This is a genomic window from Streptomyces sp. NPDC048018 (genome assembly GCF_043202995.1).
Lineage (GTDB): Bacteria > Actinomycetota > Actinomycetes > Streptomycetales > Streptomycetaceae > Streptomyces.
In genome coordinates, this window is the sequence record NZ_JBIDBK010000006.1 from 285,384 (window position 1) to 343,054 (window position 57,671).

Consider the following 57,671-nt stretch of genomic DNA (forward strand, 5'->3'; position numbering starts at 1 on the left):
GGTGCCCCGCGCCGAGCGAGTCCCCGGCCGCCGCGAACACGGCCCGCAGGCCCGGCACGTGCGGCAGCAGCGCCGGGACGGCCTGGGCGGCGGCGTGCAGCCGCGCGTCCATGGCGGCGGCCACGTGCCGGGCACCCTCCGGCCGCAGCCGCTCGGTCGGCAGGGCGGTCGCGAGCGCGAGGTGCACCTCGGCGGTGGCCCGGCCGAGCGCCCGGGCCTCGGTGGTGAACTCCCGCCCGTCGGCGAGCGCGTCGAGCGCCAGCCGCCAGCCGTCCCGCGAGTCGCGGAGGTAGGGCTGGAGGACGCCGAGCGTCGCGGTGCCGCTCTCGAACCAGGCGACGGGCGCCGGGACCCGCTCGCAGCCCGCCCGGGAGAGGGCGAGGGGCAGCTCCAGGTCCGGGTTGGCGCCCGGGCTGACCCGCCGGAAGATCTTCAGGATGAACGAATCTCCGTAGACCAGCGACGAGTTGGACTGCTCGGCGTCCAGCATCCGGGGGGCCAGGGCGGGTGGCAGCGGCGCCGTGGCGTGGAAGCGCAGCGGGCCGGTCCGGCCGGGGCTGCGCAGCCGCTCGTAGAGCAGTCCGGCGAGCCGCGGATCGCGCAGGCCCTCGTAGACCGCGCGGCCGGCGAGCGGTCCCTGGCGGATGCGGCCGATCAGGGCCGGGGCGAGGCGTGGTGGCAGCTGGGTCCGTACGCCGAGGAGCAACTGGTAGCAGTCGGCGGGTGTCCCGGACGGCCGGCTGGGCTGTTCGACCCGTACGAGCAGGTGGAGGAGCCCGGGTCCGGCGCCGTCCAGCGGCAGCAGCTCGGTGGCCGCTTCCAGGGTGAATCCGGTGACCCGGCGGCCCTTGCCCGCGAACCAGCGCTGCCGGGGCAGCCAGGTGTGGAGCAGGGGCGTGAGCGACGGGAGGAGGGCGTCCGGGGCCCGGGTGGTGGATGCGGTCTCCGGCATGGCATCGCGTCCTTTCCCCGGGGTGCGCAATGGGAGTTCGTATGCGTTCAAATGCGCAGAGTGTCCCGGATGGCGGCTTCGGCTGTCCGGCTGTGCGGGACGTGTCGGACGGGGAAGATCCGTATGGGCCCGGCAAGAAGGCCCGTATGGACCTGAGCTGACCTGAAGTCACGTGAATCGTGTGAGAGACACAGTTCCCGGTGTGGGGCGGGGGAAACCGCCCCACACACTCAATTGACGGTACTTCAGGAACGCTTGAGGCGGAACCAGTAGAAACCGTGACCGGCCAGCGTGAGCAGATACGGCCACTGTCCGATCGCCGGGAACTGCACCCCGCCGATCAGCTCCACCGGCTTGACCCCGTCGAAGCGGCGCAGGTCCAGCTCGGTCGGTTGCGCGAACCGGGAGAAGTTGTTCACGCACAGCACCTGGTCGTCGCCGTCCTCCCGGAGAAAGGCGAGCACCGCCGGGTTCGACGACGGGAGTTCCGTGTACGAGCCCGTCCCGAAGGCGCGGTTCTGCTTGCGGATCTCGATCATCCGCTTCGTCCAGTGCAGCAGCGAGGACGGCGAGGCCATCCCCGCCTCCACGTTGGTCACCTGGTAGCCGTGGACCGGGTCCATGATGGCCGGCAGGTAGAGCCGCCCCGGATCGCAGGAGGAGAAGCCCGCGTTGCGGTCCGGGGTCCACTGCATCGGGGTGCGCACCCCGTCCCGGTCGCCGAGCCAGATGTTGTCGCCCATGCCGATCTCGTCGCCGTAGTAGAGCACCGGGGAGCCCGGCAGCGAGAAGAGCAGGGCGGTGAACAGCTCCATCTGGTTGCGGTCGTTGTCGAGGAGCGGGGCGAGCCGCCGCCGGATGCCGATGTTGGCCCGCATCCGCGGGTCCTTGGCGTACTCGGCGTACATGTAGTCGCGCTCTTCGTCCGTGACCATCTCGAGGGTGAGCTCGTCGTGGTTGCGCAGGAAGATGCCCCACTGGCAGCCGGAGGGGATCTCCGGGGTCTTGGCGAGGATCTCGGAGACCGGGTACCGGGACTCCCGGCGGACGGCCATGAAGATCCGCGGCATCACCGGGAAGTGGAAGGCCATGTGGCACTCGTCGCCGCCCGAGCGGAAGTCGCCGAAGTAGTCGACGACGTCCTCCGGCCACTGGTTGGCCTCGGCGAGCAGCACCCGGTCCGGGTAGTGCTCGTCGATCTCCCGGCGGACCTTCCTGAGGAAGGCGTGGGTGGCCGGCAGGTTCTCGCAGTTGGTGCCCTCCTCCTGGTAGAGGTACGGCACGGCGTCGAGGCGGAAGCCGTCGATGCCCAGGTCCAGCCAGAAGCGGAGGGAGGAGAGGATCTCCTCCTGCACCTTCGGGTTCTCGTAGTTGAGGTCGGGCTGGTGCGAGAAGAAGCGGTGCCAGAAGTACTGCTTGCGGACCGGGTCGAAGGTCCAGTTGGACGTCTCGGTGTCGACGAAGATGATCCGGGCGTCCGGGTACTGCTTGTCGTCGTCGGCCCAGACGTAGTAGTCGCCGTACGGCCCGTCCGGATCGCTGCGCGACTCCTGGAACCACGGATGGGCGTCGCTCGTGTGGTTCATGACGAAGTCGATGATCACGCGCATCCCGCGCGCGTGCGCCGCGTCCACGAACTCCACGAAGTCGGCGAGATCCCCGAACTCGGGCAGCACGGAGGTGTAGTCGGCGACGTCGTAGCCGCCGTCCCGCAGGGGGGACTTGAAGAACGGCGGCAGCCAGAGGCAGTCCACGCCCAGCCACTGGAGGTAGTCCAGGCGGGACGTGATGCCCTTCAGGTCGCCGATTCCGTCACCGTTGCTGTCCTGGAAGGAACGGACCAGGACCTCGTAGAAGACCGCCCGCTTGAACCACTCGGGATCGCGGTCCTTGGCGGGGGTGTCCTCGAAGGTGTCGGGGACGGGCTCGTTGACTGTCATTTTGTGGGTGACCCTCCGGTCTGCGGGGACGGTCGCAGGGCGAGCACGTGCGCGGGTGTGACACCCGGCTCGAGGCGCACGTAGTTCGACCTGCCCCAGTGATAGGTCTCGCCGGTGAGCTCGTCGCGCACCGGTACGGTCTCGTGCCAGCCGAGGCCGAGTTCCGGCATGTTCAACGAGACCGTGGCCTCCTGGGTGTGGTGGGGATCGAGGTTGGCGACCACCAGGACGGTGTTCGGCCCCGACCGCTTGCTGTACGCGATCACCGCGTCGTTGTCGGTCTGGTGGAAGGTCAGGTTCCGCAGCCGTCGCAGGGCCGGGTGACGGCGCCTGATCCGGTTCAGCGTGGTGATCAGCGGGGCGATCGAGGCGCCCGAGCGCTCGGCCGACTCCCAGTCCCGCGGGCGGAGTTGGTACTTCTCGGAGTCCAGGTACTCCTCGCTGCCGTCCCGCAGCGCGGTGCCCTCGCACAGCTCGTAGCCGGCGTACATGCCCCAGCTGGGGGACAGGGTGGCGGCGAGCACCGCGCGCACCTCGAAGGCCGGGCGGCCGCCGTTCTGCAGGTAGGCGTGGAGGATGTCCGGAGTGTTCACGAAGAGGTTGGGCCGCATGTGGGCTGCCGCGTCCCCGGACAGCTCGGTGAGGTACTCCGTGATCTCGTGCTTGGTGTTGCGCCAGGTGAAGTACGTGTAGGACTGCTGGAAGCCGACGGCGCCGAGGGTGTGCATCATCGCCGGGCGGGTGAACGCCTCCGCCAGGAAGATCACGTCCGGGTCGGCCCGGTTGACCTCCCCGATCACCCGCTCCCAGAACACCACCGGCTTGGTGTGCGGGTTGTCCACGCGGAAGATGCGCACCCCGTGGGCCATCCAGTGCCGCAGCACCCGGACGGTCTCCGCGACGATCTGGTCCATGGTGTCCGGGGCGTTGTCGAACGCGATCGGATAGATGTCCTGGTACTTCTTCGGCGGGTTCTCGGCGTAGGCGATCGAGCCGTCCGGGCGCCGGGCGAACCACTCCGGGTGCTTCTCCACCCACGGGTGGTCCGGCGAGCACTGCAGCGCGAAGTCCAGGGCGATCTCCAGGCGCAGCTCGCGGGCCCGCGCCACGAAGGCGTCGAAGTCCTCCAGGGTGCCCAGGTCCGGGTGGACCGCGTCGTGCCCGCCCTCCGGCGAGCCGATCGCCCACGGCACGCCCACGTCCTCCGGGCTCGCCGACAGCGAGTTGTTGGGGCCCTTGCGGTGGGTCACGCCGATGGGGTGGATCGGCGGCAGGTACACGACGTCGAAGCCCATGGCGGCGATGGCCGGAAGCCGCTCCGCCGCCGTCCGGAAGGTGCCGGGCCGGGTCCGGCCGCGGACCTTCCGGACGCCCTCGGAGCGCGGGAAGAACTCGTACCAGGAGCCGAACAGCGCCCGCTCCCGTTCCACCCGCAGCGGCAGCTTGGGCGAGGCGCTCACCAGCTCGCGCAGCGGATGGGCCGCCAGGACGTCCAGGACCCGGGGCGCGAGTGCCGCCGCGAGCCGGACCGCGGCCGGCCGGGACTCGTCGCGCAGCGCGTCCGCGACGGCGAGCACGGCCTCCCGGCCGCCGCCCTTCTTCGGCACGCCCTTCGCGGCCCGCTCGTGCAGCTCCGCGCCCTCGGCCAGGACGAGTTCGGAGTCGATGCCGGCCGGAATCTTGATCTTCGCGACGTGCCGCCAGGTGGCGAGCGGGTCGCTCCAGGCCTCGACCGTGTACGTCCACAGGCCCTCGGCGTCGGGGGTGACCTCGGCGCCCCAGCGATCGGTGCCGGGCGCCAGCTCCCGCATCGGGATCCAGGGGCCGGGCCGGCCGGACGGGCCGCGCAGGACGACATTGGCGGCGACGGCGTCGTGCCCCTCCCGGAAGACGGTGGCCGTGACCTCGAAGGTCTCGCCCACCACCGCCTTGGCGGGGCGGCGGCCACAGTCGACCAGGGGGCGGACGTCCAGTACGGGGATACGTCCCATGAGCGGATTCACGGCATCACCTGAGGGTCAGCGAGGGTGCGGGTGGTGTGCGCTCTTTCTAGCTCCGTCGACGGCCGGTGGGTCGGGGGCATGGCCGCTCCGGTACACGTTCACTCGGATGGCGGGGCTGCATCGGGTACGGAGGGGTACGAGAAGGAGCCTTCCCCCCGTTTTCGGGTGGGCAATCCGGCGCTTTGTTAACTACTAGGGCGTAGCCGCACAGGCAAGAACATCTCCCGGACAAGAAATCGGCCCCGTCCTTGTGGGACGGGGCCGGTTCCCCCCGGGCCGGTCCGTGGCTCCGGACCCAGGAGGCCTTCGTGCGGGAGGTGTTCAGGCGGGCTGCTCCTCCGTGTCGCTCGACCACACCTGCCAGGGCTGACGGGTCACCCACTCCTCCACCGGCGCCGGCGTCAGCCCGAGGGCGTCCGCCGACACCCCGTCGTCGCCCGCCATCAGCAGCGGGTCGTCGCCGGTCGCCATGTAGTGGTAGATCCCGGCCACCCCGGCCGCGGTCTCCGGACCGAGCAGCCGGGCCACCGCCCGCTCGAACAGCTCCGGCCGCAGCGGCACATAGCGCACGGCGCGCCCCAGGCCCCGCCCGAACGCCGCCGCCAGATCGGCGCCGGTCAGCGAGAGCGCGCCGCCGATGTCGAAGGTGCGCCCCTCCAGGCCGTCCCGGGTCAGCGCCGCGTACGCGGCCTCCGCGAGGTCCCGGTGCGAGATCCACGCGGTGGGCGCGGCCGCCGCCAGCGGATAGGCCAGCACGCCCTCGTTGACGAGGCCGGGACCGTTCCACGGCGAGAACAGGTTGTCCAGGTAGACCGGCGGCCGGACGACCACCAGCGGCAGCCCGCTCTCCCGGAGCACCTCCTCGGCGATCCGCCGGGTCTCGAAGGCCGGGACGGACGTCGGGCCCTGCGGCAGCCGCGTGTTGGTGTTGAACACGAGCCGCCGGACGCCGGCCTCGCGCGCCGCCCGGGCGATGTTCTCCGCGTAGGCGGCCACCCGCCCCGGCTCGTACACCAGCGGCATCGTCACGAACGCGTGGGTGATTCCCTCGAACAGGCGTCGCACGTCCATCGGCGCCGCCAGCTCGCCCGGCACGAACTCGGCCCCCGGCAGCGGCGGGCGGTCGCCCTCCGGGCGGCGGGTCAGAGTGCGTACCCGGTGGTGCCGCTCCACGAGCAGCCGGGCCACGGCACCCCCCTGGAACCCGGTCGCCCCCACGACCGCCACCCGCATCGGATTCTGACTGGACATGTGTCGATGAGGCCCTTCGATAGGCTGTGACCGCCGCCTTCCGGCTGTCGTTCCAGGCTGGTGGCGACGGCTTCATCCGTTCAATTAACAAACAGGGGCGGAAGTTGAAGGATCGTCCATGGACATCGTGGGTACCCAGGGCACTGACCGTCGTACGGAGCCGGGCGCGGGAGGCCGGCCGGAGGACGAGCACGAGGACCTCCTGAGCGAGCTCCTCAAACCGCTCCGCCTCACCGGCGTCTTCGACAGCCGATGGCACGTCAGCGCCCCCTGGGCCATCGAGGGGGACGCCGAGGAGGGCTGCGCCGTCCTCCACTACATCGTCGAGGGCGGCTGCTGGATCACCGGCGACGACCAGACACCGATCGAACTGCGCGCCGGGGACCTCATCGTCTTCCCCACCGGCACGGCGCACCGGCTCTCCGACCGCCCCGAGCGGCAGGGCCTGCCGCTCAAGGCCGTGCTGCCGGAACGCCGGCCCGGCACCTCCGGCGAGATACGCATCGACGGAACCGGGGCCGAGAGCCGCCTGCTGTGCGCCGGGCTGCACTACGACGCCAGCGCCGCCAGCGGCCTCTACCGCTCGCTGCCCTGGGCCCTCGTCCTCGACGGCGCCCAGGTCGACCGCGAACCCCTGCTCCGCGACACCCTGCGGCTGCTGGCCTCCACCGACCGGCCCATCGGCCCCGGCGACCGGCTCATCACCCTGCGCGCCTTCGAGATGGCCCTCGTCCTCGCGCTCCGCCCGCTCCTGTGCGAACTCGCCGACAACCCGGCCGCCCTGCCGGTGCTGCGTCACCCCGGCATCAGCCGCGCCCTGGTGATGATCGCGACCCGGTTCACCGAACAGTGGACCATCGACTCCCTGGCCCGCGAGGTCGGCATGTCCCGCTCCGCCTTCACCGCCGCCTTCCGGGAACTCGTCGGCGAGTCCCCGGCCCGCCACCTCACCGCCCGCCGCATGCAGGAGGCCGCCCGCCTCCTCACCGAGACCGGCCTCCCCCAGTCCTCGGTCCCGCCCCGCGTCGGCTACCAGAGCGCGGTCGGCTTCCACCTCGCCTTCCGCAAGTGGTTCGGGATGACGCCGGGGGAGTACCGGACGGGGGTCGCCAGCGCCGCCTGACGGGGTCCGGGCGTACCGCGCGTGGTCCGGCCCGCCGGGCCGTGCGTCCCCTGCGGGGCCCGGGAGGCGGAAGCGGGCCGCCCGGCGGGCCGTGCGTCCCTGCGGGGCCCGGAAGGCGGAAGCGGGCCGCCCGGCGGGGTGCCGGTGGAGGGTCCGCGGGCCCGGCGGCGGCGTGCGGACGAGGACCGCCGGGCTGGCCGGTTCTTAAGGAGGTCTGGACGGTCGTTCATTGTGCCGGGGGGCGGGCCCGTGGAGGCTCGGAGCGGCACGGCCGCGGCGTCCCCCCACGCACGACGGGTGCGGGAGCCCGCGGCACCCCCGAGGAGAGGCGATACACCGGTGACGAGGTCCGGGCAGGAGTATCTGGAGGCCTTGCGCGACGGGCGGGAGATCTGGCTCGACGGCGAGCGCGTGAAGGACGTCACCGCCCACCCCGCCTTCCGGTCCGCGGCGGCCTCCTTCGCCCGGCTCCTCGACCTCGCCGCCGATCCGGCGCTCCGTCCCGTCCTGCGGAAGGACGGTGCGCACCGGGCGTACGCCGTGCCCCGCTCGTACGAGGACCTGGTCGCCCGGCGGCGGGCGTACAAGGTGGGGGCGGAGGCGAGTTACGGATTCCTCGGCCGGACCCCCGACCACATGGCCTCCGGTGCGGCCGGCTTCGCCGCCCGGCCCGGGGTGTTCACCGGCGGCGGCTTCGACGGCGCGGAGCACGCGCTCGCCCTGCACCGCCGCCTCGCCGAGGGCGATCTGCACTGCGCCTTCACGCTGACGAACACCCCCGAAGGAGCCGTCCGCGTGGTCGCCGAGCGGGACGGCGGGATCGTCGTGCGCGGAGCCAAGACCGTCGGCACCGGCGCCGTCTTCGCCGACGAGATCCTCGTCGGCACCATCGAACCCCTCGCCCCCGACGCCGTCGAGCAGGCCCTCACCTTCTCCGTGCCGGTCGACACGCCCGGACTGACGCTGATCTCCCGCGCCTCCTACGAGCAGCGCGCCCGCTCCGTGTTCGACCAGCCGCTGTCGGCCCGCTTCGACGAGAACGACGCGCTCCTCGTCTGCCGGGACGTGTTCGTGCCCTGGGAGCGGGTGCTCACCTACCGGGACCCGGCCACCACCGCCGCCGTCTGGTGGGAGACCCCCGCCTACCTCAACTTCACGCACCAGTCGGCCACCCGCTTCTGGACCAAGCTGGAGTTCCTCACCGGGCTCGCCGTGCTGATCGCCCGTTCGAACGGCACCGACCGGGTGCCCGCCGTCACGCAGACCATCGGGCGGCTGCTCGGCATGGTCGCCCAGGCCAAGGCCTTCGTACTGGCCGCCGAGGCGTCCTGGGAGGAGGTCGACGGCGGCCGGGGCGGGGTGCGGACCGGGCAGGAGATCTCCTTCGCCCAGCGGATCATGGCCGGCGAACTGTATCCGCGGGCCGTCCGGGACGTCCGGCTGCTGGCCGGCGGCGCCCTCGGCCAGCAGCCCGCGAGCGGCGGCGACCTGCTCCACCCCGAACTCGGGCCGCTGTTACGGGAGTACGCCGGCACCCCGGCCGACCCCGCCGAGGAGCGGATCAAGCTCCTGAAGCTGGCCTGGGACGCGCTCGGATCCGAGTTCGCCGCCCGCCACGAGCAGTACGAGCGCCTCTCCCAGGGCGCCCCGCACGTCTACTTCACCATGCAGACCTGGGCCGGCGCCGCCGAGGACTGCGAGGCCCTCGTCCGGGCCTGTCTCGACGGCTACGACCTCGGGACCGTCCGGTGAACGGCGCCGGCCCCTCCCGCGCCGCCCCGGCTGGGCGCCCCGCCCGCCACGACGCCGCCCCGGGAATGACCCCGGCCACCGCCGTCATCACCTCCACAGGTGCCACAGACGTCTTAGGCGTCACAGGTGCCACAGGTGCCACAGGTGCCACCGGCCCCACCGGCCCCGCCGTCGCCGGCCCCGCCGGAACCACCGGCCCCACCGGCCCCCCTGGCCCCGTCGGCCCCACCGGAACCCCCACCCCCGCCGCCCCTCCCCGCGGCTCCCGAGCGGTGCTCCCCGGGCCCGGCGCGCTCGCCGGCGCCGGCGAGCCGCTCCCCGTACGGCCGCGCCCGCCCGTCCCCGCCACGGCGCCCCCGTGCCGGGAACGGGCGGGCGCACCGCGCTGACCGCCGCCCCGGACGGTCCGCCGATCCCGACACCCACCTACCTCTCCCGAGGGGGCTCCCGTGACGCTCTACGACCTCGTCGTGCCCGGACTCGACGAACGCACCGACCCGCGCTACCGCATGGCCGACATACGCGCGGCCGACCCGCTCGGTGCGGACGGCGTGCTCGCCGCCCTGCCGTCGATGAACGCGGACGCCGACACCGCCGCGCTCACGGTGGCGCTGCGCGCGCTCGTCCCGGACGCCGACCGCGCCGCCGAGTGGAACGTGGTCGCCGCCCTCGCGGCGATGCGTGACCTCGGCATCCTGCTCGGCTCGCTGAAACGTCACGGCATCCAGCCCGTCGCCGCCGTGCCCGAGGTCCTGCCGATCCTCGAACTCCTCGGCCGGCGGACCGACATGGTGCCCCGCGACACCGTCCACCACTACACCGCCTGGAACCCGCCGGGGCCCCGCCGGCGCACCTACACCGGCCACCCCATGGAGTCACACCTCCAGGAGGCCGTCCGGATGGCCTTCCCCGGGCTCGTCGCCGCCCTCGACACCTGCGCCCGCATCGCCCGGCTCGAACCGTACGACCCCGGCTACGCCCTCGCCCTCGACCGCACCGCCCACCACGTCCAGACGGTCGTCGACGCCATCGACCTCACCGTCGCGCAGGTCACCCCCGAGTACTTCGCCCGCACCCTGCGCCCCTACTTCGAGGAGATCGACGTCGACGGGCGCAGCTACCTCGGCCCCGCCGCCGCCCAGGTCCCGCTCTGGCTGGTCGACCTGACGCTGTGGCAGTGCGACCGCTCGGACCCCGCCTACGACGCCTTCCTGGCCGACTCGCTCCCGTACGCCCTGCCGTCCTGGCGCGCCTTCCACGCACGCCACCACGGCGGCGTCTCCGCCGTGAGCAAGGTGTCCGCCGCCATCAGCTGGGAGAGCGCCGACCGGCTCCCCCCGGAGCTCGCCGCCTCGGCCCGCTCCCTCAGCCGTGTCCTGCACATCCTCAAGTCCTTCCGGGCCCGGCACATCACCCTCGCCCGCAAGGCCTACCGCGAGGAGCTGCGCCGGTACGAGGAGGGCAGCGGCGGCGCCCCGGTCGCCCTGCTCCGCACGATCCTCGACCTCACCCGCGACAACGAGACCCTGGTCCGCCGCGCCGTCCGCTGAGTCCCCGACGTCCCCACGGAGAACCCCATGGCCCCCCACACCCCCCACGTCGTGATCGCCGGCGGCGGCATCGCCGGACTCACGGCCGCACTCGCCCTCCATGCCGTCGGCTTCCACCGGATCACCGTCGTCGAGGCCGCCCGCCGGTCCCGTCCCCTCGGTGCCGGGCTCAACCTCATGCCCGGCGCCGTCCGCGAACTCGACGCGCTCGGTCTGCTCCCGGCACTGGAGTCCGGGGCGGCCCTGCGCACCCGCGAACTGCGCTACTACCACCGTTCCGGCGGGCTGATATCCCGCGAACCGCGCGGCCTGGGCGCCGGCTACCGCTGGCCCCAGCTGTCCGTGCACCGGGCCCACCTCCAGCAGGTCCTGGGCGACGCCGTACGGGACCGGCTCGGCGACGCCGCCGTCCTCACCGGGGTCCGGGTGACCGGGGTGGAGGCCCGGGGCGCCGGCCGGCCGCTGCTCCGGCTCGAGCACCGCGACGTCGCCGGCCGGGCCGGGCGGGCCTCCCTCGAACCGGACGTGCTCGTCGGCGCCGACGGCATCCGCTCGGCCGTCCGCGCGTCCCTCAACCCCGGGGAGGGGCGCCCGCCGTGGAACGGCATGCTGGTGTGGCGCGGCGTCTCCCGGATGCCGCGGGCGGCGGCCGCCCGCTTCATGCTGATCGCCGGCGACGACCGCCAGAAGGCCGTCGTCTACCCGATGAGCCGGCCCACCGATGGTCATGTCCTGGTCAATTGGGCACTCGCCCGGCCCGCCGACGGCGTCCCCGAGGGCCACGTCCTCGGCGACTGGAACCGGCCCGTCGGCGTGGACTCCTTCCTGCGCCACTACGAGGGCTGGGAGTTCGACGGGCTCCGGATCACCGACGTGCTGCGGGCCGCCGGGACCGCCCACGAGTACCCGATGGTCGACCGCGAGCCGCTCGACCGGTGGAGCCACGGCCGCACCACCCTCATCGGCGACGCCGCCCACGCCATGTACCCCGTCGGCTCCAACGGGGCCAGCCAGTCCGTCATCGACGCCCGCGCCCTCGCCCACGCCCTGGCCACGCACCGCGAACCGGCCGAGGCCCTGCGCGCCTACGAGGCCGCGCGGCGGCCGGTCACCACCGCCCTGCAGCGGGCCAACCGGCGGCAGGGGCCCGAGGTCGTCATCGATCTCGCGCACCGGCGCGCCCCGCACGGCTTCCACGACATCCGCCAGGTCATCCCGGCCCAGGAGCTCGCCGCGATCGCCGGACGGTACGCCGCCACCGGCGCGTTCGACCCGGCCACGGTCAACCTGGGCTCCCCCTACGGGCCTCCGTACGTCCCCGCGTGCGCCGTGGCCGGGAGCGCCCCGGGCGCCTAGGCTCCCGGGCGGAACCGCGGAAGCACAGCGTGGTGCTTCCGCTCCGCTCCGTCACGGCCTGCGAAGGTGGAACACGTGAAGGCAATCCGTCGATTCACCGTGCGTCCCGTCCTCCCCGACACCCTTCGACCCCTCGCCGACCTGGCGCGCAACCTGCGCTGGTCCTGGCACGAACCCACCGTCGCGCTCTTCGAGTCCGTGGACCCCGAGGGTCTGCGCGCCGCCGACGGCGATCCCGCCCGCGCGCTCGGCGCCATCGATGCCCGACGGCTGGCCGAGCTCGCCGCCGACCAGGACTTCCTGGCCCGGCTGCGGGCGGCCGCCGAGGAGCTCGACCACTATCTGACCGAGCCCCGCTGGTACCAGCGGCAGTCCGGCGAACCACCCGCCTCGATCGCCTACTTCTCTCCCGAGTTCGGCGTCACCGCCGCCCTGCCCCAGTACTCCGGCGGTCTCGGCATCCTCGCCGGCGACCACCTCAAGGCCGCCAGCGACCTCGGCGTCCCGCTGATCGGCGTCGGCCTGCTCTACCGCCACGGCTACTTCCGGCAGTCGCTCTCCCGCGACGGCTGGCAGCAGGAGCACTATCCCGTCCTCGACCCCGGCGAGCTGCCGGTCTCCCTCCTCCGGGAGTCCGACGGCGGGCCCGCCCGGGTCACCCTGGCGCTGCCCGGCGGTCGCAGCCTGCACGCGCACATCTGGATCGCCCGGGTCGGCCGGGTCCCGCTGCTCATGCTCGACTCGGACGTCGAGGAGAACGCGCCCGGCGAGCGCGAGGTGACCGACCGGCTCTACGGCGGCGGCAGCGAGCACCGGTTGCTCCAGGAGATGCTGCTCGGCATCGGCGGCGTCCGCGCCGTGCGGACCTACTGCCGGCTGACCGGCACCCCCGCGCCCGAGGTCTTCCACACCAACGAGGGCCACGCCGGCTTCCTCGGCCTCGAACGCATCCGTGAACTGGGCCGGGACGGACTTGACTTCGACGCCGCCCTGGAGGCCGTACGGGCCGGCACGGTCTTCACCACCCACACCCCCGTGCCGGCCGGCATCGACCGCTTCGACCGGGCCCTGGTCGCCCGGCACCTCGGCGACGACGGCGCGCTGCCCGGCGTCGACACCACCCGGATCCTCGCCCTCGGCGACGAGACGCCGCTCGGCGGCGAGCCCGGGGTGTTCAACATGGCCGCGATGGGACTGCGGCTCGCGCAGCGGGCCAACGGCGTCTCCACGCTCCACGGAGCCGTCAGCCGCGCCATGTTCGCGGGGCTCTGGCCCGGCTTCGATCCGGAGGAGATCCCGCTCGGCTCCGTCACCAACGGCGTCCACGCCCCCACCTGGACGGCCCCCGAGGTCGCCCGGCTCTCTCCCGACGCCTCCGACCGGGAGCTGTGGGAGCTGCGCCGTACCCTGCGCGAACGCCTGGTGACGGACGTGCGGGCGCGGCTGCGGGCCTCCTGGCGGCAGCGCGGCGCCGCGGCCGCCGAGCTCGGCTGGACCGACTCCGTCCTGGACCCGGACGTGCTCACCATCGGCTTCGCCCGCCGTGTCCCCTCGTACAAGCGGCTCACCCTGATGCTGCGCGACAAGGACCGGCTGCGGGCGCTCCTGCTGCACCCGGAACGGCCGGTGCAGCTGGTCGTGGCGGGCAAGGCGCACCCGGCCGACGACGGCGGGAAGCGGCTCGTGCAGGAGCTGGTGCGGTTCGCCGACGACCCGCGGGTGCGACACCGCATCGTCTTCCTGCCGGACTACGGGATGGGCATGGCGCGCGGTCTCTACCCGGGCTGCGACGTGTGGCTGAACAACCCGCTGCGGCCGCTGGAGGCCTGCGGGACCAGCGGGATGAAGGCCGCCCTCAACGGCTGCCTCAACCTGTCGGTCCTGGACGGCTGGTGGGACGAGTGGTTCGAGCCCGACTTCGGCTGGGCCATCCCCACCGCCGACGGGGCCGCCGCCCGTGACGAGGAGCGCCGCGACGACCTGGAGGCCGCCGCGCTCTACGAGCTGATCGAGCGCCGGGTCGCGGCCCGCTTCTACGACCGCGGGCCCGACGGGGTGCCGGCCGGCTGGACGGCGATGGTGCGGCGCACCCTGACCGATCTCGGGCCCCGGGTGCTCGCCGACCGCATGGTCCGTGAGTACGTGGAGCGGCTCTACGCCCCGGCGGCCGCCGCGCACCGCGCGCTGGGTCCGGTCGAGGCCCGTGAACTCGCCGCCTGGAAGGCCAAGGTCCGCGGGGCGTGGCCCAAGGTGTCGGTCGACCACGTGGAGGTCGGCGACGGTCTGGAGGGCGACGCCGACGCCGAGCTGGGCGCGACCCCGGCGGTCCGGGTCCGGGTGGCGCTCGGGGAGCTCGGCCCGGAGGACGTCGAGGTGCAGGCCGTGACGGGCCGGGTGGACGCCGACGACCGGTTGCTCGACCCGCGGACGAGCGTGCTCAAGCCGGCCGGGCGGCCGGACCTGGAGGGCGGGCTGCCGTACGCGGGCGCCCTGTCGCTGGACCGGACGGGCCCCTTCGGCTGCACGGTCCGGGTGCTGCCCACGCATCCGCTGCTCGCCCACCCGGCCGAACTGGGCCTGGTGGCGCTGCCGGTGGAGACGACGGGGGAGGGCGGCGTGCTGCTGCGCTGACCGGGCCGGGGCGGGCGGCGGCCGTCGTGCTCCTTGCGGCTCCGGCGGCCGCCGCCCCTCGGCCGTGCCCGGCCCTGCTCGGTTTGGCCCTGCTCGGTCCTCCCGCCCGGCCGGCCGCGCCTCGCCGTCCGCGAGGAGCACCCTGATCACCCGGCCGCCCTTGCGCGGACGCGCGGACGCCCGGAGGGAAGGTTCCCTCCGGGCGTCCGTCAGATCACTTCCGGCGTGGCCTGCCCCTTACGGGAAGGTCAGCTTGAAGCTGTTGATGTAGCCGGTGTCGATGGACGCCTTGTCCTGGACACGGAGCTTCCAGACGCCGTTGGCGACCTCGGAGGAGGCGTTGACGGTGTAGGTCTGGTTGATGTTGTCGGCGCTGCCGCCGGCGCGGTTGTGCAGGTTGTAGACCGAGCCGTCGGGGGCGATGAGGTCGACGACGAGGTCACCGATGTAGGTGTGGACGATGTTCACACCGACGGAGAGGTTGCTCGGGGCGTTGCCGGTGACACCGGAGACGGTCACCGAGGAGGTCACCGCGGCGCCGTTGTCCGGGATGGAGACGTCGGCGGTGTTCTCGAAGACCTTGCCACCGGGGTTGCCGCCGGGACGGGTGCCCACGTTGATGGCGGCCCAGGCGTTCTCGACGGCCGTGACCTCGGCGCTGCCCGCACCGTAGAGCTCGGTGGCCGCCGCGACGGTGCCCGTGCGGGCGCCGGCGTAGTTGGTGTTCGAGCTGAACTTGGTGGTGAGCGCCTTGAACCAGATCAGCGAGGCCTTGTCCCGGCCGATGCCGGTGACGGGCAGACCGTCGGAGGTCGGCGAGTCGTAGTTCACGCCGTTGACGGTCTTGGCGCCGCTGCCCTCGGAGAGCAGGTAGTAGAAGTGGTTCGCCGGGCCCGAGGAGTAGTGGACGTCGACCGAGCCGATGCCGGAGTACCACGCGTCCTTGGACGCGCCGTCCTTCGACGGCTTGTCCATGTAGCGCAGCGGGGTGCCGTTGCCGTTGATGTCGATCTTCTCGCCGACGAGGTAGTCGCCCTTGTCGCTGGCGTTGTTGGCGTAGAACTCGACGGCGGCCGCGAAGATGTCCGAGGTGGCCTCGTTGAGGCCGCCGGACTCGCCGCTGTAGACCAGGCCGGCGGTGTTGGAGGTGACGCCGTGCGTCATCTCGTGCGCGGCCACGTCGATGGACGTCAGCGGCTTGGTGTTGCCGGAGCCGTCACCGTAGGTCATGCAGAAGCAGGAGTCGGACCAGAAGGCGTTGACGTACGCGTTGCCGTAGTGGACCCGGGAGTACGCGCCGACGCCGTCACCGCGGATGCCGGAGCGGCCGTGCACGTTCTTGTAGTAGTCCCAGGTGAGCGCGGCGCCGTAGTGCGCGTCGGCACCCGCGGTCTCCTTGTTGGACGGCAGGCCGTTGCCCCAGGTGTCGGTGCTGTTGGTGAACAGCGTGCCGGTGCCCGAGGAGCCGCCGTTGAGGTTGTACGTCTTGTGGTTGCCGCGGCCCGTGTCCGTCAGGGTGTACGACGGGGCGGTGCCGAGGGTGACCTGGCCGCTGTACTGCGTGTTGCCGACGCCGGTCTCGATGGCCTGCCACTCGAAGAGCTTGGCGCCCGACTTCGCGTCCGTGATGACGTGCAGCTCGTTCGGGGTGCCGTCGTGCTGGAGGCCGCCGACGACGGTCTCGTACGCGAGGACGGGGGTGCCGTTGGCCGCCCACACGACCTTGCGCGGGGCGCGGTCGGCCTTGGTCTTCTTGGCGCCCTCGGCGTTCGCGCGGCCGAGCGCCTGCTTCTCGGCGGCGGCCGGCGCGACGGTCGCGGAGGCGGTGTCCACCTTCGTGATGTCGGCGCGGGTGGCCTTCGAGACGGAGGTCGTGGCGCCGGCCTTCGTCTCGGCGACGATCAGGTCGCCACCGAGGACGGGCAGGCCCGCGAGGGTGCGCTCGTAGCGGGTGTGGGTCGTGCCGTCGCGGTCCTGCACGACGTCACGGACGACCAGCTTCTCCTGGGCGCCGAGACCGAGCTGCTTGGCCGTGGCGGCGGTGTCCGCCTGGGCCGCGCGGATCAGCGCGGCACGCTGGGCCGGGGAGAGGTCGGCCGGCAGCTTGCCGGGGTTGGCCTTGGACGCGGCCTGCGCCTGGGGGGCGGCGCCGAACTGGTCGGCGGCGGCGCTACCGGTCTGGACGCCGACGGCGATCATGGCGGCGGCAGCGATCAGAGCGCCGGTCGCGGTGGCACGGCGGCTGGGCGTGGATCTCACGCAGACTCCTTTTGCGAGGGGGGTACCGGGGGGCTGGGTGAGACCTCCCGGGCAGAGCAAACAGAGCTGTGGAGCACGTACAGGTGAAGCGGTGAACGTTGGTGCGAAGAGCCGTGGAGAGATTGGCAGTTGAGAGCGCTGCCTGTCAGGAGCGCGTCAATAAGTTGGCCGGAAATCGTTCGTTGCCCGTACGTCGCTGTTCGTTAAGCGGACGTTTCACCAATCGGAACGGAGCCGCTGCCGCACCCCGCCGCCGGTGTCACCGCATGGGATCGTCCGGATGGCGTCGCGCCGTGCCCCACAAGGGCGGTCCGCCCCTGGCCTTCCACTCCTTGAGACGACGGGTGCTCGCCGGGCGGGATCACCCGCGGCCGGGGGAAGGCTTTGCCCCCGCACCGAAGGGGCCTCCCGGAGGGGCGGGCCGCCGCGAGGAGAGGGCCTTCGCCCCCTCCTCGATCTCGACCGGATCACGGCGCTCCCCGCGGGGGCTCCTGGAGATACGGGCCGCCGGCGCCGATCCGGCCGGTGCCGCCGAGCACGTACACCAGCGGACCGCCCCCGCCGGGCGCGGCGACGCCGAGGCAGCCGTCGGGGACGGTCCTGCGGTCCCCGACGGCGTCGGCGTCGGCGCCGTCGGGGATGCCGGGGTACGGGGCGCCCCCACTGACCGTGACCAGCGCGAAGCCGTCGATGCGGACGTGGGAGGGGGAGGGGGAGGGGCGGCGGGCGGCCCCGGCGGCTCAGCCGACCAGACTGTCCCGCCAGGCCCGGTGCAGACCGGCGTACCGGCCCTCACCGCCGACCAGTTCGGCGGGCGAGCCGTCCTCCACCACCCGGCCCGACTCCATCACCAGCACCCGGTCCGCCACCTCGACCGTGGACAGCCGGTGCGCGATCACCACCGCCGTACGGCCCGCGAGCACGGTGTCCATCGCCCGCTGCACCGCCCGCTCGCCCGGCACGTCCAGTGAGCTCGTCGCCTCGTCCAGGATCAGCACCGCCGGATCGGCGAGCAGCGCGCGGGCGAAGGCGACCAGCTGGCGCTGACCGGCCGAGATGCGGCCGCCGCGCTTGCGGACGTCGGTGTCGTAGCCGTCCGGCAGGCCCACGATGAAGTCGTGCGCGCCGATCGCCTTCGCCGCCTGCTCGATCTCCGCACGGCTCGCCTCCGGCCGCCCGATCGCGATGTTCTCCGCGACCGTCCCGGAGAACAGGAACGCCTCCTGCGTCACCATCACCACTCCGCGGCGCAGTTCCGGCGTGGTGAGGTCGCGCAGATCGACCCCGTCCAGCAGGACCCGGCCCTCGGTGGGGTCGTAGAACCGGGCCAGCAGCTTCGCGAGCGTCGACTTGCCCGCACCCGTCGCCCCGACGACGGCGACCGTCTGCCCGGCCGGGACCGTCAGGTCGAGGCGCGGCAGCACCTCGCCGCCCGTCCGGTAGGCGAACCGGACCCCCTCGAACACCACCGAGCGCCCCGGCGCACCGGTCCGCGCGGGCAGCTCCCGCGGCGCCACGGCCTCGGGGACGCCCGGCTCCTGGGCCAGCAGCCCCGCGATCTTGGCGAGCGAGGCGGCCGCCGACTCGTAGGAGTTGAGGAACATGCCCAGCCGGTCGATCGGGTCGTACAGACGCCGCACGTACAGCACCGCCGCGGCCAGCACCCCGAGCTCCAGGCTGCCGTCCGCGACCCGCCACGCGCCCCACAGGCACATTCCGGCCACCGCGGTGTTGGCGACCAGCCGCGAGCCGACCACGTAGCGGGCCATCTCCAGGAGCGCGTCCCCGTTGCTGCGCGCGTGGCGCTCGTTGAGCACGGCGAACTCGGCGTCGTTGACCGCCTCCCGGCGGAAGGCCCGCACCGGCCGGATGCCGTTCATCGTCTCCGCGAACTTCACGATCACCCCGGCGATCGCCGTGGAGCGGGCCGCGAAGACCACGGCCGAGCGGCGCCGGTAGAGCCGTACGAGCAGGTACAGCGGCCCGAAGGAGGCCACCGCGACCGCCCCGACGCCCAGGTCGAGCCAGAGCAGCATCGCCGAGATCGACACGAAGGAGAGCACGACGACGACCAGCTCCTGGAGGCCCTCGTTGAGCAGCTCCCGCAGCGACTCCACGTCGGTGGTGGACCGGGAGATCAGCCGGCCGGAGGTGTAGCGCTCGTGGAAGTCGACGCTGAGGACCTGCGCGTGCCGGAAGATCCGCCCGCGCAGGTCGAGGAGCACCGCCTGGTTGACCCGGGCCGCGACCCGGATGAAGGCGTACTGCAGCAGAGCGCCGCCCGCCGCGCACGCCAGATACCCGAGCGCCACCGCGACGAGCGGCCCGTGGTCCCCGCCCCGGAAGGCCGGCACCCCCCGGTCGAGCGCGTACGCCACGAGCAGCGGCCCCGCCTGCAGCGCAGCCTGCTGGACGAGCAGCAGTACCGCGGCCACCACCACCCGCGCCCGGTGCGCGGCGAGCAGCGAGCGCAGCAGACGGCCGGTGGCTCCCGGCGGAGCGGGCAGGTCGTCCTGGTCGAAGGGGTCGGCGCCGGGCGCCGGTCCGGCCGGAGCGGTGGGCTCCGGCTCGTCCGCCGTCCGGCCGGCCGGACGGGTCTGCGTCCCCGCGTCGCTCATCGCTCCTCTTTCCTCTCACCGGACATCAGCCAGGCGTACTCCGCGCTGCTGCCCAGCAGTTCGTGGTGGGTGCCCACGGCCGTCACCCGGCCGCCGGACAGCAGGGCGACGCGGTCGGCGAGCAGCACCGTCGACGGGCGGTGCGCCACCACCAGCGCCGTCGTGTCGCGCAGCACCTCACGGAGGGCCGCCTCGACCCGGGCCTCGGTGTGCACGTCGAGCGCCGACAGCGGGTCGTCCAGGACCAGGAAGCGCGGGTTGCCGACGACCGCGCGGGCCAGGGCGAGCCGCTGCCGCTGCCCGCCCGACAGGCTCAGGCCCTGCTCGCCGACCTCGGTCGCGGCGCCGTCCGGGAGCCGGTCGACGAAGCCGTCGGCCTGGGCGACGGCGAGCGCGCGCCGCAGCTCCGGCCCGGCCGCGTCCGGCCCGGCCCCCATCAGCACGTTCTCGCCGACGCTCGCCGAGAACAGGGTCGGCTCCTCGAACGCCACCGACACCAGGGTCCGCAGCCGCTCCCGCGACATGAGCGTGATGTCCTCGCCGTCGAGCAGGATCCGCCCCCCGGTCGCCTCGTGCAGCCGCGGGACGAGCGCGGTGAGCGTGGTCTTGCCGGAGCCGGTCCCGCCGACCAGCGCCATGGTCTCGCCGGGCCGGATGTGCAGGTCGACGCCGTCGAGCACGGGCGGCGCGTCCGCGGGCGCGTCCGGGTAGCGGAAGGTGACGTTCTCGAACCGGACCCCGTCCCCGACCGGGTCCGCCCGGGGCCCGTCCGCGGTGTCCGCCGCCGTCTCCTCGTCCGCGTCCATGACCTCGAAGTACCGCTGCGTGGCCGTCGCCGCCTCCTGGCTCATCGCCAGCAGGAAGCCGATCGACTCCACCGGCCAGCGCAGCGCGAGCGCCGTCGACAGGAACGCCACCAGCGTGCCCGCCGACAGGTCCCCGTCCGCGACCTGCACCGTGCCCATCACCAGCGCGGCGCCCACGGCCACCTCCGGCAGCAGCGTGATGAGCGCCCAGATCCCGGCCAGCAGCCGGGCCTTGCCCAGCTCCGTGCTGCGCAGCCGCTCCGCCAGCGTCCGGAACGCCTCCGCCTGGCTGCGGTGCCGGCCGAAGCCCTTGACGATCCGGATGCCGAGCACGCTCTCCTCGACGACCGTCGTCAGATCACCCACCTGGTCCTGCGCCCGCCGCGCCACGACCGCGTACCGCCGTTCGAAGAGCGAGCAGAGCACCACCATCGGCGCCACCGGCGTCAGCAGCACCAGGCCCAGCGTCCAGTCCTGGGCGAGCAGCACCAGGTAACCGGCCAGGATCGTCACCCCGTTGACCAGCAGGAAGGTCAGCGGGAAGGCCAGGAACATCCGGACCATCATCAGGTCCGTGGTGCCGCGGGACAGGAGCTGGCCGGACGCCCACCGGTCGTGGAAGGCGATCGGCAGCCGCTGCAGCCGCCGGTACAGGGCGCCGCGCATGGCCGCCTCGACCCCGGCCAGCGGCCGCGCCACCAGCCAGCGCCGGAAGCCGAAGAGCAGCGCCTCCGCGATGCCCAGCAGCAGCAGGTACAGCGCGCCGAGCCACACCCCGGTGGTGTCGCCGTCCGTCACCGGCCCGTCGACCAGCCACTTCAGGACGAGCGGGATGACCAGCGACAGACAGGACGCGGCGGTCGCGACGACGGCCGCGGCGAAGAGGCGTGCGCGCACGGGCCGGACGTACGGCCACAGGCGCAGCAGCGTGCGCACGGCCGAGCGGGCGTGCGGATCCTTGGGGGGCGTGTGTTCTGAAGGCATCAGGTCCGAGCCTAGGGTTCACCCCTGACATCGCTCATGTGGTTTTCCGGCCGGCGCGCCGACGCGCCGCCCTCCGGCCCGCTCCCTCACCGGGCCGTTCGCGCAGGCCCGCGCCGCCGCGCCACCGCCGGCCGCGCACGGGGCGTCCCGGGCCGCGGCACCCGGGCCGGGCCGCATAGGATCACCCACCATCGGACCTGGGGCGGGAATGAGGAACACCACAGTGGGGACCACGCACGACCGTACGGCCTGGGGCCGGCCCGCCGCGGCGGCCCTGGTACCGCTGCTGCTCACGGCGCTGGCGGCCTGCCAGTCCGGCGGCAGCGCCACCGGCGCAGCCGCGTCGCCGACCGCGACGCCCGTCTTCGACGTGCGGCTCGACGACCAGCTCCAGGCGGCCACCAAGGCCACCACGGCGGCCGGCAACGCGGCCTTCACCTCGACGCTCCGCTACGGTTCCGCCCACGGCACCGCCGTCGACCGCGCGAGCGGCACGCAGGACTACACCGGGGACGCCGCCCGCGCCGAGCGCGAGCTGAGCGTGCCGCGCGGCTTCCCCGCGGAGGCGGCCGACGACCTGGGCGCCCGGCCCGGTCGGGCGTCCGTGCCCGAGACGTACGTGATCAAGGGCAACCGGGTCGACTACAGGACCCGGCAGGGCGGTTGGCTGCGCTACTCCTCGAAGGCGTCCATGGACGTCGTCGACCTCTACGAGGGCATCCTCGACCGGGCCGGGGAGACCGCGCCGTACGGGGGGACCCTCGCCGAGGTGGTGCGGAGCGCCGACGCGACGAAGCCGCCGGTCAAGGACGCCGACGGCAGGCGTACGTACGAACTGACGGTGCCGCCCCAGACGGCGGCACCCGCTCTGCCGTACTCCGTCCGGAGCCCGCTGACGTATGACCGGGGCGCCGAGCGCGTCGCGCTGACCGTGGTGCTCGACGCCCAGGGCCGGCTGCAGCGCGCGAGCGCGGACTACACCCCCGTCCTGAAGCGCATGCACGCGGAGGGCGTCCTCAAGGGTGTGACCTCCCTCAAGGCGGAGTACACCCTCAGCGGCCTCGGCACCACCGTGATGCCCGGCCCGGAGGCCGGCCAGGGGACGAGGACCGAGGACGCCGAGAAGGCCCTCACCCCGCTGACCGAGGTCGGGCCGGGTGCCTGCGGGTCCACCGACACCGGCCTCGGCGGCAGCCTCGGCCTGGTCCGGGTCGTCCCCTGCGGGAGGACCGCGGACGTCCGGGTCTTCGGACAGGTGACCGTGAAGGAGACCGTCCAGGGCGCCCCGGACGGCGTCGCCGAGCGCGAGGCGGGCGAGCGCTGCGGCACGAAGTTCCACTCGGTGCCGGACGCCTGGGTCGCCGACGCCCGTCCGGACGGCACGTACTTCACGTACGGCGCGGGCAGCTCCAGCTCCTCGTACACCGGCCCGGACACCGACGTCGAGGGCACCTACACCTGCTACGTGCAGGTCTCCTAGGCCACTTCCGGGGAGCGGCGCCCGGCGGGCGCCGCGACGGCCCCCCGGTCGCGCCCGTCAGGACCCCACGCGCAGCAGCACCACCGAGCGCCCCGCCACCGTGATCGTCCCGCCGCCCCGGTGCACCGTGCCCGGGGCGGCGGACTGCTCCTCCAGGGAGGTGTCCAGGAGGAGTTCGTACGACTCCGCCCAGGGCGGTCCCGGGAGCCGGTAGTCCACCGGGCGGTCGCCGGCGTGCAGGACGGCGAGGAAGCTGTCGTCGGTGACCTGCTCCCCGCGGGCGTCACGGCCCGGGATGTCGCGGCCCGACAGATAGAGGCCGAGCGTGGCGGCGGGGGCGTACCAGTCGCCTTCCGTCATCTCGGCGCCCTCGGCGGTGAACCAGGCCAGGTCGCGCAGCCCGTCGGCCTGGGCCCGGCCGGAGAAGAAGGCGCGGCGGCGCAGCACGGGGTGCCGGTGGCGCAGCTCCAGGAGGCGGCGGGTGAGGGCGAGGAGCTGGGCGCGGCCGGGGTCCTCCGGGAGCGTCCAGTCCAGCCAGCCGATCGCGTTGTCCTGGCAGTAGGCGTTGTTGTTGCCGCCCTGGGTGCGGCCCATCTCGTCGCCGGCGACGAGCATGGGCACGCCGGTCGACAGCAGCAGCGTGGTCATCAGGTTGCGCAGCTGGCGGCGGCGCAGCGCGTTGACGGCCGGGTCGTCGGTCTCGCCCTCGGCGCCGCAGTTCCAGGAGCGGTTGTCGTGGGTGCCGTCCCGGTTGCCCTCGCCGTTCGCCTCGTTGTGCTTGCGCTCGTAGGTGACGAGGTCGCGCAGCGTGAAACCGTCGTGGGCGGTGACGAAGTTGACGGAGGCGTACGGCCGCCGGCCGCCCCACGCGTACAGGTCGCTGGAGCCGGACAGCCGGTAGCCGAGGTCCCGCACGTCGGGCAGGGCGCCGCGCCAGAAGTCCCGTACGGCGTCGCGGTAGCGGTCGTTCCACTCGGTCCACAGGGGCGGGAAGGAGCCCACCTGGTAGCCGCCGTTGCCGACGTCCCACGGCTCGGCGATGAGCTTGACCCGGCGCAGCACCGGGTCCTGCGCGATGACGGCGAGGAACGGGGAGAGCATGTCGACGTCGTGGAAGGAGCGGGCGAGGGCCGCCGCCAGGTCGAAGCGGAAGCCGTCCACGCCCATCTCGGTCACCCAGTAGCGCAGCGAGTCGGTGATGAGCCGGAGCACCTGGGGCTGCACCACGTGCAGGGTGTTGCCGCAGCCGGTGTAGTCGGCGTAGCGGCGGGCGTCGGACTGCAGCCGGTAGTAGCCGCGGTTGTCGATGCCCTTCAGGGACAGGGTGGGGCCGAGCTCGCCCGCCTCCGCCGTGTGGTTGTAGACCACGTCGAGGATGACCTCGATGCCGGCCGCGTGCAGCGCCCGCACCATCCGCTTGAACTCGCCGACCTGCTGTCCGGCGGTGCCGGACGACGAGTACCCGGCGTGCGGGGCGAAGTAGCCGATCGAGTTGTAGCCCCAGTAGTTGCCGAGGCCGCGCCGCAGCAGGTGGTCCTCGTGCGCGAACTGGTGCACCGGCAGCAGTTCGACCGCGGTCACGCCGAGCCCCGTGAGGTGCTCGATCGCGGCCGGGTGCGCGAGGCCCGCGTAGGTGCCGCGCAGGTGCTCCGGAATGCCCGGGTGGAGCCGGGTGAAGCCCTTCACGTGCAGCTCGTAGATGACCGAGTCGGGCCACGGCGTCTTGGGACGGCGGTCGTCGGACCAGTCGTCGTCGTCGTGGACGACCACCCCCTTGGGCACGTGGGGGGCGGAGTCCCGCTCGTCGCGCACGGTGTCGGCGACGTGCTGCTGCGGCCAGTCCCGCACGTGCCCGTACACCTCGGGCGGCAGCGTGAAGTCCCCGTCGACGGCCCGCGCGTACGGGTCGAGGAGCAGCTTCGCCGGATTCCAGCGGGCCCCGGTCCACGGATCCCACCGGCCGTGCACCCGGTAGCCGTAGCGCTGTCCGGGACCGACGCCGGGCACGAAGCCGTGCCAGATCTCGTGCGTGAGCTCGGTCAGTTCCAGGCGCGTCTCGGTGCCGTCGGCGTCGAACAGGCACAGTTCCACCGCCTCCGCGCCGCCCGCCCAGAGCGCGAAGTTGGTGCCCGCGACCCCGTCGGGCCCGACCCGGCACCGGGCGCCGAGCGGCGTGGGCGCCCCCGGCCACACCACCCGGCCCGGCCGCCCCTCCGGGGCGCGGGCATGCTGACGTACCGCCTCCTGCTCGGCTGCGCTCGACACCGTCCCGGCCTCCCGCGGCTCTCCCAACGTGAGGAGGGCCGCGGCGTCCCGGCCGCGGCACCCCGCACATGGTCCTCCCACCTGTTCTGCCCGCACGGGCGTGCTCCCAACATGCCGGGCGCGCACGTTTCCCCTGGAGGGTGGCCGTCGTTGGGCTGGGCGTGACTCTTGTACTGAAGCGGGCGGGGTACGCGTTCGCCGTCGCGGCCCTCCTCGCGGGCCTCGCGGGCTGCACCGGACCGGACGGCGGCGGGGGAGTCGATCTCACGCTCCCGGGCAAGGCGCGGGCGCCCGGGGACGTGATCCGGGTGAGTCCGGAGGACGGCAGCCGCGGGGTGTCCGCCGACGGGCCCCTGGAGGTCGAGGTGGACAGCGGGCGCCTGGAGCGGGTGAGCGTCGTCCAGGTGGAGGACGCGCAGCGGACCGAGGTCGCCGGGGAGATCTCGGCGGACGGGCTGCACTGGCGGCCCCGGTCCGGCACCCGGCTGGCGCTCGCCGCCAAGTACAGCGTGGACGCGGTCGCGCTCGACGGGCACGGGCGCCGCTCGGCCCGGCACACCACCTTCACGACCGTCGTCCCCGAGCGCCGCTTCATCGGCTACTTCAAACCGGAGAACCGCTCGACGGTCGGCACCGGGATGATCGTCTCCCTCTCCTTCAACCGGGAGATCGAGAACCGCGCGGAGGTCGAGCGGGCCGTCCGGATCACCTCGGACCCGCCGGTCGAGGTCGTCGGCCACTGGTTCGGCAAGGACCGGCTCGACTTCCGCCCCGCCGCGTACTGGCGGCCGGGCACCGAGGTCACCGTCGAGCTCGCGCTGCGCGACGTCGAGGGCGCCCCGGGGGTGTACGGCATCCAGCGTAAGACGGTCGGCTTCACGGTGGGCCGCTCGCAGGTCTCGCTCGTCGACGCCGAGAAGCACACGATGGAGATCCGCCGGGACGGCGAGGTCCTCACCACCCTGCCGGTGACGGCCGGGGCGCCGAAGACCACCACGTACAACGGCAAGATGGTGGTGACCGAGCTGTACGACGTGACGCGGATGGACGGACGGACCGTCGGCTTCGGCGGCGAGTACGACATCAAGGACGTGCCGCACGCGATGCGGCTCACCGACTCCGGGACCTTCCTGCACGGCAACTACTGGGCGGCGGAGTCGACGTTCGGCTCGGCCAACGTCAGTCACGGCTGCGTCGGGCTCCGGGACGTGAAGGGCGGCGGCCCGGACACCCCGGCCGGCTGGTTCTTCGACCGGACCCTGATCGGTGACGTCGTGGAGGTCGTGAACTCGCGCGACAAGCAGGTCGAGCCGGACAACGGGCTGGGCGGCTGGAACCTGGAATGGAGCCGCTGGAAGGCCGGTTCCGCGCTGCGCTGAGCCCCCTGGCGGGCCCGGGGGCCCGCCCCGTCCTCCCTATCACGCCAACTGGGACTGAACGGTGACATTCACGAGGAACTTTCGTGTCCTGGGGTGTGATTATCTAACGCCGTGTGCGCGGGAGTATGCGCACGGGGGTGGGGCCCAGGCAGTGCCGGGTCGCGTGAGGGGAGAACACCATAGTGAACGGGCAGCCGATATCCGGGACGACCACCGGACGACGCCGTCGTGGGGCCCGCCTCGGGGCGCTGGCGACGGGGACGCTGCTCCTCGTCCTGACCGCGTGCGGGGGCGGTGGCACCGGCGGCGACGCCAAGGGGGGCCAGGACTCCGGCGGCGCGGGCGGCAAGCAGGAGAACGCGGCCTCCCAGGCCGTCGTGACGGTCGCGCCGAAGGACGGCGCCGACTCGGTCGCCACCAGCGGCGCGCTGAAGGTGACGGCCGAGCAGGGCAAGCTGACCACGGTGGCGGTCGCCGACACCGAGGGCAACGCGGTCGAGGGCAAGATGTCCGCCGACGGCAGCAGCTGGGAGCCGCTGGGCCACCTGGCGGCGAGCACCCAGTACAAGGTGCACGCGATCGCGAAGGACTCCGAGGGCCGTGAGTCGGCGAAGGACACCACCTTCTCCACCCTCACCCCGAAGAACACCTTCGTCGGCCACTACAAGCCGGAGAACGGCGAGACCGTCGGCGTCGGCATGCCGGTCTCCATCAACTTCACCCGCGGCATCACCGACCCGGAGGCCGTCGAGCGAGCCATCAAGGTGACGGCGGAGCCGGCCGTGGAGATCGAGGGCCACTGGTTCGGCAACGACCGGCTCGACTTCCGGCCGGAGAACTACTGGGCCGCGGGCACCAAGGTGACCGTGAAGCTCAACCTGGACGGCGTCGAGGGCCGCCCGGGGGTGTACGGCAAGCAGAAGAAGACCTTCTCCTTCACCATCGGGCGCCGCCAGGTCTCCACGGTGGACGCCTCCGCGCACACCATGAAGATCGAGCGGGACGGCGCGGTCGTCAAGACCCTGCCGATCACCGCGGGCGCGCCGTCCACGACCACGTACAACGGTCAGATGGTCATCAGCGAGAAGTACAAGGTGACCCGCATGAACGGGGCCACGGTCGGCTTCGGCGGCGAGTACGACATCAAGGACGTGCCGCACGCCATGCGTCTGTCGAACTCCGGCACCTTCGTGCACGGCAACTACTGGGCCTCGGCCTCGACGTTCGGCTCCTCCAACGTCAGCCACGGCTGCGTCGGCCTGCGCGACTCGCGCGGCGCCGGGGACAGCTCGACGCCGGCGGCCTGGTTCTACGACCACTCGCTCATCGGTGACGTCGTCGTCGTGAAGAACTCGAAGGACAAGCAGATCCAGCCGGACAACGGCCTCAACGGCTGGAACATGTCCTGGTCGGAGTGGAAGGCGTGACACGCCGTCGAGGCGTCACGCCCCGCGGGGCGTGACGCGCTCCGACGCGGGCCCCGGTGCTGTGACCAACGGCACCGGGGCCCGCGTCGTTAACGGCGACTAACCTTCGGACCATGACTGTGAACCTCGAAGTCGCCGAAGGCGTCGGCACGATCCGCCTCGACCGCCCCCCGATGAACGCCCTGGACGTCGCCACCCAGGACCGGCTCCGCGAGCTGGCCCAGGAGGCGACCGACCGCGACGACGTGCGGGCCGTGATCCTCTACGGCGGCGAGAAGGTGTTCGCGGCCGGCGCGGACATCAAGGAGATGCAGGTCATGGACCACGCGGCCATGATCAAGCGGTCCCGGGGGCTCCAGGACGCCTTCACCGCGGTCGCCCGGATCCCGAAGCCGGTCGTCGCGGCCGTCACCGGCTACGCCCTCGGCGGTGGCTGCGAGCTCGCGCTGTGCGCCGACTACCGGATCGCCGCGGACAACGCCAAGCTGGGCCAGCCCGAGATCCTGCTCGGCCTCATCCCGGGCGCCGGCGGCACCCAGCGCCTGTCCCGCCTCGTCGGCCCCTCCAAGGCCAAGGACCTCATCTTCACCGGGCGCATGGTGAAGGCGGACGAGGCCCTCGCGCTCGGCCTGGTCGACCGGGTCGTCCCGGCCGCCGAGGTCTACGAGCAGGCTCACGCCTGGGCCGCCAAGCTCGCCCAGGGGCCGGCCATCGCGCTGCGCGCGGCCAAGGAGTCGATCGACCAGGGGCTGGAGGCGGACATCGACACGGGTCTCGCCATCGAGCGCAACTGGTTCGCCGGTCTGTTCGCCACCGAGGACCGCGAGCGCGGCATGCGCAGCTTCGTGGAGGAGGGTCCGGGGAAGGCCAAGTTCGTCTGAGAACAGCGCGTTTCCGACGCCTTGTGCCTGCCTTCGGCACATGCCGGAGGCAGCTCCGTGGAATTGTCGATTCCGGGGGGTCGAATCCCCCGGAACGCCCACGCGCCCCGCCCCGTGCGGCCATGATGGGGGGCATGGCGGGCCTGGATGGTATGGATCAACCGCGGCAGCACGGCGGTGCGACCGCCGCACGGTGGGTGCCGGCCCCCGAGGACGAACAGGCCGCGGAGGCACTCCAGTTGTACGGGAACCCGGCCGAGGAGGACGCCCGGCTGCCGTCCCGTCCCGAGTCCGCCGCGGTCGCCCGGCGGCTCACCCAGTGGGTCGTCCTGCGCCACTGGGGACTCACCCCCCAGATCGCCGAGCACACGGTGCTGCTCGTGTCCGAACTCGTCGGCAACGCCGTCCGCCACACGGGCGCCCGCGTCTTCGCGCTCCGCATGCTCCGCCGCCGCGGCTGGATCCGCGTCGAGGTCCGCGACCCCTCCCGCGGTCTGCCCTGCCTGATGCCGGTCGGGGAGCTCGACACCAGCGGGCGCGGCCTCTTCCTCGTCGACAAGCTCTCCGACCGCTGGGGCGTCGACCTCGCCCCCCGCGGCAAGACGACCTGGTTCGAGATGCGGGTCGGCGACCGCTGAGCCGGCCGGCTGCCCCCGGACGCACGAAAGCCCCCGTCCGCCCTGGTGGGGCGCTGGGGGGCTTCCGTGTGATGCGCCGTGGAATAGGGGGGGTGTATCCACGGCCGCTAGGACGACCTGGCCCGGGTCAATGGGGGTCGTGTCTCCGACTATGGCAGACAGGTGGCCACACCGCCAAAAGTCCCTACCGGGGCAGAACCGGACAAACGCTGACAGTTTACCGATGAATCGTTGGTGACCTAGAGCACTCACCTTGTAAAGCATGAATAAGTATGGCGTTCATCGGGTGTTTCCCTGCATCGTCCGCATGGTGGACAGTGCCGTGCGACCCGCAAACGTCCTGAATCGGCTCAATCGTTATCTTTCCGGCTTACCAGCCCTTAAATGGTCCCGTGATGCCGACCGACCGCCGCGGTGCCCTCCGGGCCGGCGCGGCCACCGCCCTCGCGGGGGCCCTCGCCACCGCCTGCGGTACGGAGCCCCGCCCCGCGCCCCGACCCCAGAGCCCCGCACCCGCCGCCCCCGTCGCCGCCCCGGCGCCCCGCCGCTGGCCCGGCCTCCCCACCGAGATCGCCCACGGGCCCCGCGACCGGCCCAGGGTCGCCCTCACCTTCCACGGCCAGGGCGACCCCGCGATCGCCCGCGCCCTCCTCGGCCAGGCCGAACGGCACGGCGCCCGGGTCACCGTCCTCGCCGTCGGGGACTGGCTCGACCAGCACCCCGAACTGGCCCGCCGCGTCCTCGACGGCGGCCACGACCTCGGCAACCACACCCAGCGCCACATCGACGTCAACGCCATGAGCGAGACCGACGCCTACGCCGAGATCGAGGGCTGCGCCCGCCGGCTGCGCCGCCTCACCGGCTCCATCGGCACCTGGTTCCGGCCCTCCCGCACCCAGCACGCCGCCGGGAGCGTCGCCCGCGCCGCCCACCGCGCCGGCTACCCGCACGTCCTCTCGTACGACGTCGACTCCCTCGACTTCACCTCGCCCGGCCCCGCCGCCGTCGCCGCCAACGTCACCGGGCGCATCCGCAACGGCTCGGTCGTCAGCCTCCACTTCGGCTACCCGGACACCGTCGCCGCCCTGCCCCTCCTCCTCGCCGACCTCGACCGCCGCGGCCTCTCCGCGGTGACCACCACGGAGCTTCTGACCTGATGCCGACCTTCGCCCCCCGTACGCAGACACTGGCCGCCGCCACCCTGCTGCTCGCCCTCGGGCTCGCCGCCTGCGACAGCCCCCGCCCCGCCGACCCCGGCGGCGGCAGCAGGAAGGCCGCGGTGCTCCCCGCCGTGCCGAAGGCGCCGGCCGCCCCCGCCGGGCTCCCCGGCATGCCGCCGCTGCTCCGGTCCGACGACGTCTACGCCGCCGACCGGCCGAACCGGCTCTCCCCGGTGGTCAAGGGCTTCCCCTCGCGGGTCTACGTCCCCAACACCAACTCCAACACGGTCACCGTCATCGACCCGGCCACCTACAAGGTCGTCGAGACCATCCCCGTCGGCGCCCAGCCGCAGCACGTCGTGCCCTCCTGGGACCTCAAGACCCTCTGGGTCAACAACGACCGGGGCCACACGCTCACCCCCATCGACCCGGCCACCGGCGTCGCCGGCAAGCCGGTCGAGGTCCACGACCCGTACAACCTCTACTTCACCCCGAACGGCAAGTACGCGATCGTCATGGCCTCGCTCGACCGCGAACTCGTCTTCCGCGACCCCCACACCATGGAGCGGAAGAAGACCGTCCCGGTCAGCTGCTACGGCGTCAACCACGCCGACTTCTCCGCCGACGGGCGCTACTTCGTCGTCTCCTGCGAGTTCTCCGGCGAACTGCTCAAGGTCGACACCGAGAAGATGGAGGTTATCGGCCAGCAGAAGCTGCCCTTCCAGGGCGCCATGCCGCAGGACGTGAAGATCTCCCCGGACGGCCGCACCTTCTACGTCGCCGACATGATGGCCCACGGCATGTGGGTCCTCGACGGCGAGAAGTTCACCACCCCGCGGCTGCTGCCCACCGGCAAGGGCTGCCACGGCCTGTACGTCTCCCGCGACTCCAAGGAGATGTACGTCTCCAACCGCGGCGAGGGCTCCGTCTCCGTCTTCGACTTCGCGCAGAACAAGCTCACCAAGAAGTGGCGGCTCCCCGCCGGCGGCTCCCCCGACATGGGCGGGGTCTCCGCCGACGGCAAGGTCCTCTGGCTCTCCGGCCGCTACGACGCCGAGGTCTACGCGATCGACACCACGACCGGGAGGCAGCTGGCCCGCATCCCGGTCGGCAGCGGCCCGCACGGCCTGGCGGTCTACCCGCAGCCCGGCCGCTACTCCCTCGGCCACACGGGCATCTTCCGCTGATCCCCGCGCCCGGAATCCGGTCGGGCCCGGCACGATCCGGGGGGCCGCCGCTAGCCCGCGACGAGCAGCGCCTCCGCGCCCACCGGGCGGTACCCCGCCGCCTGGAAGGTGCGGACGCTGCGGGCGTTGCCGGGGCTGTTCTGCGCCCACACCACGGCGTCCGGGGTCAGATGGCGGGCCGCCGTCGCGAGCGCCCGGCCCAGCCCCCGGTGCCGTACGTCCCCGTCCACCTCCACGGCGACCTCCATACGGCCCGCCACGCCCCGGCCCATGATCAGCACCCCGCCGTCCGCCGCCCACACCCGTACCTCGTCGCGGTACTTCAGCGCGCGGGCCACCCGCGGATGCTCCTGGTCCTGGATCTCCCGCAGCGCGATCCCCGGTTCGCCCGGCAGGGCGCCCGCGACCGTCATCAGGTCGACCGTGTTCACGTACCGGCCCGTGCGCGCCATCAGCGCCGCGTGGAACCGCGGGGTCATGCTCGCCACCAGCGGGTCCGTCGACGCCGCGGCCAACTCCGCCCGGATCCACGCCGGATCCTCGTCCAGGAACACCACCGAGTGCGCCGTGAAGGACAGCACCCCCGCGTCCCGGCCGTTCGGCTGCGCGACGATCGTCGTCGAGCCGTCCGGCGGGGGGAAGTCCCCGTGCGCCGCCGCCCCCAGTATCCGTGCCACGTCACTGCTCATACCGCCATCATCCGTCACGCGCGCGCCCGCTAATCTGACCCCCGACATCGAAGCACCATGAAGGGGCGGAAGCAGTGGCGGACATCGATTCGGCGCGTACGGCATTCAACAAGTTCGACGTGGACGGGGACGGCTTCATCACGGCCGCCGAGTACAAGCACGTCATGGCCGAGATGGGCGACTTCCACGTGACCGAGACCGTCGCCGAGGCGCTCATCAAGCAGCGCGACGACAACGGCGACGGCAAGCTCTCCTGGGACGAGTTCTGGTCCCACCTCAGCCAGGCCTGAGCCGACCGGGGCGCGGACGGGCGGAGCCGTACGACCGCGCGTGCGTACGCGCCTCGCCGCCCGTCCGGCCCCCGGTGAGCCCCGCGACGAAACATCGCCGGGGCACCACCCGCCGTCGTGACCGGCCCGGCCGGACGAGCGGCGACCCGTGAGCGGGAGCCGTGGCGCCGCCGGGCGGGATCGTCGTCAGCGCGCCTCGTCCCGCGGGGAGGCGTAGTCCTCCACCATGTCCGCGATCAGCCGCAGCAGGGCATCGGCCCGGAGGCGGTCGTCGTTCCGGGCGCGCAGGGCCTCGTCCACGGCCCTGAGCCGGGCCAGGGCGGCGGGCTCGCCGTCCTCCACCGCGCCGAGCAGCGGCTCGGTGACCAGGTCCACGCAGGCGCTGAGGAGACGGTGGGTGGCCCCGGCGGGCGGGGCCGGGTCGGGGGAGGCGTGGCCGGGGGTCAGATGGCGGGCCGGGTCGGCCAGGGTCCAGCCGGCGACGGTACCGCGCTGGAGGAGCAGCGTCACGTCCGGCGCGATGCCGATACGGGCCTCCAGCGGTGCGTCGAGGACGTCGAGGTCCCGCAGGCAGATCAGCTCCCGGTCCCCGGGGGTGCGGCACAGCGCCGTGCACATGTCCAGACGGCAGTCCCGGGCCTCGTCGGCGCGCAGTCCGCCCGGACGGACCGGGGGCAGGACGGGCAGGCGCGTGGTGGTCTCGGTGCAGGCGGCGAGGTAGGGGAGCTGCAGCTCGACCCCCACCAGGTCCCGGCTGTCCGGGTCGAAGCGCAGGACGTCGGGGGTGTCCCACAGCCAGGGTCCGCTGCCGAAGGTGTCCGCGAGGAACCGTTCGCGTTCCTCCCGGTCCGTGGAGGGGCCGATGTCCACGGAGCCGACCGTGAAGCGGGGGTTGTGGGACAGCGGGGTGTCCGTCACCGTCGCGGTCCAGCCGTCGTCCAGGGTCACGCGCATGAGGTGCCTCGTCAGGTGATCAGTACCGCCGGGGGCGGGTCGCCGTTCCTGCCGGGCATCCTGCCCTGCACGCCCCGTGGAGGTCCGGCCGTCCCCACGTCCGTGGCCCTGGCGCCGTTCCCGACGGATGTCGCGCCGGGGGCTCCGAGGACGCCCGGGGGCCCGCCGGCCGTGACGGCCCGGCCGGTCTCCGGGCCCCCGCCCTCGACGACGACCGCCCGGGGCCCGGGGGAGGCTTGCGCCGTGGGCATGCGGAAGGCCCCGGTGCCGTGGGGGATCGGGGCCTTCCGTGCCGTCGGGTCAGGCGCTCAGCACTCGATGATGTTCACCGCGAGGCCGCCGCGGGCGGTCTCCTTGTACTTGACGCTCATGTCCGCGCCCGTCTCCTTCATGGTCTTGATGACCTTGTCGAGGGAGACCAGGTGGTTGCCGTCGCCGCGCATCGACATCTTCGCGGCCGTGACGGCCTTGACCGCCGCCATGCCGTTGCGCTCGATGCACGGGATCTGGACCAGGCCGCCGACCGGGTCGCAGGTGAGGCCCAGGTTGTGCTCCATGCCGATCTCGGCGGCGTTCTCGACCTGCTCCGGGCTGCCGCCCAGGACCTCGGCGAGGGCGCCGGCGGCCATGGAGCAGGCGGAGCCGACCTCGCCCTGGCAGCCGACCTCGGCGCCGGAGATGGAGGCGTTCTCCTTGAAGAGCATGCCGATCGCGCCGGCGGCGAGGAGGAAGCGGACCACGCCGTCCTCGTCGGCACCCGGGACGAAGTTCATGTAGTAGTGCAGCACCGCGGGGATGATGCCGGCGGCGCCGTTCGTCGGAGCGGTGACCACGCGCCCGCCCGCCGCGTTCTCCTCGTTCACGGCCATCGCGTACAGAGTGCTCCACTCCATCGCGTGCGCGGCCGGGTCGCCCTCGGAGCGCAGCTTGCGGGCCGAGGTGGCGGCGCGGCGGCGGACCTTCAGGCCGCCGGGCAGGATGCCCTCGCGGGACATGCCGCGGGAGACGCAGGCCTGCATGACCCGCCAGATCTCCAGGAGGCCCGTGCGGATCTCGTCCTCGGTGCGCCAGGCCTTCTCGTTCTCCAGCATCAGCGCGGAGATGGACAGGCCGGTCTCCTTGGTGAGGCGGAGGAGCTCGTCGCCGGTGCGGAAGGGGTACTTCAGGACGGTGTCGTCCGGCACGATCGGGTTCTCGCCCGCGACCGCGTCCTCGTCCACGACGAAGCCGCCGCCGACCGAGTAGTACGTCTTCTCCAGGACGAGCGCGCCCTCGGCGTCGTACGCGAAGACCGTCATGCCGTTGGCGTGGTACGGCAGCGCCTTGCGCCGGTGCAGGATCAGGTCGTCGTCGAACGAGAACGGGATCTCGTGGGCGCCGAGCAGGTTGATCCGCCCGCTCTGCTTGATCCGCTCGAACTCGTCGTCGGCGGTCTCCACGTTCACCGTGCGCGGCGAGTGGCCCTCCAGGCCGAGCAGCACCGCCTTCGGGGTGCCGTGGCCGTGGCCGGTCGCGCCGAGCGAGCCGTACAGCTCCGCCCGTATGGCCGCCGTGTGGGCGAGCAGCCCCTCGTTCTTCAGGCGGCGGGCGAACATGCGGGCCGCGCGCATCGGGCCCACCGTGTGGGAGCTCGACGGGCCGATGCCGATCGAGAACAGGTCGAAGACCGAGATGGCCACGGGGACTCCTTGTGGGGGCTAGACGCCGTTGTCTGCCGGGGTGGTGCAGAACAGCAGGAAGAGCGGGACGGGCGGCAAAGGGGTGGGGCACCGCGCCCACTGTCCAGTGTGCGCGGTGCCCCGGAGTTTTCGTACGAACGAGCGCTGGAACTAAAGCGTACGAAATTACTTCAGGCCGGGGTACAGCGGGTGCTTGTCGGCGAGAGCCGTCACCCGGGCCTTCAGGGCCTCGGCGTCGAAGCCGGGCTTCAGCGTCTCGGCGATGACGTCGGCGACCTCGCGGAAGTCCTCGGCCTTGAAGCCGCGGGTGGCGAGGGCCGGCGTGCCGATGCGCAGGCCGGAGGTGACCATCGGCGGGCGCGGGTCGTTCGGAACGGCGTTCCGGTTGACCGTGATGCCCACTTCGTGGAGCCGGTCCTCGGCCTGCTGGCCGTCGAGCTCCGAGTTCCGCAGGTCGACGAGGAGCAGGTGCACGTCGGTGCCGCCGGACAGGACCGAGACGCCGTGCTGCGTGACGTCGTCCTGGACCAGGCGCTCGGCGATGATCCTCGCGCCCTCCAGGGTGCGCTCCTGGCGCTCCTTGAACTCCTCCGAGGCCGCGACCTTGAAGGAGACGGCCTTGGCCGCGATCACGTGCTCCAGCGGGCCGCCCTGGAAGCCGGGGAAGACCGAGGAGTTCAGCTTCTTGGCGAACTCCTTCTTCGCCAGGATGATGCCGCCGCGCGGGCCGCCGAGCGTCTTGTGCGTGGTGGAGGTCACCACGTCCGCGTACTCGACCGGGTTCGGGTGCAGACCCGCCGCGACCAGGCCCGCGAAGTGGGCCATGTCGACCCACAGGTAGGCCTCGACCTCGTCGGCGATCCGGCGGAACTCGGCGAAGTCCAGCTGGCGCGGGTAGGCGGACCAGCCCGCGATGATCACCTTCGGGCGGTGCTCCTTGGCGAGGCGCTCGACCTCGGCCATGTCGACCAGACCGGCCTCGTCCACGTGGTACGCGACCACGTTGAACTGCTTGCCGGAGAAGTTCAGCCGCATGCCGTGGGTGAGGTGGCCGCCGTGCGCCAGGTCGAGGCCGAGGATCGTGTCGCCGGGCTGGGCGATCGCGAACAGGGCGGCCTGGTTGGCGGAGGCACCGGAGTGCGGCTGCACGTTGGCGTACTCGGCGCCGAACAGGTCCTTGATCCGGTCGATCGCGATCTGCTCGGCCACGTCGACGTGCTCACAGCCGCCGTAGTAGCGGCGGCCCGGGTAGCCCTCGGCGTACTTGTTGGTGAGGACCGAGCCCTGGGCCTCCATGACCGCGACCGGAGCGAAGTTCTCCGAGGCGATCATCTCGAGGGTGGACTGCTGGCGGCGGAGCTCGGCGTCGACGGCGGCGGCGACGTCGGGGTCCAGCTCGTGGAGAGGGGTGTTCAGAAGCGACATGAATCGATCCCTAGGGGGTCTCGGTTAGCCGGCGGTGAAGGCGGTGTACTCGTCGGCGGAGAGCAGGTCGCCCGGCTCGTCCGTGATGCGCACCTTGAACAGCCAGCCACCCTCGAACGGGGCGGTGTTCACCAGCGCCGGGTCGTCCACGACGTCCTGGTTCGCCGCGACGACCTCACCGGTGACCGGGGAGTACAGCTCGCTGACCGACTTGGTGGACTCCAGCTCGCCGCAGTCCTCGCCCGCGGTGACGGTGGCGCCGACCTCGGGGAGCTGGACGTACACGATGTCGCCGAGGGCGTTGGCCGCGTGCTCGGTGATGCCGACCGTGGCGACGCCGTCCTCGACGGCCGACAGCCACTCGTGCTCCTTGCTGTAACGCAGCTGCTGGGGGTTGCTCATGAGCTGATTCTCCTGGATCGGGGGAGTGCTGATGTACGGGGGTCTTACGGGATGAGACGTGTCCTGAGACGAATGCGTCACGTCCGGCGCCGACGGGGCTCGCGCCCCATGATCACTTCTGGCGCTTGTAGAACGGCAGCGCCACGACCTCGTACGGCTCGTGCGCGCCGCGGATGTCGACGCCGACGCCCTCGGAGCCGGGCGCGGCGAAGGCGGCGTCCACGTAGGCCATGGCGATCGGCTTGCCCAGGGTCGGGGACGGGGCGCCGGAGGTGATCTCGCCGACGACCTCGCCGTTCGCGACGACGGACATGCCGGCGCGCGGCACCCGGCGGCCCTCGGCGACCAGGCCGACCAGCTTGCGCGGCGGGGCGGACTCGGCGCGCTCGGCGGCCTTCTCCAGCGCCTCACGGCCCACGAAACGGCCCTCGTTCGTGGTCTTCTCGAACTTCACGACCCGGCCCAGGCCCGCGTCGAAGGGGGTCAGCGCCGTGGTCAGCTCGTGGCCGTACAGCGGCATGCCCGCCTCCAGGCGGAGCGTGTCGCGGCAGGACAGGCCGCAGGGGATCAGGCCGACGTCCTGGCCCGCCTCGGTCAGCGCCCGCCACACGCCCTCGGCGTGCTCCGGCTTCAGGAACAGCTCGAAGCCGTCCTCGCCGGTGTAGCCGGTGCGCGCGATCAGCGCGGGCACACCGGCGACCGTGCCGGGCAGGCCCGCGTAGTACTTGAGGCCGTCCAGGTCGGCGTCGGTGACGGCCTTCAGGATGCCGGGGGACTCCGGGCCCTGCACGGCGATCAGCGCGTACGCGTCGCGGTCGTCGCGGACCTCGGCGTCGAAGCCGGCCGCGCGCTCGGTGAGGGCGTCGAGGACGACCTGCGCGTTGGAGGCGTTGGCGACGACCATGAACTCGGTCTCGCCGAGGCGGTACACGATCAGGTCGTCGAGGATGCCGCCGTCCTCCCGGCAGATCATCGTGTAGCGGGCGCGGCCGTTGCCCACGGTGGAGATGTTGCCGACCAGGGCGTAGTCCAGGAGGTCCACGGCCTGCGGGCCCGTGACCGTGATCTCGCCCATGTGGGAGAGGTCGAAGAGGCCGGCCCTGGTGCGTACGGCGTTGTGCTCGTCGCGCTCGCTGGCGTAGCGCAGCGGCATGTCCCAGCCCGCGAAGTCGGTCATGGTCGCGCCCAGCGAACGATGCAGCGCATCGAGGGCGGTCAGGCGGGGGGCAGTGCTCATGGGGTGGCTCCCGGGTCCCAGGGCGTGCAGGGCACGACGTGCATGACGGTGAGGACGATCCTCCCCATCTGTCATGGAACCTGAGAGGTTCACCGAGGGCATCCTCGGCTTGCACCTTGGGTGGGGACGCGACAGGGCGACCCGCTTTTCAGATCTGCCTCATCCACGCGGTACGGGGCCTGAGAGATTCAAGGGAGGTGCTTGCTCCTTCGGCGCCCGGCGCACTGGGTGCCCCGGAACTCTCCCGCGCGGATTCGAGCGGCCGGTATGCGGTTGTGGGCGCTCGTGCGAGCGCCTGGCGCGCTCATCATTGCACGGCGGGTCCGCGCGGCAAATCGCTTGCGTCTCATTACCGTTTCTTTACACTTCGTGGGCAAGGGTCTCTCCGCAGGACCCGACGGGGGGAGTGAGCGATGACGATCCAGCGCACCGGCGCCTACGCCACGAGCGCGGGCATACCGGTCCAGCGCGCCGGAGCCCGGGCCCGGGCCCGCAGCCGGCGCCGCGCGCGGCTGCTGCGGGACCTCCGCGAGCGCGGCGGACGCACCCCCCGCGTGCTCAGCTTCGAGGCCGGCGACGTCGTGGTCGTCTCCGGGCTGCCCGGAGCCGGCAAGTCGACCCTCATGGGCCGCGCCGCCGAAGGCCGCGCCATCGACTCGCAGGACACCCGCGAGCGCTGGGAGGCCCGGCTGCCCCGGCTGCTGCCCTACGCGGTCTACCGCCCGCTGGCCCGCCTCGCCCACTACGCGGGCCTCCGGCGCGCCCTGCGCTCCGGCGCCGGCGTCGTCGTGCACGACTGCGGCACCCAGTCCTGGGTGCGCGGCTGGCTCGCCCGCGAGGCGCGCCGGCGTGGCGCCGCCCTGCACCTCATCCTGCTCGACGTCGATCCCGAGACCGCCCGGGCCGGCCAGGCGGAGCGCGGCCGCGGCGTCTCCGGCTACGCCTTCGCGAGGCACCGCCGCGCCGTCGGCCGCCTGGTCCGCACCGCCGAGGCCGGCGCCCTGCCGCCGGGCTGCGCCTCGGTCACCCTGCTCGACCGCGACGCCGCCGACACCCTGCGGAGGATCGGCTTCCGTGACGTGTCCTGAACCACTCCCACCCCTTCACGCGTCCTTTTCGGTCACGGAGGCGTCGAGCCGCCGTTAAGGTGCTGACCGCACCGAGTGCCGGGAAGGGGACGAAGAACCGTGAACGTGACGTGGCCGGGCAACGAGCTCGAGGAAGTACTGGCCGCCTCGCTCGGCAACCCCTCCGCCGGCGGCCGGCTCGTCGAGGTCCTCGGCCGCAGCCCCGTCTGGGTGCCGCTGCCCAACGGCGGCGGGCCCGACAGCGCCGAGCTCGACCTGCCCACCCTGGAGATCGACGGCTCGCCCTATGTGCCCGTCTTCAGCTCCGAGCAGCAGTTCCTCGCCATCGCCGGCGAGCACATGTCCTACACCGTCGCCCCCGCCCGCGACTTCGCCCGCGGCCTGCCCCCGCAGCTCGGCATCGCCGTGAACCCCGGCGGCACCGTCGGCGTCCCGCTGCCCCCGCCCGCCGTCGCCGAGCTCTGCCGGTCCGGCCGCACCGCTCTCGACGGGCCCGCCGGCGGCGGCCGCGTCCGCCTCTTCGAGCCCGACTGGCAGGACGACCCGGTCGACTTCCTCGCCGCCGCCTCCGCCGAGTTCGAGGCGGCCGGCGTGATCGCCACCGCCCGCCGCACCCTGGCCAGCGTCGAGGGCACCGAACCCGCCCTGTTCGTCGGCGTCCAGCTCACCGGCCCCGACGTCGACCGCAACGTCCCGCTCGACGCCCTCGGCCGGGCCCTCGGCCGGGTCGAGGTCGCCTGGCCGGTCAACCTCATCCTGCTCGACGTGGCGCAGGACCCCGTGGCCGACTGGATGCTGGAGAAGGTGCGCCCCTTCTTCCAGCGCGCCGCCGTGTGACGGTCCCCCTGTTTAAGCTGAACTGATTCAGAAGCCGCGACGGCCCTCCTGCAGGCCTTCCGGCACAAGCCATCCAGTCCGCGTGACGAAAGAGGGGCGGGACCCACGGTGAGCGCGTCAGGCACCGCTGCGGCCGGAACGGTCGAGCACACGCTGCGCCAGGTGGCGCCCGGGCGCCACGACGCCTACGAGGAGCTGCTGCACGCCCTCACCGGAGGCGAGGTCTGGATGCTCCTGTGGCAGGGCGGCCCCGGATCGCCCGACGCCCAGTACGGGAACATGGAGGTCGACGGCCACGGCTACGCCCCGTGCGTGACCTCCGCCCAGGAGCTCTCCGCCTCCGGCTGGAACCGTGCCCACGAGGTCGTCTCCGGCCTGGACATCGCCCGCGCCCTCTACCCCGACCGCTGGGGCATCTGGCTCAATCCGCACGCCCCCGGCGGCGGCGTCGGCATCCCCTGGGCCGATCTGCGCCGCATCGCGACCGGCCTGGGCCGGATGCCCGCCGGACCCCTGCGGCTCTCCGAGCCCGCCGTCGAGATCCCGCAGTTCTACGCCCTGCTCACGCAGAACGCCCACCGCACCCCGGCCGTCCGCTCGCTGCGGCGCGCCTGGGTGCAGCCCGCGCTCGGCTCCCCGTACCTGGCCATCGGCCTCGACCTGTACGACTCCTCGCCGACCTCCGTCGAGACCGTCCGGGCGATGATGCACCGCACCGTCACCGCCGTCCCCGACGGCCTGCCCGTCTCCACGGTCGCGATGTCCGACACGTACGACCCGGTCGCGATGTGGCTGCAGGCGCACGCCCGCCCCTTCTACGACCGTGACGCGCACGCCGCGCCCGCGGCCCCGCCCGCTGCCGGCTACGGCTATCCGCCGGCCGCGCCCCGCACGTACTGATACGCCCGGATCCGTCACCCCTGTCCCCCCTCCCGTCACCCCAATTCACTCCTGCACGACAGGAGTTGGGTCGGATGTCCGTTCTGGTCGAATAGCGGCCGAGATGGTCCGCTCACGCTCTCCCGACGTCCGGATAACGGAAGACCGCGCACCGCATCACGTTTGAGCAAACATTCCCCGCGGGGTCTGGCGGGTGATCGCGAGCCCATTGAAGACTCCCCGGAACACCAGGCGTTCGGCCCCTCAGGGCCGGTGCCAGCAGTTGTTCCACCGAGCCGCTATCCGCGGCGGGCAAGGGCCGGCCGACCCGGCGGCCGAGAGGGGTCCTCACCACGATGACGGCACCACTGCACGAGACGAGTGCGGCCGAACACGCCGCCGCCGTCGACGCCGTGCCCGACGCGCCCGGAAAGGCGATCGAGGGCCGTTCCCCCTGGCAGATCGCGTGGGCCAGGCTCAAGCGTGACAAGCTCGCCCTCGCCGGCGCGTTCGTCGTCGTCTTCCTGATCCTGGTCGCGCTCTTCGCCCCCCTCATCGTCGGTCTCCTCGGCCACCCGCCGGACGAGTTCCACGAGGACCAGATCGACCCGCTCTTCGGCACCCCGATCGGCTCCTGGGGCGGCGCCAGCTCCGACTTCCTCTTCGGGGTCGAGCCGGTCAACGGCCGCGACGTCTTCAGCCGCATCGTCTACGGCGCCCGCATCTCGCTGCTCGTCGCCTTCCTCGCCGCCCTCTTCGCGGTGGCCCTGGGCACCGTCCTCGGCATCATCGCCGGGTACTTCGGCGGCTGGATCGACGCGGCCCTCAGCCGGGTCATGGACGTGATGCTCGCCTTCCCGCAGCTGCTCTTCACCATCGCCCTGGTCTCGGTGCTGCCCAACGAGCTGCTCGGTCTCGACGGCTCGGGCGTCCGCATCGCCGCGCTGGTCCTCGTGATCGGCTTCTTCGGCTGGCCCTACGTCGGCCGCATCGTCCGCGGCCAGACCCTCAGCCTGCGCAACCGCGAGTACGTGGAGGCCGCGCAGAGCCTCGGCGCCGGCCGGTTCTACATCCTGCGCCGCGAGCTGCTGCCGAACCTGATCGCCCCGATCACCGTCTACGCGACGCTGATGATCCCCACCAACATCCTCACCGAAGCGGCGCTCAGCTTCCTCGGCGCCGGGGTGAAGCCGCCCACGGCCTCCTGGGGCCAGATGCTCTCGACGGCCATCACGACCTACGAGTCGGACCCCCTGTTCATGGTGATCCCCGGCCTCGCCATCTTCATCACCGTGCTCGCGTTCAACCTCTTCGGCGACGGCGTGCGTGACGCGCTCGACCCCAAGAGCTCCCGCTGACCGTACGCCGTTCACCGCAAGACCAGCCCCTGCCGCTGTCGACAGGAGGCACATCCCCCAACGGCGGACCACCGTGACAACGGCCGCCACTACTTCGGAGGTTGCTCGACCATGACTCTGAACAGCTCCCAGAGGCGCAGAATCGCCGCGGGCGCGCTGCTCGCCGCGGCCACGATGGTCGTCACCACCGCCTGTGGCGGCGGCAACGGCGGCAACGACGGCGCCAAGGGCAAGGACGGCGCGCCCGGCTTCAACGCCGGTGTCAACCAGGTCGCCAGCCCCTCCGACAAGAAGGGCGGCGAGCTGAAGTTCATCGGCTCGCAGGAGGCCGACAACTGGGACCCGCAGCGCGGCTACTACGGCTTCGTCTGGGACTTCCAGCGCTACTTCACGCGTCAGCTGGTCACCTTCAAGGCCGAGCCGGGCGCCGCCTCCACCGAGCTGGTCCCCGACCTCGCCACCGACGCCGGCAAGGTCTCGGCCGACGGCCTGACCTACACGTTCACGCTGAAGGACGGGGTCACCTGGGAGGACGGCAAGCCGATCACCTCCAAGGACATCAAGTACGGCATCGAGCGCGTCTGGGCCCAGGACATCATCTCCGGCGGCCCGATCTACCTGCAGCAGGTCCTGGACCCGAAGAAGACGTACCCGGGCCCGTACAAGGACACCTCCGCGGACAAGCTCGGCCTGAAGGCGATCGAGACCCCGGACGACAAGACCATCGTCTTCAAGCTGCCGGTCGCCAACGGTGACTTCCTGCAGATGCTGGCCATGCCGGCCGCCTCCCCGGTCCGCCAGGACAAGGACACCAAGGCCAAGTACGGCCTGAACGTCTTCTCCTCCGGCCCGTACAAGTGGCAGTCGTACACGCCGAACAAGTCGATGAAGCTGGTCCGCAACGACAAGTGGGACCCGAAGACGGACAACGTCCGCAAGGCCCTGCCGGACACCATCTCCGTCACGTTCACCACGAACGCCGACGACATGGACAACCGCCTGGTCGAGGGCGAGTACGACCTCGACATCAACGCGACCGGTGTCGGCGCCTCCGCCCGCCAGAAGGTGCTCCAGCAGCACAAGGGCAACGTGGACAACCCGCAGACCGGCTTCATCCGGTACGCGGTGTTCCCGCAGACGGTGATCCCCAACATCGAGTGCCGCAAGGCGATCATCTACGCGGCCGACTCCAAGTCCCTCCAGACCGCGCGTGGTGGCCCGCAGGCCGGTGGCGACATCGCCTCCAACATGCTGCCGCCGGCGATCAAGGGTGCCGACCCGAAGGCCGACCCGTACGGCAAGCTCGGTGGCGCCCCGGACATCGCCAAGGCGAAGGAGGCGCTGAAGAAGTGCGGTAAGCCGAACGGCTTCAAGACCACGATCGCGGTCCGCAACAACAAGAAGATCGAGATCGCCACCGCCGAGTCCCTGCAGCAGTCGCTGAAGGCCGTCGGCATCGACGCCCAGATCGACCAGTTCGACGGCGCCCAGACCTCCGGCATCATCGGTTCGCCGAAGGTCGTCAAGGACAAGGGCTACGGCATCATCATCATGGGCTGGGGCGCCGACTTCCCGTCGGGCCAGGGCTTCCTGCAGCCGCTCGTGGACGGTCGCTTCATCCTGCAGAGCGGTAACAACAACTTCTCCGAGCTGAACGACCCGGCCGTCAACGGCCTGTTCGACCAGGCGCTGAAGGAGACCGACCCGAACAAGGCCGGCGAGCTCTACAAGCAGATCAACACGAAGGTCTCGGAGGCCGCGGTCTACCTGCCCTTCACCCACGAGAAGAACATCATCTGGCGCAGCTCGCGACTGACGAACGTCTACACGGCCGACGCCTACAACGGCCGCTACGACTACGCGTCGCTCGGCGTCGTCAAGTAAGCCGAGTCAGAAACCAACTCGCTCCAACGGCGCACCCGCCGCTAGGTCCGAAGGGCAGGTGAGGGCCGTGCGCGGCGGCCGGGGGATCCGATCGGGTCCCCCGGCCGCCGACCGGCCGACCGCATGCTTGCATACATAATCCGACGGCTCTTCGCCGTCGTCATGATGCTGCTCGTCGTCACGCTGGTGACGCTCAGCATCTTCTTCCTCATCCCCAAGATGACCGGCAGTGACCCTGCCGCGATGTTCGTCGGCAAGCAGGCGGATCCGGCTTCCATTGAGGGCATCCGTCAGAAGCTGGGCCTGGACGAGCCGATCCTGGTGCAGTTCTGGCACTTCGTCTCCGGAATCTTCGTCGGCCGTGACTACACGGGCGGCGGCGAGACCATCCACTGCGCGGCCCCGTGCCTCGGCTACTCGTTCCGCACCGAGCAGGACGTCTGGTCGATGCTGGTCGACGCCTTCCCCGTCACGCTCTCCATGGTGCTCGGCGCCGCGGTGCTGTGGCTGGTCATGGGCGTCTCCACCGGTGTGCTGTCCGCGCTCAAGCGGGGCACGATCATCGACCGGGCCGCGATGATCACCGCGCTCGCGGGCGTCTCGCTCCCCATCTTCTTCACCGCCATGCTGGCGATGCTCGTCTTCCGCACGCAGCTGGGCTGGCTCAACGCCTCCTACGTGCCGATCAGCGAGTCCTTCGGCGGCTGGTTCGGCGGCATGCTGCTGCCCTGGGTCACCCTCGCCTTCCTCTACGCGGCGATGTACGCGCGGCTCACCCGCGCCACCATGCTGGAGGTCCTCGGCGAGGACTACATCCGCACCGCGCGGGCCAAGGGCCTGCCGGAGCCGGTGGTGCTCGGCAAGCACGCCATGCGCTCCACCATGACCCCCATCCTGACCATCTTCGGCATGGACCTCGGCGCCCTCATCGGCGGCGCGATCCTGACGGAGACCGCGTTCAGCCTCCACGGCCTCGGCGGCCTCGCCATCAAGGGCGTGAGCGAGCGCGACCTGCCGCTGATCCTGGCGGTCACCCTCGTGACGGCGTCCTGCGTGGTCATCGCGAACCTCGTGGTGGACCTCCTGTACGCCGTGATCGACCCCCGAGTGAGGCTCGCATGACCGACAAGCTGACGAAGACGGGCGCCGCCCTCGGCGAGCCGGTCGCGTCCGGCAAGGACGCCCCTTCGGACGCCTTCCTCGACGTCCGCGACCTCAAGATCCACTTCCCGACCGACGACGGTCTGGTGAAGTCGGTCGACGGCCTCACCTTCCAGCTGGAGAAGGGCAGGACCCTCGGCATCGTGGGCGAGTCCGGCTCCGGCAAGTCGGTCACCTCGCTCGGCATCATGGGCCTGCACACCGTCGGCCAGTACGGCCGGCAGAAGGCCCGCATCTCCGGCGAGATCTGGCTCAACGGCCGGGAGATGCTCACCGCGGACCCCGAAGAGGTGCGCCGCATGCGCGGCCGCGAGATGGCGATGATCTTCCAGGACCCGCTGTCCGCGATGCACCCCTACTACACGGTCGGCCACCAGATCGTGGAGGCCTACCGGGTCCACAACCGGGTCGACAAGAAGACCGCCCGCAAGCGGGCCGTCGAACTCCTCGACCGCGTGGGCATCCCCGAGCCGGCCAAGCGGTTCGACAACTACCCGCACGAGTTCTCCGGCGGCATGCGCCAGCGCGCGATGATCGCGATGGCGCTCGTCAACAACCCCGAGCTGCTCATCGCGGACGAGCCCACCACCGCGCTCGACGTGACCGTCCAGGCCCAGATCCTCGACCTGATCCGGGACCTGCAGAAGGAGTTCGGCTCCGCGGTCATCATCATCACCCACGACCTCGGCGTCGTCGCCGAGATCGCCGACGACATCCTCGTCATGTACGGCGGGCGGTGCGTGGAGCGCGGCTCGGCCGAGGACGTCTTCTACGAGCCCCAGCACCCCTACACCTGGGGACTGCTCGGCTCGATGCCGCGCATCGACCGCGAGCAGACCGACCGGCTCATCCCGGTCAAGGGCAACCCGCCCAGCCTCATCAACATCCCGAGCGGCTGCGCCTTCAACCCGCGCTGCCCGTACGCGGACGTTCCCAAGGGCGGGATCACCCGGACCGTGCGCCCCGAGCTGACCGAGACCGGCAGCCGCCACTTCTCGGCCTGCCACATGGCGCCCGAGGAGCGGACCCGGATCTGGACCGAAGAGATTGCGCCGAAGCTGTGACCGACACCATGGAATCCTCGCCGGAGCCCCTGCTCAAGGTCACCGGCCTGCAGAAGCACTTCCCCATCAAGAAGGGCCTGCTGCAGCGTCAGACCGGCGCCGTGAAGGCGGTCGACGGCATCGACTTCGAGGTCTACCCCGGTGAGACCCTCGGCGTCGTCGGCGAGTCCGGCTGCGGCAAGTCGACGATGGGCCGCCTGATCACCCGCCTGCTGGAACCCACGGGCGGACGGATCGAGTTCGAGGGCACGGACATCTCCCACCTCGGCGTGGCGAAGATGCGTCCGCTGCGCCGCGACATCCAGATGATCTTCCAGGACCCGTACGGCTCGCTCAACCCGCGCCACACGGTCGGTTCGATCGTCTCGGCCCCCTTCAAGCTGCAGGGCGTCGAGCCCGAGGGCGGCGTGAAGAAGGAGGTCCAGCGCCTGCTGGGCCTGGTCGGCCTCAACCCCGAGCACTACAACCGCTACCCGCACGAGTTCTCCGGCGGTCAGCGCCAGCGCATCGGCATCGCGCGCGCCCTGGCCCTGAAGCCGAAGCTGGTCGTCGCGGACGAGCCGGTCTCGGCCCTGGACGTCTCCATCCAGGCGCAGGTGGTCAACCTGCTGGACGACCTCCAGGACGAGCTGGGCCTCACGTACGTGATCATCGCCCACGACCTCTCCGTGATCCGCCACGTCTCGGACCGCATCGCGGTGATGTACCTGGGCAAGGTCGTCGAGCTCGCCGACCGCAAGTCCCTGTACGAGGCCCCGATGCACCCGTACACCCGGGCCCTGATGTCCGCGGTCCCGATCCCGGACCCCCGGCGCCGGGGTGCGAAGAACGACCGCATCCTGCTGACCGGTGACGTCCCGTCGCCGATCGCCCCGCCCCCGGGCTGCCGCTTCCACACGCGCTGCTGGAAGGCCACGGAGGTCTGCAAGACCCAGGAGCCCCCGCTCCTGGAGCTCCGCCCGGGCCAGCGGGTGGCCTGCCACCACCCGGAGAACGCCGAGGGCCTGACGGTCCCGGCGGCGCGGGAGTCGGTCGAGGTCACGATCACGAAGGCGCCGACGGAGCCGAAGCCGGAGAAGGCTGAGGTGACGACGGCGAAGGCCGGGGTGGAGACCCCGGCCGAGGCGGAGGCGGAGACCGGCGCGGAGGCGTCGGTCGCCGGCGCCGCCGGGGCGGACGCCGCGGAAGCCGAGGCCGCCGGGCCCGCCGGGGCGGAGGCTCCGGGCGAGCCGGAGAAGTCGCCGGAGGCGTGAACGCAGGTGAGGCCCCCGCTGCCCAGGGCAGCGGGGGCCTCACGCGTTTCGCGGCGGGACGGCCACGGGCGGCTGTGACCGCCGCGGGGAAGAGCCCGCCCACGGGACCGGGACAATGGTGCGGTGCTCCACGATCTGTTCAATCCCTCCGTCCAACACGCCCTCGACCTCGTCGGCATCTTCGTCTTCGCGATCTCCGGCGCGCTCCTCGCCGTCCGCAAGAACTTCGACGTCTTCGGCATCGCGGTCCTCGCCGAGGTCACGGCGCTCGGCGGGGGGCTCCTGCGGGATCTGATCATCGGCGCCGTCCCGCCCGCCGCCTTCGCGGATCTCGGCTACTTCCTGATGCCGCTGGTCGCCACGGTGCTCGTCTTCTTCCTGCACCCGCAGGTCGAACGCACCCAGAACGCGGTCAACGTCTTCGACGCGGCGGGCCTCGGGCTGTTCTGCGTCACCGGCACGACCAAGGCGTACGACTACGGCCTGGGCCTGACCTCCTCCGCGGCGCTCGGACTGGCCACGGCCGTCGGGGGCGGTGTGCTGCGCGACGTCCTGGCGAACGAGGTGCCGTCGCTGCTGCGCTGGGACCGTGACCTCTACGCCGTGCCGGCCATGGTGGGCGCGACGATGGTCGTGCTCTGCATCCGCTTCGACGTGCTGAACGCGTACACCAGCGGCACCGCCGTCGCGACGGCCTTCGTCCTGCGCCTCCTCGCGATGCGCTTCCACTGGCGGGCCCCGCGCGCCTGGAACCGGCGCTCCTCCGCCCGCGAGGAACCAGAAAAGCTACCGCTCAGTAGCTAAATCCTGTACCGTCGCGGCCATGAGCACGAGCAGCATCGACACGGTGAGCGAGTTCGACCGCGACACCGCCGTGACCCTTCGCGCGCCCGGCGTCTACGACGCCGAACTCTCCGCGGGCTGGACGATCATCCACGCCGTGAACGGCGGCTATCTCCTCGCCCTGCTCGGCCGCGCGCTCGGCGACCACCTGCCGCACCCGGACCCCTTCACGATCTCGGCGCACTACCTCACGCCCTCCGTGCCCGGCCCGGCGGTCATCCGCACGGAGACGGTCCGCACCGGCCGCACCCTCTCCACGGGCCAGGCCTCCCTGATCCAGTTCGCGGAGGACGGCACCGAGGTCGAGCGCATCCGCGTACTCGCCTCGTACGGCGACCTGGACGCCCTCCCGGACGAGGTCCGCACCACCGCGACCCCGCCCGCCATCGCGCCCATGGACCAGTGCTTCGGCGCCTCCGACGGCCCCGCCCCGGCGATCCCCGGCTCCTCGGCGATCACCGAGCGGCTCGACATCCGCCTCGACCCGGCCACCGTCGGCTGGGCGATCGGCGCCCCGTCGGGCAAGGGCGAGATGCGCGGCTGGTTCGGCCTGGCCGACGGCCGTGACCCTGACCCGCTCTCCCTGCTCCTCACGGTCGACGCCCTGCCGCCGACCTCCTTCGAGCTGGGCCTCAAGGGCTGGACGCCCACGGTCGAACTCACCACCCACGTCCGCTGCCGCCCGGCCCCCGGCCCGCTGCGCGTCGCCATCACCACCCGCAACCTCGCGGGCGGCTTCCTGGAGGAGGACGCCGAGGTCTGGGACTCCGCCGACCGCCTGGTCGCCCAGTCCCGCCAGCTGGCCCGCGCACCGCGCGCCTGACGCGCCGCTGCTCCCTCCCGTTTCGCCCGGGGCGCCGCCCGCGCGCCGGGCGGTGCGGGGCGCCGGCGGCTTTGAGGCGGCCGACGGCACCGGCTACCGCTACCGCCCGCCGCCACCGGGCGCCGGGGCGCGCTCCGCCTCCGGCACGCCCGGAGGCGTCACGGCGGGGGACCGGTGCCGTTCGCGGCGTAAACAGGCCAGACGACGGCCGCGCCGGGGCCGCCTCGTAGAATCGTGCCCACCATGGCTTACCTCGACCACGCGGCGACCACGCCCATGCTCCCCGAGGCGATCGAGGCGATGACCGCCCACCTCGCCGTCACGGGCAACGCCTCCTCGCTGCACGCCGCGGGCCGCCGTGCCCGGCGGACCGTCGAGGAGGCCCGGGAGACCCTCGCGGGCGCGCTCGGAGCCCGCCCCAGCGAGGTGGTCCTCACCTCCGGCGGCACCGAGGCCGACAACCTGGCGGTGAAGGGCCTGTACTGGGCCCGCCGCGCAACCGACCCGCGCCGTACCCGCGTCCTCGCCAGCCCCGTCGAGCACCACGCCGTCCTCGACGCCGTCGACTGGCTCGCCACCCACGAGGGCGCGACCGTCGAGTACCTGCCCGTCGACTCCTACGGCCGGGTCCACCCCGACGCCCTGCGCGAGGCCGTCGCCCGTGACCCCGCATCTGTCGCCCTCGCCACCGTGATGTGGGCCAACAACGAGATCGGCACCGTCATGCCGATCCGTGCACTCGCCGACGTCGCGGCCGAGTTCGACATCCCGCTGCACGCGGACGCGGTCCAGGCCTTCGGTCAGGTTCCGGTCGACTTCGCCGCCTCCGGACTGGCCGCCATGACCGTCTCCGGGCACAAGATCGGCGGCCCCTACGGCATCGGCGCCCTCCTCCTCGGCCGCGAGTACACCCCCGTGCCCGTCCTGCACGGCGGCGGCCAGGAGCGGCACGTGCGTTCCGGCACCCTCGACGTGCCGGCCGTCGCCGCCTTCGCCGTGGCCGGCCGGCTCGCGGCGGAGGGCCGCGAGGAGTTCGCCCGCACCGTCGGCGCCCTGCGCGACGAGCTCGTCGGCGTCGTCCGCGCCGCCGTCCCCGAGGTGATCCTCGGCGGTGACCCGGTCGACCGGCTCCCCGCCAACGCCCACTTCACCTTCCCCGGCTGCGAGGGCGACTCCCTGCTGCTGCTCCTCGACGCGGCCGGCATCGAGTGCTCCACGGGCTCCGCCTGCACCGCGGGCATCGCCCAGCCCAGCCACGTCCTGCTCGCCACCGGCACCGATCCGGACCTGGCCCGCGGGACCCTGCGCTTCTCCCTCGGCCACACCTCCACCAAGGAGGACGTGGCGGCGGTCGCCGAGGCCATCGGCCCGGCGGTGGAACGGGCGCGGGCGGCCGGCCTGAGCTGAGGCCGCGCCCGTTCCACCGCCGGGCCGTCTCGGCCTCCGGCCCCTCCAGGGGGACGTCTCCGCCGGAGCCCCGGGCCGGGTGCCCGGGCTCGGGGGGCGTCGCGAGCGCCGTGCCGACGGGGCGGCCCTGCCGACCGGGCCGGACCACCGGGAAGGTCTCCGTTCCTAGCGGCAGGCTTCGACCGCCGGGCCGTCTCGGCTGGGCGGTATCGGCCGGGTCGTCTCGGCTGGGCGGTATCCGCCGGGCGGTCTCGGCTGGTCCGTCGTCGCCGGTGAGGCGCCGCCAGGCCATCTCCGCCGGCCCTCTCCGCCCTTTGGTTTCCGCTGTTCCGTCTCCGCCCGCCGGGGTCAGCCGAGCCGGGTGCGTTCCCGCCGTACGAGGGCGAGGTAGCGCTTCCAGTCCCAGTGCGGCCCCGGGTCCGTGTGATCCGTGCCCGGCACCTCCACGTGCCCGATGACGTGCTCCCGGTCCACGGGGATCCCGTAGCGCGCGCAGATGTCGGCCGTGAGCCGCGCCGAGGCCGCGTACATCGCCGGCGTGAAGTCCTGCGGGCGGTCGACGAAGCCCTCGTGCTCGATGCCGATGCTGCGCTCGTTCATGTCCCGGTTCCCGGCGTGGAAGGCCACGTCGAGCTCGCGGATCATCTGCGCGACGTGCCCGTCCTTGCGGACGACGTAGTGCGCGGCGGCGCCGTGCCCCGGGTCCTTGAAGACCTTCAGGGCCGACGCGTAGCTGCCCTGGACCACATGGATCACGACCCGGTCGATCACGTAGTCGTCCGGCCGGTCCGCGCGCCGCCAGTTCGCCCGCGAGGCCGCCGCCCACTCGGCGCCCTTGTGGTCGAGCTCGCCCTCGACCCGCTTCTTCTCCATCCCCGGCAGGCGCCAGTAGAGGCGCGCCAGTTCGTCCCGGGCGAAGACGACCGTGCCCGCGACGGCGACGGCTCCGCCGAGGAGCACCGCCCGCCGCCCCGGCCCCTTCCCGCCCCCGCCCTCACCCGCGGTCGCGCCCTTGCTCCCGCCTCCGCCCCCGCTCCCGCCCTTGCCGCCGGCGCCGGCCCTGCTCTTGCTTCCGCCCCGGGCCGCGCCGCTGCCCTGTCCCTTGCTCCCCATGTGATCGAGAACGCTTACTCGGGCGACCGCGGTTCCCCGTGCCCCGTACCCTGGTAGGGCTATGACTCAGACCTCGCCGCAGCGCCCCGATCCCCGCCCCCTCCGGGTACTCGCCGCCATGTCCGGCGGAGTGGACTCCGCCGTCGCCGCCGCCCGCGCCGCCGAGGCCGGCCACGACGTGACCGGCGTGCACCTGGCCCTCTCCGCGAACCCGCAGTCCTTCCGGACCGGCGCGCGGGGCTGTTGCACCATCGAGGACTCGCGCGACGCCCGCCGGGCCGCCGACGTCATCGGCATCCCGTTCTACGTGTGGGACCTGGCCGAGCGCTTCCGCGAGGACGTCGTGGAGGACTTCGTCGCCGAGTACGAGGCGGGCCGCACGCCCAACCCGTGCCTGCGCTGCAACGAGAAGATCAAGTTCGCGGCCCTTCTCGACAAGGCGCTCGCGCTCGGCTTCGACGCCGTCTGCACCGGTCACTACGCGACCGTCGTCCTCACGGAGGACGGCACCCGCGAACTGCACCGCGCCTCCGACATGGCCAAGGACCAGTCGTACGTCCTCGGCGTCCTCGACGAGAAGCAGCTGGCGCACGCCATGTTCCCGCTCGGCGACACCCTCACCACCAAGGACGAGATCCGCGCGGAGGCGGAGCGGCGCGGCCTCGCGGTCGCCAAGAAGCCGGACAGCCACGACATCTGCTTCATCGCCGACGGCGACACCCAGGGCTTCCTGGCCGCCCGCCTGGGCACGGCGGAGGGCGACATCGTCGACGAGTCCGGCACGAAGCTGGGCAGCCACGAGGGCGCGTACGGCTTCACCATCGGCCAGCGCAAGGGCCTGCGCATCGGGCACCCGGCGCCGGACGGCAAGCCCCGCTACGTCCTGGACATCTCCCCGGTGAACAACACGGTCACCGTCGGCCCCGCCGAGTCCCTGGACGTCACCGCGCTCACCGCGATCAAGCCCCGCTGGTGCGGCGCCGCCCCCGAGGGGCCGGGCCGCTACACGGCGCAGCTCCGCGCCCACGGCGGCGAGACGCCGGTGAGCGCGGCCATGGAGGACGGCGAGCTGACCGTCACCTTCGACGAGCCGGTGCGCGGGGTCGCTCCGGGCCAGGCGATCGTGCTGTACGACGGCACGCGCGTGGTCGGCTCGGCCACGATCGCGACGACGGTACGCAGGGCGGCGCCGGCCGCGGCCGGCGCCCGAGGCGGGGAGTGAGTCCTCACTCCCCGGCCCGGTCCTCCCCGTAGAAGTCCGCGAGGACCGGAGCCAGGACGTGCGGGGCCACCTCGTGCGTCTGACCGGTGAGGGTGCGGTGGCGGCCCCGGGGAACGGCCGCCGCGATCCTGCGGGCCGCCCGCCGCGTCCGGGCGGGGCTCGCGCCGCCGTCGACGACCAGCACGCGCGCGTGCACCCGGCCGAGCCCGTCGGCCTGCCCGGCGCCGCACGTCGGCTCGTAGACCGACACCGGCCCGACCGGCACCCCGGCCGCCGCCGCGGCCAGCGCGAGCGCCCCGCCGGACGCCGTCCCGTGCACCGCCGTCCTGCCGCTCGCGCCCCCCACCGCGTTCACGAGCGCCGCCAGATCGGCGATCTCCCGCTCCACGGAGTCCGCTGCGGACCGCCGGCCGTACGCGACGACCGAGAAGCGCCGGCCGAGCAGTCCGGCGAGCGCCCGCTCGCCCTCCGCCGTGCCCGCGGCCCCGCCCACCAGGATGACCGGCGGCCCCTCGCCGTATCGCTCGTAGGCGATCCGCGTCCCGTCCTGTGCCCTGACCAGGCCCTTGGCCCGGCACGGCATGGTGTTCACCTCGTCCATGGAAGGGCAGACCGGAGTCGCTCCCGGAACTCATCGCTCGCGGCCGGAAAGTTTTCCGGGGAGATCCGGCCGCCGCTGCCAGGCCCTACCGTGGGCCCCATGAACATCTGCGTCTTCCTCTCCGCCGCCGACCTCGACGACCGCTACACGGTCCCCGCCCGTGACTTCGCGAACCGCCTCGGCAAGGCCGGTCACACGCTGGTCTGGGGCGGCTCGGACACCGGTCTGATGAAGGTCGTCGCGGACGGGGTCGCGGAGACCGGCGGACGCCTGGTCGGCGTCTCGGTGGACTTCCTCGCCGCCAAGGCCCGCCCGGGCGCGGACGAGATGGTGGTCGCCACGGACCTCGCCCAGCGCAAGGCCCTGCTCCTCGCCAAGTCCGACGCGATCGTGATCATGGTCGGCGGCACCGGCACCCTGGACGAGGCCACCGAGATCCTGGAGCTGAAGAAGCACGGCAAGCACACCAAGCCGGTCGTCCTGCTCAACACGGCCGGCTTCTACGACGGCCTCAAGACCCAGTTCCGCCGCATGGAGGAGGAGGGCTTCCTGCCCCGCCCGCTCGGCGAACTCGTCCACTTCGCGGAGGACGGCGCGGCGGCGCTCGCGTATCTGGAGTCGTCCCTGAGTTGAGTTCGCGAACGGTGGGGTGGGGAGCGCGACCTGAGCGCCGGAGATGCTCGGTGCGGTCGTGCCGGCGGTCCGGTGGGACCACGACACGACCACGAGCGGAAGCTGCACGGTGACCCGGCGGCGCACCGTCACCACGATCGTCTCCGAGCAGCGGTGGGGCAGCTTCCTCGGCGTGATCGAGCGGTCCTGGCGGAAGTCCGGCTACGAGATCACCGGCACGAATCCGTCGCGGGAGATGCCGTCCGTCTTCGCGCGCACACCCGACCGGTTCGATCTCACCGTGGAGGTCGGCTACAAGGGGCAGGTGTTCTTCGACGTCACCACCCCCTGCGTCGACGAGTCCGAGGTCGCCGAGTCGACCACCAGGCCGAACGGCCCCGCCCATCCCCTCGGCAAGATCCCCACGCCGAACGTCCGCTCCGACTTCTGGTCGGCCGCCACGCCCGCGCCCTGACAGCTGAGAACATGGGCCCCATGGCTACTCATGTGATCACCGGAGCCGGTTCCGGCATCGGCGCCGCCGTCGCGCGGCGGCTGCACGCGCGCGGGGACGAGCTCGTGCTGCACGCGCGGGACGCGGGGCGGGCGAAGGAGCTGGCGGCGGAGTTCCCCGGGGCGCGGACGCTCGTCGGCGACCTCGCCGACCCGGACCGGCTCTCCTGGGCGTTCTCGCACCAGAGCATGCCCGAGCGGGTCGACACCCTGCTGCACATCGCCGGCGTCGTCGACCTCGGCGCGGTGGGCGACCTCACCCCCAAGACCTGGCACCACCAGCTCAACGTCAATCTGGTCGCGCCCGCCGAGCTGACCCGCCACCTCCTGCCCCAACTGCGGGTCTCCCAGGGGCACGTCGTGTTCGTGAACTCGGGCGCCGGGCTCAACGCGCACGCCGAATGGGGCGCGTACGCCGCCTCCAAGCACGGCCTGAAGGCGCTCGCCGACTCCCTGCGCCACGAGGAGCACGCCCACGGCGTGCGGGTCACGTCCGTCTATCCGGGCCGGACCGCCAGCCCCATGCAGGCGAAGGTGCACCAGCAGGAGGGCAAGGAGTACGACCCCGCGAAGTGGATCGACCCCGAGTCGGTGGCCACCACGATCGTCATGGCGATCGACCTGCCGCGCGACGCCGAGGTCAACGACCTGACCGTGCGGCCGGGACGCTGACGACACGATGACGGGGGCGGAGCCGGCACGGGCCACCGACAGCCCGGTCACGCGCGCCACGGGGGAGGCCGTGGCACGTAGGCTTCCCGGGTGAGCGACGAGAGCGACAAGAGCGAGAAGACCCTGTTCCCCTGGGGTCCGGCCACCGGCGTCGGATCCCTCCCCGGCGGGGACGCCCGCGAGGCCGCGAAGACCGTGACCGGATCCTTCGAGGACTTCCCCTTCCTCGCGGAACTGCCCGCGCGGGGGCCCGGCGCCGACATGATCGGCCGGACCGCCGGCATGCTCGTCGAGCTGTACGCGCACGTGGAGCCCAGCGGCTGGCGGATCAGCGACCGGCCGGGGCGGGACACCCGGCGGGCGGTGTCCTGGCTGGGCGAGGACCTGGACGCCCTGGAGGAGTTCACCCAGGGGTACGAGGGTCCGCTCAAGGTGCAGGTGGTGGGGCCGTGGACGCTGGCCGCCGCCCTGGAGCGGCGCGGCGGAGAGGCCGCGCTCGGCGACCCCGGGGCCTGCCGCGACCTGACGGGCTCGCTCGCCGAGGGCCTGCGCGGACATCTCGCGGAGGTGCGCAGGCGGGTCCCCGGCGCCCGGATCGTGCTCCAGCTGGACGAGCCCTCGCTGACCTCCGTCCTGCTCGGCCGGGTCCGTACCGCCAGCGGCTACCGCACCCACCGCGCCGTCGACCGGCAGGTCGTGGAGAGCGCCCTGCGCGAGCTGACCGAGGTGCACGACGGGCCCGTCATCGTGCACTCCTGCGCGCCCGGCGTGCCGTTCGCCCTGCTGCGGAGGGCCGGCGTGGCCGGTGTGTCGTTCGACTTCTCCCTGCTCACCGAGCGTGACGAGGAGGCGATCGGGGAGGCCGTGGAGGCCGGGACCAAGCTCTTCGCCGGTGTGGTGCCGTCCACGGACCCGGCCTCGGGGGCATTGTCGGACCCGGGAGGTAGCGTCATGGGTGTCAGGACGCTGTGGCGCAGGCTGGGGCTGAATCCGGGGACCCTCGCGGAGTCCGTGGTGGTCACCCCGGCCTGCGGCCTCGCGGGTGCCTCGCCGGCGTACGCCCGCCAGGCGCTCGCACACTGCGCCCGGGCGGCGAGATCGCTCGCGGACAACCCAGAGTGACCGGGTTTCAGGCATCGGGAGGACGAGAAACGGTGGCAGTCGAACAGGGGGCCCCCGCCGAGGCGCGGGAGAAGCACGCCGAGCTGGCGGAGCAGGTCGAGGAGCACCGCTTCCGGTACTACGTGAAGGACCAGCCGGTCGTCAGCGACGCGGAGTTCGACACGCTCCTGCGGTCCCTGGAGGCCCTGGAGGAGCAGTACCCGGAGCTGCGCACGCCGGACTCGCCGACCCAGAAGGTGGCCGGGACCTACGAGACGGACTTCGCCTCGGTCGAGCACCGCGAGCGCATGATGTCGCTGGACAACGCGTTCGACGACGCGGAGCTGGCCGCCTGGGCCGAGCGCGTCGCACGGGACGCCGGCACCCCCGACCACCACTACCTGTGCGAGCTCAAGGTCGACGGCCTCGCGGTCAACCTCACGTACGAGCACGGGCGGCTCACCCGGGCGGCGACCCGCGGCGACGGCCGCACCGGCGAGGACATCACGCCGAACGTGCGGACGATCGCCGACATCCCCGAACGGCTGCACGGCGACCGCATCCCGGACCTCGTCGAGATCCGCGGCGAGGTCTACTTCCCGATGGAGGGCTTCGAGGGGCTCAACGCGCGCCTGGTCGAGGCCGGCGACAAGCCCTTCGCCAACCCGCGCAACGCGGCGGCGGGTTCGCTGCGCCAGAAGGACCCGAAGGTCACGGCGAGCCGGCCGCTGCACATGGTCGTGCACGGCATCGGCGCCCGCGAGGGCTTCGACATCACCCGGCTCTCCGAGGCGTACGACCTGCTCCACGAGTGGGGTCTGCCGACCGCCCGACACAACAAGGTCGTCGGATCCCTCGACGAGGTCCGCGCGTTCATCGCGTACTTCGGTGAGAACCGGCACTCGGTGGAGCACGAGATCGA

Annotated in this window: 46 protein-coding genes, 1 pseudogene and 1 riboswitch (2 of these 48 cut by a window edge); of the genes and pseudogenes, 30 read left to right on the forward strand and 17 right to left on the reverse strand. The window is 72.6% G+C overall.

Going from position 1 to position 57,671, the window contains the following annotated elements:
• The 4 genes from ACGF1Z_RS24515 to ACGF1Z_RS24530 all read right to left on the reverse strand — a co-directional run.
• Positions 1 to 952: the 5' portion of a maltokinase gene (locus ACGF1Z_RS24515; RefSeq protein WP_393007378.1), read on the reverse strand. It extends 398 nt beyond the left edge of the window; 952 of the gene's 1,350 nt are visible here — the first part of the coding sequence; its start codon is at positions 950 to 952; its stop codon lies off the left edge, out of view.
• Between the two features lie 245 nt (positions 953 to 1,197).
• A complete protein-coding gene (gene treS, locus ACGF1Z_RS24520) occupies positions 1,198 to 2,892 on the reverse strand; it encodes a maltose alpha-D-glucosyltransferase (RefSeq protein WP_393007380.1) in 1,695 nt (564 codons plus the stop codon).
• On the reverse strand, positions 2,889 to 4,883 hold the full coding sequence (locus tag ACGF1Z_RS24525) for an alpha-1,4-glucan--maltose-1-phosphate maltosyltransferase (RefSeq protein ID WP_393007382.1): 1,995 nt from the start codon (positions 4,881 to 4,883) through the stop codon (positions 2,889 to 2,891). The genes treS and ACGF1Z_RS24525 overlap by 4 nt, the downstream gene beginning before the upstream one ends.
• 333 nt (positions 4,884 to 5,216) lie before the next feature.
• Positions 5,217 to 6,146: an SDR family oxidoreductase gene (locus tag ACGF1Z_RS24530; protein ID WP_393007384.1), complete on the reverse strand. Its 930-nt coding sequence runs from the start codon at positions 6,144 to 6,146 to the stop codon at positions 5,217 to 5,219.
• Between the two features lie 118 nt (positions 6,147 to 6,264).
• On the opposite strand from ACGF1Z_RS24530, the gene ACGF1Z_RS24535 reads away from it, so the two are divergent.
• From ACGF1Z_RS24535 to glgP, 5 genes are all read left to right on the forward strand, one after another.
• Positions 6,265 to 7,269 carry an AraC family transcriptional regulator gene (locus tag ACGF1Z_RS24535; RefSeq protein ID WP_393007386.1) on the forward strand — a complete coding sequence of 335 codons (1,005 nt, stop codon included), beginning with the start codon at positions 6,265 to 6,267 and terminating at the stop codon, positions 7,267 to 7,269.
• A gap of 339 nt (positions 7,270 to 7,608) precedes the next feature.
• Positions 7,609 to 9,021, forward strand: coding sequence for a 4-hydroxyphenylacetate 3-hydroxylase family protein (locus ACGF1Z_RS24540; RefSeq protein WP_393007388.1), 1,413 nt, complete (start codon positions 7,609 to 7,611; stop codon positions 9,019 to 9,021).
• 449 nt (positions 9,022 to 9,470) lie between these two features.
• The gene (locus ACGF1Z_RS24545) at positions 9,471 to 10,571 is read left to right on the forward strand and encodes a monodechloroaminopyrrolnitrin synthase PrnB family protein (protein WP_393007390.1); all 1,101 of its coding nucleotides are present in this window, start codon (positions 9,471 to 9,473) and stop codon (positions 10,569 to 10,571) included.
• A gap of 27 nt (positions 10,572 to 10,598) precedes the next feature.
• The gene (locus tag ACGF1Z_RS24550) at positions 10,599 to 11,927 is read left to right on the forward strand and encodes an FAD-dependent monooxygenase (protein WP_393007392.1); all 1,329 of its coding nucleotides are present in this window, start codon (positions 10,599 to 10,601) and stop codon (positions 11,925 to 11,927) included.
• Between the two features lie 75 nt (positions 11,928 to 12,002).
• Positions 12,003 to 14,558 carry an alpha-glucan family phosphorylase gene (gene glgP / locus ACGF1Z_RS24555; RefSeq protein ID WP_393007394.1) on the forward strand — a complete coding sequence of 852 codons (2,556 nt, stop codon included), beginning with the start codon at positions 12,003 to 12,005 and terminating at the stop codon, positions 14,556 to 14,558.
• Between the two features lie 237 nt (positions 14,559 to 14,795).
• Here glgP and ACGF1Z_RS24560 read toward each other — a convergent pair whose 3' ends face one another.
• From ACGF1Z_RS24560 to ACGF1Z_RS24575, 4 genes and pseudogenes are all read right to left on the reverse strand, one after another.
• On the reverse strand, positions 14,796 to 16,817 hold the full coding sequence (locus ACGF1Z_RS24560) for a M4 family metallopeptidase (RefSeq protein WP_393007396.1): 2,022 nt from the start codon (positions 16,815 to 16,817) through the stop codon (positions 14,796 to 14,798).
• Positions 16,818 to 17,284: 467 nt separating this feature from the next.
• A pseudogene (locus ACGF1Z_RS24565) lies at positions 17,285 to 17,506 on the reverse strand (hypothetical protein); the annotation flags it as partial.
• Positions 17,507 to 17,557: 51 nt separating this feature from the next.
• Entirely contained in the window at positions 17,558 to 19,435 is a 1,878-nt protein-coding gene (locus tag ACGF1Z_RS24570; RefSeq protein WP_393007398.1) for an ABC transporter ATP-binding protein, read from the reverse strand.
• The gene (locus ACGF1Z_RS24575) at positions 19,432 to 21,225 is read right to left on the reverse strand and encodes an ABC transporter ATP-binding protein (RefSeq protein ID WP_393007400.1); all 1,794 of its coding nucleotides are present in this window, start codon (positions 21,223 to 21,225) and stop codon (positions 19,432 to 19,434) included. The genes ACGF1Z_RS24570 and ACGF1Z_RS24575 overlap by 4 nt, the downstream gene beginning before the upstream one ends.
• A 223-nt stretch (positions 21,226 to 21,448) precedes the next feature.
• Here ACGF1Z_RS24575 and ACGF1Z_RS24580 point away from each other — a divergent pair, with 223 nt between their 5' ends.
• Positions 21,449 to 22,705 carry a hypothetical protein gene (locus ACGF1Z_RS24580; protein WP_393007402.1) on the forward strand — a complete coding sequence of 419 codons (1,257 nt, stop codon included), beginning with the start codon at positions 21,449 to 21,451 and terminating at the stop codon, positions 22,703 to 22,705.
• Between the two features lie 57 nt (positions 22,706 to 22,762).
• On the opposite strand, the gene glgX is transcribed toward ACGF1Z_RS24580, so the two are convergent.
• Positions 22,763 to 24,970: a glycogen debranching protein GlgX gene (gene glgX / locus ACGF1Z_RS24585; RefSeq protein WP_393007404.1), complete on the reverse strand. Its 2,208-nt coding sequence runs from the start codon at positions 24,968 to 24,970 to the stop codon at positions 22,763 to 22,765.
• A gap of 161 nt (positions 24,971 to 25,131) precedes the next feature.
• Between glgX and ACGF1Z_RS24590 the strand changes: the two genes are divergently transcribed.
• From ACGF1Z_RS24590 to ACGF1Z_RS24615, 6 genes are all read left to right on the forward strand, one after another.
• On the forward strand, positions 25,132 to 26,349 hold the full coding sequence (locus ACGF1Z_RS24590; RefSeq protein WP_393007406.1) for an Ig-like domain-containing protein: 1,218 nt from the start codon (positions 25,132 to 25,134) through the stop codon (positions 26,347 to 26,349).
• A 182-nt stretch (positions 26,350 to 26,531) separates the two neighbouring features.
• Positions 26,532 to 27,776, forward strand: a complete 1,245-nt coding sequence (locus ACGF1Z_RS24595; protein WP_393007408.1) for an Ig-like domain-containing protein — start codon at positions 26,532 to 26,534, stop codon at positions 27,774 to 27,776.
• 113 nt (positions 27,777 to 27,889) lie between these two features.
• The gene (locus tag ACGF1Z_RS24600; RefSeq protein WP_393007410.1) at positions 27,890 to 28,657 is read left to right on the forward strand and encodes an enoyl-CoA hydratase/isomerase family protein; all 768 of its coding nucleotides are present in this window, start codon (positions 27,890 to 27,892) and stop codon (positions 28,655 to 28,657) included.
• A 134-nt stretch (positions 28,658 to 28,791) separates the two neighbouring features.
• Positions 28,792 to 29,295, forward strand: a complete 504-nt coding sequence (locus ACGF1Z_RS24605) for an ATP-binding protein (protein WP_393007412.1) — start codon at positions 28,792 to 28,794, stop codon at positions 29,293 to 29,295.
• A gap of 395 nt (positions 29,296 to 29,690) precedes the next feature.
• Positions 29,691 to 30,452: a polysaccharide deacetylase family protein gene (locus ACGF1Z_RS24610; RefSeq protein WP_393007414.1), complete on the forward strand. Its 762-nt coding sequence runs from the start codon at positions 29,691 to 29,693 to the stop codon at positions 30,450 to 30,452.
• A complete protein-coding gene (locus tag ACGF1Z_RS24615) occupies positions 30,452 to 31,642 on the forward strand; it encodes a YncE family protein (RefSeq protein ID WP_393007416.1) in 1,191 nt (396 codons plus the stop codon). Before ACGF1Z_RS24610 ends, ACGF1Z_RS24615 begins: the two co-directional genes overlap by 1 nt.
• Positions 31,643 to 31,692: 50 nt before the next feature.
• On the opposite strand, the gene ACGF1Z_RS24620 is transcribed toward ACGF1Z_RS24615, so the two are convergent.
• Complete coding sequence (locus tag ACGF1Z_RS24620; protein ID WP_393007418.1) at positions 31,693 to 32,331, reverse strand: GNAT family N-acetyltransferase; 639 nt, start codon at positions 32,329 to 32,331, stop codon at positions 31,693 to 31,695.
• 74 nt (positions 32,332 to 32,405) lie between these two features.
• On the opposite strand from ACGF1Z_RS24620, the gene ACGF1Z_RS24625 reads away from it, so the two are divergent.
• Positions 32,406 to 32,621 carry an EF-hand domain-containing protein gene (locus ACGF1Z_RS24625; protein WP_376638368.1) on the forward strand — a complete coding sequence of 72 codons (216 nt, stop codon included), beginning with the start codon at positions 32,406 to 32,408 and terminating at the stop codon, positions 32,619 to 32,621.
• Between the two features lie 186 nt (positions 32,622 to 32,807).
• Here ACGF1Z_RS24625 and ACGF1Z_RS24630 read toward each other — a convergent pair whose 3' ends face one another.
• From ACGF1Z_RS24630 to gcvT, 5 genes are all read right to left on the reverse strand, one after another.
• A complete protein-coding gene (locus ACGF1Z_RS24630) occupies positions 32,808 to 33,575 on the reverse strand; it encodes a hypothetical protein (protein ID WP_393007421.1) in 768 nt (255 codons plus the stop codon).
• A 308-nt stretch (positions 33,576 to 33,883) separates the two neighbouring features.
• On the reverse strand, positions 33,884 to 35,254 hold the full coding sequence (locus ACGF1Z_RS24635) for an L-serine ammonia-lyase (protein WP_393007423.1): 1,371 nt from the start codon (positions 35,252 to 35,254) through the stop codon (positions 33,884 to 33,886).
• A 165-nt stretch (positions 35,255 to 35,419) separates the two neighbouring features.
• Positions 35,420 to 36,679, reverse strand: coding sequence for a serine hydroxymethyltransferase (gene glyA / locus ACGF1Z_RS24640; protein ID WP_393007425.1), 1,260 nt, complete (start codon positions 36,677 to 36,679; stop codon positions 35,420 to 35,422).
• 24 nt (positions 36,680 to 36,703) lie between these two features.
• Positions 36,704 to 37,081 carry a glycine cleavage system protein GcvH gene (gcvH, locus tag ACGF1Z_RS24645; protein WP_376638364.1) on the reverse strand — a complete coding sequence of 126 codons (378 nt, stop codon included), beginning with the start codon at positions 37,079 to 37,081 and terminating at the stop codon, positions 36,704 to 36,706.
• Positions 37,082 to 37,193: 112 nt separating this feature from the next.
• The gene (gene gcvT, locus ACGF1Z_RS24650) at positions 37,194 to 38,318 is read right to left on the reverse strand and encodes a glycine cleavage system aminomethyltransferase GcvT (protein WP_393007427.1); all 1,125 of its coding nucleotides are present in this window, start codon (positions 38,316 to 38,318) and stop codon (positions 37,194 to 37,196) included.
• A gap of 158 nt (positions 38,319 to 38,476) precedes the next feature.
• Positions 38,477 to 38,575: riboswitch (glycine riboswitch) on the reverse strand.
• Positions 38,576 to 38,731: 156 nt separating this feature from the next.
• Here gcvT and ACGF1Z_RS24655 point away from each other — a divergent pair.
• The 11 genes from ACGF1Z_RS24655 (at position 38,732) to ACGF1Z_RS24705 (ending at position 50,915) form a co-directional block, all read left to right on the forward strand.
• On the forward strand, positions 38,732 to 39,406 hold the full coding sequence (locus tag ACGF1Z_RS24655; RefSeq protein WP_393007428.1) for an AAA family ATPase: 675 nt from the start codon (positions 38,732 to 38,734) through the stop codon (positions 39,404 to 39,406).
• A 99-nt stretch (positions 39,407 to 39,505) separates the two neighbouring features.
• Positions 39,506 to 40,243, forward strand: coding sequence for an enhanced serine sensitivity protein SseB (locus ACGF1Z_RS24660; protein WP_393007430.1), 738 nt, complete (start codon positions 39,506 to 39,508; stop codon positions 40,241 to 40,243).
• Between the two features lie 108 nt (positions 40,244 to 40,351).
• Entirely contained in the window at positions 40,352 to 41,143 is a 792-nt protein-coding gene (locus ACGF1Z_RS24665) for an enhanced serine sensitivity protein SseB C-terminal domain-containing protein (protein ID WP_393007432.1), read from the forward strand.
• A gap of 335 nt (positions 41,144 to 41,478) precedes the next feature.
• Positions 41,479 to 42,480 (forward strand): ABC transporter permease, encoded by a 1,002-nt coding sequence (locus ACGF1Z_RS24670; RefSeq protein ID WP_393007434.1) that lies wholly within the window; start codon positions 41,479 to 41,481, stop codon positions 42,478 to 42,480.
• Positions 42,481 to 42,591: 111 nt separating this feature from the next.
• Positions 42,592 to 44,364, forward strand: a complete 1,773-nt coding sequence (locus ACGF1Z_RS24675) for an ABC transporter substrate-binding protein (protein WP_393007436.1) — start codon at positions 42,592 to 42,594, stop codon at positions 44,362 to 44,364.
• Between the two features lie 123 nt (positions 44,365 to 44,487).
• A complete protein-coding gene (locus ACGF1Z_RS24680; protein WP_393007438.1) occupies positions 44,488 to 45,486 on the forward strand; it encodes an ABC transporter permease in 999 nt (332 codons plus the stop codon).
• A complete protein-coding gene (locus tag ACGF1Z_RS24685) occupies positions 45,483 to 46,589 on the forward strand; it encodes an ABC transporter ATP-binding protein (RefSeq protein WP_393007440.1) in 1,107 nt (368 codons plus the stop codon). The genes ACGF1Z_RS24680 and ACGF1Z_RS24685 overlap by 4 nt, the downstream gene beginning before the upstream one ends.
• An 8-nt stretch (positions 46,590 to 46,597) precedes the next feature.
• The gene (locus ACGF1Z_RS24690; RefSeq protein ID WP_393007850.1) at positions 46,598 to 47,842 is read left to right on the forward strand and encodes an ABC transporter ATP-binding protein; all 1,245 of its coding nucleotides are present in this window, start codon (positions 46,598 to 46,600) and stop codon (positions 47,840 to 47,842) included.
• 123 nt (positions 47,843 to 47,965) lie between these two features.
• Complete coding sequence (locus ACGF1Z_RS24695; RefSeq protein WP_393007442.1) at positions 47,966 to 48,646, forward strand: trimeric intracellular cation channel family protein; 681 nt, start codon at positions 47,966 to 47,968, stop codon at positions 48,644 to 48,646.
• Positions 48,647 to 48,665: 19 nt separating this feature from the next.
• Positions 48,666 to 49,508 carry a thioesterase family protein gene (locus ACGF1Z_RS24700; RefSeq protein ID WP_393007444.1) on the forward strand — a complete coding sequence of 281 codons (843 nt, stop codon included), beginning with the start codon at positions 48,666 to 48,668 and terminating at the stop codon, positions 49,506 to 49,508.
• A 243-nt stretch (positions 49,509 to 49,751) separates the two neighbouring features.
• Positions 49,752 to 50,915: a cysteine desulfurase family protein gene (locus ACGF1Z_RS24705; RefSeq protein ID WP_393007446.1), complete on the forward strand. Its 1,164-nt coding sequence runs from the start codon at positions 49,752 to 49,754 to the stop codon at positions 50,913 to 50,915.
• Between the two features lie 348 nt (positions 50,916 to 51,263).
• Here ACGF1Z_RS24705 and ACGF1Z_RS24710 read toward each other — a convergent pair whose 3' ends face one another.
• Positions 51,264 to 52,028, reverse strand: a complete 765-nt coding sequence (locus ACGF1Z_RS24710; RefSeq protein WP_393007448.1) for an N-acetylmuramoyl-L-alanine amidase — start codon at positions 52,026 to 52,028, stop codon at positions 51,264 to 51,266.
• Positions 52,029 to 52,089: 61 nt separating this feature from the next.
• Here ACGF1Z_RS24710 and mnmA point away from each other — a divergent pair, with 61 nt between their 5' ends.
• A complete protein-coding gene (gene mnmA / locus ACGF1Z_RS24715) occupies positions 52,090 to 53,250 on the forward strand; it encodes a tRNA 2-thiouridine(34) synthase MnmA (RefSeq protein ID WP_393007450.1) in 1,161 nt (386 codons plus the stop codon).
• Positions 53,251 to 53,254: 4 nt separating this feature from the next.
• Here mnmA and ACGF1Z_RS24720 read toward each other — a convergent pair whose 3' ends face one another.
• Positions 53,255 to 53,851: an alpha/beta fold hydrolase gene (locus tag ACGF1Z_RS24720; protein WP_393007452.1), complete on the reverse strand. Its 597-nt coding sequence runs from the start codon at positions 53,849 to 53,851 to the stop codon at positions 53,255 to 53,257.
• A gap of 99 nt (positions 53,852 to 53,950) precedes the next feature.
• Here ACGF1Z_RS24720 and ACGF1Z_RS24725 point away from each other — a divergent pair, with 99 nt between their 5' ends.
• The 5 genes from ACGF1Z_RS24725 to ligA all read left to right on the forward strand — a co-directional run.
• The gene (locus ACGF1Z_RS24725) at positions 53,951 to 54,484 is read left to right on the forward strand and encodes a TIGR00730 family Rossman fold protein (RefSeq protein WP_393007454.1); all 534 of its coding nucleotides are present in this window, start codon (positions 53,951 to 53,953) and stop codon (positions 54,482 to 54,484) included.
• A 109-nt stretch (positions 54,485 to 54,593) separates the two neighbouring features.
• Positions 54,594 to 54,938, forward strand: a complete 345-nt coding sequence (locus ACGF1Z_RS24730) for a hypothetical protein (RefSeq protein ID WP_393007456.1) — start codon at positions 54,594 to 54,596, stop codon at positions 54,936 to 54,938.
• A gap of 11 nt (positions 54,939 to 54,949) precedes the next feature.
• Entirely contained in the window at positions 54,950 to 55,648 is a 699-nt protein-coding gene (locus ACGF1Z_RS24735) for an SDR family oxidoreductase (protein WP_393007458.1), read from the forward strand.
• Positions 55,649 to 55,738: 90 nt separating this feature from the next.
• Positions 55,739 to 56,770 (forward strand): methionine synthase, encoded by a 1,032-nt coding sequence (locus ACGF1Z_RS24740; RefSeq protein WP_393007460.1) that lies wholly within the window; start codon positions 55,739 to 55,741, stop codon positions 56,768 to 56,770.
• A 32-nt stretch (positions 56,771 to 56,802) separates the two neighbouring features.
• Positions 56,803 to 57,671: the 5' portion of an NAD-dependent DNA ligase LigA gene (gene ligA, locus ACGF1Z_RS24745; protein ID WP_393007462.1), read on the forward strand. 1,309 nt of this gene lie beyond the right edge of the window; 869 of the gene's 2,178 nt are visible here — the first part of the coding sequence; its start codon is at positions 56,803 to 56,805; its stop codon lies beyond the right edge, outside the window.

Bases quoted from the DNA above. Each gene is read 5' to 3' on its own strand.
- treS (WP_393007380.1), bottom strand. From the start codon at position 2,892: ATGACAGTCAACGAGCCCGTCCCCGACACCTTCGAGGACACCCCCGCC.
- ACGF1Z_RS24525 (WP_393007382.1), bottom strand. From the start codon at position 4,883: ATGGGACGTATCCCCGTACTGGACGTCCGCCCCCTGGTCGACTGTGGC.
- ACGF1Z_RS24530 (WP_393007384.1), bottom strand. From the start codon at position 6,146: ATGTCCAGTCAGAATCCGATGCGGGTGGCGGTCGTGGGGGCGACCGGG.
- ACGF1Z_RS24535 (WP_393007386.1), top strand. From the start codon at position 6,265: ATGGACATCGTGGGTACCCAGGGCACTGACCGTCGTACGGAGCCGGGC.
- ACGF1Z_RS24550 (WP_393007392.1), top strand. From the start codon at position 10,599: ATGGCCCCCCACACCCCCCACGTCGTGATCGCCGGCGGCGGCATCGCC.
- ACGF1Z_RS24570 (WP_393007398.1), bottom strand. From the start codon at position 19,435: ATGAGCGACGCGGGGACGCAGACCCGTCCGGCCGGCCGGACGGCGGAC.
- ACGF1Z_RS24575 (WP_393007400.1), bottom strand. From the start codon at position 21,225: ATGCCTTCAGAACACACGCCCCCCAAGGATCCGCACGCCCGCTCGGCC.
- ACGF1Z_RS24600 (WP_393007410.1), top strand. From the start codon at position 27,890: ATGACTGTGAACCTCGAAGTCGCCGAAGGCGTCGGCACGATCCGCCTC.
- ACGF1Z_RS24605 (WP_393007412.1), top strand. From the start codon at position 28,792: ATGGCGGGCCTGGATGGTATGGATCAACCGCGGCAGCACGGCGGTGCG.
- ACGF1Z_RS24610 (WP_393007414.1), top strand. From the start codon at position 29,691: ATGCCGACCGACCGCCGCGGTGCCCTCCGGGCCGGCGCGGCCACCGCC.
- ACGF1Z_RS24615 (WP_393007416.1), top strand. From the start codon at position 30,452: ATGCCGACCTTCGCCCCCCGTACGCAGACACTGGCCGCCGCCACCCTG.
- ACGF1Z_RS24620 (WP_393007418.1), bottom strand. From the start codon at position 32,331: ATGAGCAGTGACGTGGCACGGATACTGGGGGCGGCGGCGCACGGGGAC.
- ACGF1Z_RS24630 (WP_393007421.1), bottom strand. From the start codon at position 33,575: ATGCGCGTGACCCTGGACGACGGCTGGACCGCGACGGTGACGGACACC.
- glyA (WP_393007425.1), bottom strand. From the start codon at position 36,679: ATGTCGCTTCTGAACACCCCTCTCCACGAGCTGGACCCCGACGTCGCC.
- gcvH (WP_376638364.1), bottom strand. From the start codon at position 37,081: ATGAGCAACCCCCAGCAGCTGCGTTACAGCAAGGAGCACGAGTGGCTG.
- gcvT (WP_393007427.1), bottom strand. From the start codon at position 38,318: ATGAGCACTGCCCCCCGCCTGACCGCCCTCGATGCGCTGCATCGTTCG.
- ACGF1Z_RS24655 (WP_393007428.1), top strand. From the start codon at position 38,732: ATGACGATCCAGCGCACCGGCGCCTACGCCACGAGCGCGGGCATACCG.
- ACGF1Z_RS24670 (WP_393007434.1), top strand. From the start codon at position 41,479: ATGACGGCACCACTGCACGAGACGAGTGCGGCCGAACACGCCGCCGCC.
- ACGF1Z_RS24675 (WP_393007436.1), top strand. From the start codon at position 42,592: ATGACTCTGAACAGCTCCCAGAGGCGCAGAATCGCCGCGGGCGCGCTG.
- ACGF1Z_RS24680 (WP_393007438.1), top strand. From the start codon at position 44,488: ATGCTTGCATACATAATCCGACGGCTCTTCGCCGTCGTCATGATGCTG.
- ACGF1Z_RS24685 (WP_393007440.1), top strand. From the start codon at position 45,483: ATGACCGACAAGCTGACGAAGACGGGCGCCGCCCTCGGCGAGCCGGTC.
- ACGF1Z_RS24690 (WP_393007850.1), top strand. From the start codon at position 46,598: ATGGAATCCTCGCCGGAGCCCCTGCTCAAGGTCACCGGCCTGCAGAAG.
- ACGF1Z_RS24700 (WP_393007444.1), top strand. From the start codon at position 48,666: ATGAGCACGAGCAGCATCGACACGGTGAGCGAGTTCGACCGCGACACC.
- ACGF1Z_RS24705 (WP_393007446.1), top strand. From the start codon at position 49,752: ATGGCTTACCTCGACCACGCGGCGACCACGCCCATGCTCCCCGAGGCG.
- ACGF1Z_RS24710 (WP_393007448.1), bottom strand. From the start codon at position 52,028: ATGGGGAGCAAGGGACAGGGCAGCGGCGCGGCCCGGGGCGGAAGCAAG.
- mnmA (WP_393007450.1), top strand. From the start codon at position 52,090: ATGACTCAGACCTCGCCGCAGCGCCCCGATCCCCGCCCCCTCCGGGTA.
- ACGF1Z_RS24720 (WP_393007452.1), bottom strand. From the start codon at position 53,851: ATGGACGAGGTGAACACCATGCCGTGCCGGGCCAAGGGCCTGGTCAGG.
- ACGF1Z_RS24725 (WP_393007454.1), top strand. From the start codon at position 53,951: ATGAACATCTGCGTCTTCCTCTCCGCCGCCGACCTCGACGACCGCTAC.
- ACGF1Z_RS24735 (WP_393007458.1), top strand. From the start codon at position 54,950: ATGGGCCCCATGGCTACTCATGTGATCACCGGAGCCGGTTCCGGCATC.